45 protein-coding genes and 1 pseudogene (1 of these 46 running past the window's edge) are annotated in these 57,671 nt (G+C 71.7%); 18 read left to right on the top strand and 28 right to left on the bottom strand.

What is annotated here, in order from left to right; translation table 11 throughout:
- From IF88_RS0126240 to IF88_RS0126215, 6 genes are all read right to left on the bottom strand, one after another.
- Positions 1 to 1,155, bottom strand: partial view of a hypothetical protein gene (locus IF88_RS0126240; protein WP_030717382.1) — the 5' portion only. 456 nt of this gene lie to the left of the window's left edge; only the first 1,155 of its 1,611 coding nucleotides appear in the window; it begins with the start codon at positions 1,153 to 1,155; its stop codon lies beyond the left edge, outside the window.
- 78 nt (positions 1,156 to 1,233) lie between these two features.
- Positions 1,234 to 1,572, bottom strand: a complete 339-nt coding sequence (locus tag IF88_RS0126235; RefSeq protein ID WP_030717373.1) for an RRQRL motif-containing zinc-binding protein — start codon at positions 1,570 to 1,572, stop codon at positions 1,234 to 1,236.
- The gene (locus IF88_RS0126230; protein WP_030717370.1) at positions 1,572 to 1,796 is read right to left on the bottom strand and encodes a hypothetical protein; all 225 of its coding nucleotides are present in this window, start codon (positions 1,794 to 1,796) and stop codon (positions 1,572 to 1,574) included. Before IF88_RS0126230 ends, IF88_RS0126235 begins: the two co-directional genes overlap by 1 nt.
- Entirely contained in the window at positions 1,793 to 2,830 is a 1,038-nt protein-coding gene (locus IF88_RS0126225) for a hypothetical protein (protein ID WP_030717367.1), read from the bottom strand. Before IF88_RS0126225 ends, IF88_RS0126230 begins: the two co-directional genes overlap by 4 nt.
- Positions 2,827 to 3,153, bottom strand: coding sequence for a DUF6303 family protein (locus IF88_RS0126220; RefSeq protein ID WP_030717364.1), 327 nt, complete (start codon positions 3,151 to 3,153; stop codon positions 2,827 to 2,829). Before IF88_RS0126220 ends, IF88_RS0126225 begins: the two co-directional genes overlap by 4 nt.
- On the bottom strand, positions 3,150 to 3,419 hold the full coding sequence (locus IF88_RS0126215; protein WP_030717361.1) for a DUF6284 family protein: 270 nt from the start codon (positions 3,417 to 3,419) through the stop codon (positions 3,150 to 3,152). The genes IF88_RS0126220 and IF88_RS0126215 overlap by 4 nt, the downstream gene beginning before the upstream one ends.
- A 479-nt stretch (positions 3,420 to 3,898) precedes the next feature.
- Between IF88_RS0126215 and IF88_RS0126210 the strand changes: the two genes are divergently transcribed.
- Together IF88_RS0126210 and IF88_RS0126205 are read left to right on the top strand one after the other, a co-directional pair.
- Positions 3,899 to 4,744: a sigma factor-like helix-turn-helix DNA-binding protein gene (locus IF88_RS0126210; RefSeq protein ID WP_030717358.1), complete on the top strand. Its 846-nt coding sequence runs from the start codon at positions 3,899 to 3,901 to the stop codon at positions 4,742 to 4,744.
- Between the two features lies 1 nt (position 4,745).
- Positions 4,746 to 5,570, top strand: coding sequence for a protein phosphatase 2C domain-containing protein (locus IF88_RS0126205; RefSeq protein ID WP_030717355.1), 825 nt, complete (start codon positions 4,746 to 4,748; stop codon positions 5,568 to 5,570).
- A gap of 135 nt (positions 5,571 to 5,705) precedes the next feature.
- Here IF88_RS0126205 and IF88_RS49655 read toward each other — a convergent pair whose 3' ends face one another.
- The gene (locus IF88_RS49655; protein WP_420711005.1) at positions 5,706 to 6,140 is read right to left on the bottom strand and encodes a ComF family protein; all 435 of its coding nucleotides are present in this window, start codon (positions 6,138 to 6,140) and stop codon (positions 5,706 to 5,708) included.
- A 464-nt stretch (positions 6,141 to 6,604) separates the two neighbouring features.
- A complete protein-coding gene (locus IF88_RS0126200) occupies positions 6,605 to 7,555 on the bottom strand; it encodes a DNA-processing protein DprA (RefSeq protein WP_037807084.1) in 951 nt (316 codons plus the stop codon).
- A gap of 380 nt (positions 7,556 to 7,935) precedes the next feature.
- Here IF88_RS0126200 and IF88_RS0126195 point away from each other — a divergent pair, with 380 nt between their 5' ends.
- The 3 genes and pseudogenes from IF88_RS0126195 to IF88_RS49650 form a co-directional block, all read left to right on the top strand.
- Positions 7,936 to 9,237, top strand: a complete 1,302-nt coding sequence (locus tag IF88_RS0126195; RefSeq protein WP_234323705.1) for an EVE domain-containing protein — start codon at positions 7,936 to 7,938, stop codon at positions 9,235 to 9,237.
- Positions 9,238 to 9,456: 219 nt separating this feature from the next.
- The gene (locus IF88_RS44135; protein ID WP_078893151.1) at positions 9,457 to 10,242 is read left to right on the top strand and encodes a S1 family peptidase; all 786 of its coding nucleotides are present in this window, start codon (positions 9,457 to 9,459) and stop codon (positions 10,240 to 10,242) included.
- A gap of 179 nt (positions 10,243 to 10,421) precedes the next feature.
- Positions 10,422 to 10,508 (top strand): annotated as a pseudogene (locus IF88_RS49650) (glutamine synthetase); the annotation flags it as partial.
- 167 nt (positions 10,509 to 10,675) lie between these two features.
- Here IF88_RS49650 and IF88_RS40875 read toward each other — a convergent pair.
- Complete coding sequence (locus IF88_RS40875; protein ID WP_037807082.1) at positions 10,676 to 12,736, bottom strand: PIG-L family deacetylase; 2,061 nt, start codon at positions 12,734 to 12,736, stop codon at positions 10,676 to 10,678.
- A 328-nt stretch (positions 12,737 to 13,064) separates the two neighbouring features.
- Positions 13,065 to 16,505 (bottom strand): PIG-L family deacetylase, encoded by a 3,441-nt coding sequence (locus tag IF88_RS42335; protein WP_051837569.1) that lies wholly within the window; start codon positions 16,503 to 16,505, stop codon positions 13,065 to 13,067.
- A 169-nt stretch (positions 16,506 to 16,674) separates the two neighbouring features.
- Here IF88_RS42335 and IF88_RS0126175 point away from each other — a divergent pair, with 169 nt between their 5' ends.
- Complete coding sequence (locus IF88_RS0126175) at positions 16,675 to 19,692, top strand: bifunctional [glutamine synthetase] adenylyltransferase/[glutamine synthetase]-adenylyl-L-tyrosine phosphorylase (RefSeq protein WP_030717343.1); 3,018 nt, start codon at positions 16,675 to 16,677, stop codon at positions 19,690 to 19,692.
- 39 nt (positions 19,693 to 19,731) lie between these two features.
- On the opposite strand, the gene IF88_RS0126170 is transcribed toward IF88_RS0126175, so the two are convergent.
- On the bottom strand, positions 19,732 to 20,496 hold the full coding sequence (locus IF88_RS0126170; RefSeq protein ID WP_030717341.1) for a CAP domain-containing protein: 765 nt from the start codon (positions 20,494 to 20,496) through the stop codon (positions 19,732 to 19,734).
- Positions 20,497 to 20,907: 411 nt separating this feature from the next.
- A complete protein-coding gene (gene merB / locus IF88_RS0126165; protein WP_030717340.1) occupies positions 20,908 to 21,300 on the bottom strand; it encodes an organomercurial lyase in 393 nt (130 codons plus the stop codon).
- A gap of 296 nt (positions 21,301 to 21,596) precedes the next feature.
- Here merB and IF88_RS0126160 point away from each other — a divergent pair, with 296 nt between their 5' ends.
- A complete protein-coding gene (locus IF88_RS0126160) occupies positions 21,597 to 22,832 on the top strand; it encodes a hypothetical protein (protein ID WP_158754577.1) in 1,236 nt (411 codons plus the stop codon).
- An 18-nt stretch (positions 22,833 to 22,850) separates the two neighbouring features.
- On the opposite strand, the gene IF88_RS0126155 is transcribed toward IF88_RS0126160, so the two are convergent.
- The 3 genes from IF88_RS0126155 to IF88_RS48270 all read right to left on the bottom strand — a co-directional run bounded on the left by IF88_RS0126155 (position 22,851) and on the right by IF88_RS48270 (position 27,201).
- On the bottom strand, positions 22,851 to 23,741 hold the full coding sequence (locus tag IF88_RS0126155) for a phosphatase PAP2 family protein (RefSeq protein WP_037807079.1): 891 nt from the start codon (positions 23,739 to 23,741) through the stop codon (positions 22,851 to 22,853).
- Between the two features lie 74 nt (positions 23,742 to 23,815).
- Positions 23,816 to 24,856: a LacI family DNA-binding transcriptional regulator gene (locus IF88_RS0126150; protein WP_030717335.1), complete on the bottom strand. Its 1,041-nt coding sequence runs from the start codon at positions 24,854 to 24,856 to the stop codon at positions 23,816 to 23,818.
- 26 nt (positions 24,857 to 24,882) lie between these two features.
- A complete protein-coding gene (locus IF88_RS48270) occupies positions 24,883 to 27,201 on the bottom strand; it encodes an alpha-amylase family glycosyl hydrolase (RefSeq protein ID WP_234323704.1) in 2,319 nt (772 codons plus the stop codon).
- Between the two features lie 222 nt (positions 27,202 to 27,423).
- On the opposite strand from IF88_RS48270, the gene IF88_RS0126140 reads away from it, so the two are divergent.
- From IF88_RS0126140 to pulA, 7 genes are all read left to right on the top strand, one after another.
- Positions 27,424 to 28,695, top strand: a complete 1,272-nt coding sequence (locus IF88_RS0126140) for an extracellular solute-binding protein (RefSeq protein ID WP_030717330.1) — start codon at positions 27,424 to 27,426, stop codon at positions 28,693 to 28,695.
- Between the two features lie 7 nt (positions 28,696 to 28,702).
- Positions 28,703 to 29,743: a carbohydrate ABC transporter permease gene (locus IF88_RS0126135; protein ID WP_030717328.1), complete on the top strand. Its 1,041-nt coding sequence runs from the start codon at positions 28,703 to 28,705 to the stop codon at positions 29,741 to 29,743.
- A gap of 2 nt (positions 29,744 to 29,745) precedes the next feature.
- Complete coding sequence (locus IF88_RS0126130) at positions 29,746 to 30,588, top strand: sugar ABC transporter permease (protein WP_030717325.1); 843 nt, start codon at positions 29,746 to 29,748, stop codon at positions 30,586 to 30,588.
- Between the two features lie 47 nt (positions 30,589 to 30,635).
- A complete protein-coding gene (locus tag IF88_RS0126125; RefSeq protein WP_030717321.1) occupies positions 30,636 to 32,324 on the top strand; it encodes a glycoside hydrolase family 13 protein in 1,689 nt (562 codons plus the stop codon).
- Positions 32,321 to 33,322 carry a LacI family DNA-binding transcriptional regulator gene (locus IF88_RS0126120; protein ID WP_234323703.1) on the top strand — a complete coding sequence of 334 codons (1,002 nt, stop codon included), beginning with the start codon at positions 32,321 to 32,323 and terminating at the stop codon, positions 33,320 to 33,322. The genes IF88_RS0126125 and IF88_RS0126120 overlap by 4 nt, the downstream gene beginning before the upstream one ends.
- Before the next feature lie 276 nt (positions 33,323 to 33,598).
- Positions 33,599 to 35,317: a carbohydrate-binding module family 20 domain-containing protein gene (locus tag IF88_RS0126115; protein WP_030717317.1), complete on the top strand. Its 1,719-nt coding sequence runs from the start codon at positions 33,599 to 33,601 to the stop codon at positions 35,315 to 35,317.
- 97 nt (positions 35,318 to 35,414) lie between these two features.
- The gene (gene pulA / locus IF88_RS0126110) at positions 35,415 to 40,769 is read left to right on the top strand and encodes a pullulanase-type alpha-1,6-glucosidase (protein ID WP_030717315.1); all 5,355 of its coding nucleotides are present in this window, start codon (positions 35,415 to 35,417) and stop codon (positions 40,767 to 40,769) included.
- Here pulA and IF88_RS0126105 read toward each other — a convergent pair.
- The 8 genes from IF88_RS0126105 to IF88_RS0126070 all read right to left on the bottom strand — a co-directional run bounded on the left by IF88_RS0126105 (position 40,756) and on the right by IF88_RS0126070 (position 49,105).
- Positions 40,756 to 41,292: a GNAT family N-acetyltransferase gene (locus tag IF88_RS0126105; protein ID WP_030717312.1), complete on the bottom strand. Its 537-nt coding sequence runs from the start codon at positions 41,290 to 41,292 to the stop codon at positions 40,756 to 40,758. The genes pulA and IF88_RS0126105 overlap by 14 nt on opposite strands.
- Positions 41,293 to 41,325: 33 nt before the next feature.
- On the bottom strand, positions 41,326 to 42,027 hold the full coding sequence (locus IF88_RS0126100; protein WP_030717309.1) for a TetR/AcrR family transcriptional regulator: 702 nt from the start codon (positions 42,025 to 42,027) through the stop codon (positions 41,326 to 41,328).
- 23 nt (positions 42,028 to 42,050) lie between these two features.
- Positions 42,051 to 43,097, bottom strand: a complete 1,047-nt coding sequence (locus IF88_RS0126095; protein WP_030717307.1) for a PDR/VanB family oxidoreductase — start codon at positions 43,095 to 43,097, stop codon at positions 42,051 to 42,053.
- Positions 43,094 to 43,990 (bottom strand): metal-dependent hydrolase, encoded by an 897-nt coding sequence (locus tag IF88_RS0126090; protein WP_030717294.1) that lies wholly within the window; start codon positions 43,988 to 43,990, stop codon positions 43,094 to 43,096. The genes IF88_RS0126095 and IF88_RS0126090 overlap by 4 nt, the downstream gene beginning before the upstream one ends.
- Before the next feature lie 88 nt (positions 43,991 to 44,078).
- Positions 44,079 to 45,479 carry a hypothetical protein gene (locus IF88_RS0126085; RefSeq protein ID WP_199808136.1) on the bottom strand — a complete coding sequence of 467 codons (1,401 nt, stop codon included), beginning with the start codon at positions 45,477 to 45,479 and terminating at the stop codon, positions 44,079 to 44,081.
- A gap of 186 nt (positions 45,480 to 45,665) precedes the next feature.
- Entirely contained in the window at positions 45,666 to 47,606 is a 1,941-nt protein-coding gene (locus tag IF88_RS0126080) for a hypothetical protein (protein WP_037807077.1), read from the bottom strand.
- A 79-nt stretch (positions 47,607 to 47,685) separates the two neighbouring features.
- Positions 47,686 to 48,483 carry a tyrosine-protein phosphatase gene (locus tag IF88_RS0126075; RefSeq protein WP_030717279.1) on the bottom strand — a complete coding sequence of 266 codons (798 nt, stop codon included), beginning with the start codon at positions 48,481 to 48,483 and terminating at the stop codon, positions 47,686 to 47,688.
- A 34-nt stretch (positions 48,484 to 48,517) separates the two neighbouring features.
- Complete coding sequence (locus tag IF88_RS0126070) at positions 48,518 to 49,105, bottom strand: rhomboid-like protein (RefSeq protein ID WP_107050639.1); 588 nt, start codon at positions 49,103 to 49,105, stop codon at positions 48,518 to 48,520.
- 176 nt (positions 49,106 to 49,281) lie between these two features.
- Between IF88_RS0126070 and IF88_RS40865 the strand changes: the two genes are divergently transcribed.
- A complete protein-coding gene (locus IF88_RS40865; RefSeq protein WP_158754576.1) occupies positions 49,282 to 50,004 on the top strand; it encodes a hypothetical protein in 723 nt (240 codons plus the stop codon).
- A gap of 79 nt (positions 50,005 to 50,083) precedes the next feature.
- Positions 50,084 to 51,538, top strand: coding sequence for a PepSY-associated TM helix domain-containing protein (locus IF88_RS0126060; RefSeq protein ID WP_037807075.1), 1,455 nt, complete (start codon positions 50,084 to 50,086; stop codon positions 51,536 to 51,538).
- Positions 51,539 to 51,640: 102 nt separating this feature from the next.
- Here the strand turns inward: IF88_RS0126060 and IF88_RS0126055 are convergent, their stop codons facing one another.
- The 3 genes from IF88_RS0126055 to glnII all read right to left on the bottom strand — a co-directional run bounded on the left by IF88_RS0126055 (position 51,641) and on the right by glnII (position 54,327).
- Positions 51,641 to 52,240 carry a winged helix-turn-helix domain-containing protein gene (locus tag IF88_RS0126055; protein ID WP_030717268.1) on the bottom strand — a complete coding sequence of 200 codons (600 nt, stop codon included), beginning with the start codon at positions 52,238 to 52,240 and terminating at the stop codon, positions 51,641 to 51,643.
- Between the two features lie 341 nt (positions 52,241 to 52,581).
- Complete coding sequence (locus tag IF88_RS45725) at positions 52,582 to 53,220, bottom strand: DUF6891 domain-containing protein (protein WP_051837563.1); 639 nt, start codon at positions 53,218 to 53,220, stop codon at positions 52,582 to 52,584.
- Between the two features lie 87 nt (positions 53,221 to 53,307).
- The gene (gene glnII, locus IF88_RS0126045; RefSeq protein ID WP_030717264.1) at positions 53,308 to 54,327 is read right to left on the bottom strand and encodes a glutamine synthetase; all 1,020 of its coding nucleotides are present in this window, start codon (positions 54,325 to 54,327) and stop codon (positions 53,308 to 53,310) included.
- A gap of 212 nt (positions 54,328 to 54,539) precedes the next feature.
- Between glnII and IF88_RS0126040 the strand changes: the two genes are divergently transcribed.
- Complete coding sequence (locus IF88_RS0126040) at positions 54,540 to 55,457, top strand: Gfo/Idh/MocA family protein (RefSeq protein WP_030717263.1); 918 nt, start codon at positions 54,540 to 54,542, stop codon at positions 55,455 to 55,457.
- Positions 55,458 to 55,485: 28 nt separating this feature from the next.
- Here the strand turns inward: IF88_RS0126040 and IF88_RS0126035 are convergent, their stop codons facing one another.
- A complete protein-coding gene (locus IF88_RS0126035) occupies positions 55,486 to 56,019 on the bottom strand; it encodes a hypothetical protein (RefSeq protein WP_234323701.1) in 534 nt (177 codons plus the stop codon).
- A gap of 48 nt (positions 56,020 to 56,067) precedes the next feature.
- The gene (locus tag IF88_RS0126030; protein ID WP_078893148.1) at positions 56,068 to 56,631 is read right to left on the bottom strand and encodes a MarR family winged helix-turn-helix transcriptional regulator; all 564 of its coding nucleotides are present in this window, start codon (positions 56,629 to 56,631) and stop codon (positions 56,068 to 56,070) included.
- Between IF88_RS0126030 and IF88_RS0126025 the strand changes: the two genes are divergently transcribed.
- Positions 56,625 to 57,467: an alpha/beta fold hydrolase gene (locus tag IF88_RS0126025; RefSeq protein ID WP_030717258.1), complete on the top strand. Its 843-nt coding sequence runs from the start codon at positions 56,625 to 56,627 to the stop codon at positions 57,465 to 57,467. The genes IF88_RS0126030 and IF88_RS0126025 overlap by 7 nt on opposite strands.
- Positions 57,468 to 57,671: the final 204 nt, after the last annotated feature.

Here is a 57,671-nt window from a genome sequence, read left to right as displayed (position 1 = left end):
CGCCGCTTCCTGCTCGGCGTCCTTCTCGTCCTGGTCGAGCCGGGCGCGGATCTCCTCGTCCCGTGCTTCGCGCTCGGCTTCGGCGCGGCCGGCGAGGAGGCGGTAGAGGCGGCGGCCGGGGTGCATCAGCCACGCCCAGCCGAGCTTTCGCCCGAGCGGAGTGGTGACCAGGCCGACCACCCCGGCCAGCAGCCCGCACAGCGCGGCCAGCGCCCGCCGCCCTTGGAAGCGGGCGGCAGAGCGGAGCAGGGCTTTGCGGGCGGCCTTCTGGCCGGGGGCCTTGAGCTGGGCGACCCTCGCCCGGTGCGCCGCCGACCGAACACCCTGACGGCCGGCGGCCACGGCCCGGCCGCTACTGCGATCCCGCGCCGACCGGACGGCGCCGACGGCCTTGTCCCGAACGGAGGCGGCCTCGCCCATGCCCTTCGCCAGGGTCCGCGCCGCCACCCCCCGCGGCTTCGCGGCGGTCGAGGCCGCGCGCTCGGCGGCTTTCGTCGCCCGGCGGGCGTCGGCCACCTGGCGGCGGGCCTGCACTGTCGCCGCACGGGCAGCCGCCCGGGTCGGCGACTGCGTACGGGCCTGGGAGCGCAGTGCCTGGAGCTGCCCGGCCCGGCCGCCGGCCAGACCGGCAGCCGCACGGGCGGCCCGCTGACGGGCCGACGGCGACCCCGTCTTGCCCACGGTCGAACCGGACCGGGCACCAGCAGGGCCGCCCGCACGATGCCGGGCCTGCCCACCAGCGGCCTTGCGAGTGCCGGTGCCGCCACCGGCACGCGGTGCGGTGCGGGACTGTGCGGGGACCCGACCCAAGAGGCCACGGCCGCCGCTTCCGCCCGGGGTCCGGCCGGCGCCCTGGGACGGTTTGGCCGCAGTCTTCTTCGCGCCGGTCTTGGAGCGGCGCCGGACGGCGGCGGTTCCCAGGACTGCAGCGCCGGTCATCGCGACCGCCGCCGCGATCGGCCCACCGACCAGAGCGGAGGCGGCGAGCAGACCCGCCGTGGTGTTCGCCCCGGACAAGGAGAGCGGCACCACGGGGAAACCGCCCGGGGTGTGCTCAACGTCCTTGGCAGGCGCGGGCTTGTCGGCTTCCGGCTGGGCGGGGGTGGAGGTGGTTTCTTCGGGGGGAGCCTGCGGTTCGGTGAGGATCTCGGTCATGCTGAACGTGCTCCTTCACGGGAGAAGAGGGCCCGGCCGGTGCTGTAGGAGGCGGCTGGTCGGGCCCTGTTGAGTGGTTCAGGCGACGCGCTGTTCATCGGGGTACGCACACGGGTTGCACATGCCGAGCGAGGCCGGGATCACGTACCCGGCATCCCGGCGGCATTGAGGGCAGGTGCGGCGGGCCGCGTTCGCCTTGGCGAGGGCCGCGGCTTTCCGTGTGGTCATCGGGCGGACCGGCTTGGCCCGGTCGAGCCGGTACAGGTAGGCGACCATCGGGCCCCGACGTCGGCGGGGGCGTTCAAGCTGGGCGACGACGTCCTGTCCACCTGGCCGGAGACCTAGTGAGCGGAGCTGTCGGCGGGTGGCCAAGCCGTCCGGGGCGAGGCGCCAGGAGTAGACGGGCAGGTTCGCCATCAGTGCAGCCGGTGGTAGGCGGCCCGGCACGTCGCTGCGTGCCCGTTGGCGTCATCACGAGTGATGCTCAGGTGGTAGTCGACGTGGGTCTCGCCGCATCCGTGGCATGACCAGCGGGCCCGGTTGACGGTGCCCTTGACGTCGATGGCGGCGCCGATCTGGTTGTGCATCCGGATCAGCAGGTCGTCCGGCTCGGCCGGGGCGCTGTTCGGGGAGAGCTTCACTGGGTGGCTCCTTCCAGGGCGGGGGCGGTGTTCGCGTCGCGCAGTTCCTGGTAGCGGGTGGAGGCCCAGCCGACGGACCAGCCGGTCAGTTCCGCGGCGACCCGAACGGGGAGTCCGGCCTCGAAGGCGGCGCGGACGGTGGCGAGGGCCGGTTCCTCAAGGAGCTTCTTTTCCGGTGGTCCGGCGGCCAGCAGCGCGGCGCGTTCACGCTCGATGCGTTCCTGTTCACGGATCTGTTCACGACGTTCACGCTCGGCCTGATCGGCGCGGGCCTGACGTTCACGCTCGGCCCGCTGCTGGGCCTCCAGTTCGCGCTGCTGCGCGGCCTGGCGTTCAAGGCGTTCACGCTCGGCCTGCTGCTGTTCACGCTCGCGTTCACGGCGTTCACGGGCCTCGCGCTCCGCCCGCTCGTTTGCTTCAGCCCGCTCCTGTGCTTCGCGGCGGATACGGTCCTGTCGTTCGGCCTCCTCGCGGATGAGGCGGGCTTCGTGTTCACGCTGTTCACGGGCGATGGACGCCTCGTGCTCGCGGCGTTCACGGGCCCGCTGTTCGCGGGCGTCCTCGCGGTCCTGGACCGCCTTCGCCCGTGCTTGCTCCTTGGCGTGCTGCTCGGCTTCCAGTGCTCGCACGGCGGCGGTCAGGGCCCGCCGGTAGGCGAGACCGGCCTCCGCTGTCACGATCAGGAGGAGGGGTGCGACGGAGTGGATGGCGACGCCGACCAGGTCCCCGACCAGGGCGGACGCGCCGATGTTGAGGGCGAGGGTCATGGCGCCGGTCATCCACCGCAGGGCTACCGGCCAGGCGCCGCCGTGCCCGCCGAGTCGGGCCAGGACGGAGTCGAGGCGGACCACGATGACCACGGCCGCATCGACCACGAGCGGCAGGATCGGCGCCGTCCACACCCATGCGCCGGGGGTGTGGGCGGCCATCAGCGGGGTGACCGTGAGGACGGAGTAGAGCATCGCCCCGCCCACGATCAGCCACGTGCCCACGGCCAGCGCGCGTTCCGCTGAACGCAGGTGAACGGTGTTCATGCCGCCCCGCTTTCCAGCGGCCGGACCTTGACCGAGCCCAGGAGGAGGACCCGCGCGGGGTGGGGGTGGTAGTCGGGGCCGGTGTGCTCCGTCCACTCCCATTCGGCGTCCTCGGCGAGCGTGAACCCGAGGTACGCAAGGGCCGCCTGCCGCGCGTGAACGCTCGGGATCTCGGTGGACGTGGGCCAGGTGAAGGTGGGCCACTCGCTGACCAGACCGGTCTGGGCCACGTACAGCTGCCAGCATGGGCCGGCCGTGCGTTCCGGGGCGGTGGTGCCGCAACAGCGCAACGACAACTGCGCTCCAAAGATCTGCTTGCTCATGCCGCGTCCCCCGCCACGCTTGCGCCGGCGGTGCGGTTGGCCAGCTCCCGCCGGGCCGCCAGGACCCGGTTGCGAGCCCGCCGGATGCGGCGGGCGTCGAACTCGAACGCCGGCCGGTCCAGCAGCGCGATCAGCGCATCGAGCAATTCGACCTCGGCCAGGACCACGGGCATCTCGGTCTCGATCGCGTCCAGCTCCGCGTCCGACGGCTCCAGATCGTCGGACCACGGGGTAACAACGTCGTGAAGTGCAGCGATGGACTTCATGGGTCTTGCTCCTTCGAGAGAGGAACGGGACTCAGCAGCCCCCGGCGCGGGAACGCCGGGGGCTGCACTGCGATAGGGGTGAAGCAGGAAGAACTACTCCGGCTCCCCTCAACCCCGCCCGTACAGCGCATGGGCGCCGGACGGGCGGAGGAGGCAACCGGCCGCAGCCTGAGAGGTCTGCGGCGAGGCTGGTTACTGCAATGTCTCCTTCAGGCTTGAGGCCTGGCGAAGGCGTATGGAGACGTGACCTTTCGGTCTAAGCCCTCCGGTGAATGACAAGGCGCCGGGTCGCCTCCCCCCGTCCGTCGCGGGGCTCCTGGTCGTGCAGAAGTGCAGGTCATAGGCGTGTTAGGCCCCCACGCAACTGCTTGCCTAGGGGGCCTATGCGCCGATCTGATAGCCAAGGTAGGCAGTCGCGGCGTGGTCGTCAAGCCCCCCTCGCGGTATGATTGCAAGGCCCCCTAAGCGCGGAGGATGAGATGCACGAAGAGATGCAGCGGGTTGCGCAGGTCAAAGTGCCTGTGGAGCGCGCGAAAGCCGCGATCGACCTCTTGGCGGACTACCAGGGGCGCGTGATCGAGCTTTCGCGTATCAGGCGAGAGGCGATCGAGGAGGCAGCAGCATCGGGCATGTCGCAGTCAGAGATCGCCGCGCTCCTGGGCGTGAGTCGCGGTCGTGTCGGCCAGTTGGCCTCTCAGGGCCCCCCGCCGGAACGTGCCTTCTTCGGTACAGACCTCATGACGATCTCGCTCGGTGGCAAGTACGAAGCTGGCAAGTCACCCGAGGAGAACCCGGGCGAAGTGGTCGCGCGAGAAGACCTGGGGAATTTCGATCGACTCAGGAAGCTCCTGGCGACGCTGAAGCTGGATGCGCACTATGAGGTGATCCCGCCAAGCGGCATGGTTAACCTCAACCGGGACAACCACGTAGTGGTCTGCGGGCCGCGGCTGTCACCGATCATCGCCCAGGTGCTTGAAGGCGACGACTACCTTCGTTTCGAGAAGGACAGGGCATGGCATCTCGTAGACCTTAAGGCCGATGAGCGATTCCGGTCCCCCATGGACGAGGACGGATCGGCGGCAGACTACGGGTACCTTGCGCGTCTCCCACGGCTCGATGGTCGAGGAACATTCCTCTATGCCGCCGGTATCCACGCTATTGGGGCGAACGGCGTCGTTCACTACCTGGAGAACAACCTTCCCGAGCTGTACCGCGAGGTTCGCACGCGACGCTTCTCGACCCTGATCTCTTGCCGCTATGACCCCAAGACTCTGGAAGTCCTGGAGAGCAAGAGGGTTACGCCGCTCTACCGACACGAGGGATAACATGCAGGTCAGCGTTGCGACCCAGGCCGGCGGCTCATCGCCTAACGAGGACTGGGTGGCGGGTACCCCGACGTTCGCAGTGGTCCTTGACGGGCTCAGTACGGCAGGCTTGGACACTGGGTGTGTCCACGGCGTGCCTTGGTACGTCGCCCAACTGGGTGGCCATATCGTCGCTGCTCTTGCGGACCCTGGCGTGCCACTACCAGACGCGTTGGCGTCAGCCCTGGAACGAGTAGCGAAGCTTCACCAGACCTGCGACTTGAAGAACCCAGGCACGCCGTCGGCAACCGTGGCCATTCTCCGAGAGCGGTCGGATCGGATCGATCATCTAGTCCTGGCAGACTCGCCGATCGTGCTTCAGGGGCCAGAGGGGTTCACGACGCTGACCGATCTTCGGGTGGACGACGTTTGCCAAGACCTGAGGGCCGAAACGGAGCGCCACGCGACGGGCTCCCCGGACCACCGAGCCAGCGTGGCCAGGCTGGTGGCAGCTCAACGGCAGATTCGGAACACTCCCGAGGGCTACTGGGTGGCCGCTGCGGAGGCGGAGGCAGCGTTTCACGCACTGACGGGCACTGCGAAGCTGAGCGAGGTTCGGTCGGCCGCCGTAGTTTCGGACGGCGTCTCACGGCTCGTCACCGAGTATCAGATGGCCTCTTGGGGGGACGTGTTCGCCCAACTGCGCAGGGAGGGCCCCGCAGCGCTGATTGCCACGGTTCGTAAGGTGGAGGGGACAGACCCTCATGGGCACCGGTGGCCCCGGTACAAGGCTGGTGACGATGCTGCCGTGGCCTTCTGTCAACGTGGCACTGACGCGCGCTATTGACGCGTGGCGCACTTCCAATGCTGCAGTTCGGACAGCCGGGAGGGGAGCTGTCCGGGCTCACCGGGTTGAGCGTTGCACTTAAGGACGGATTTCAGGAAATGCGTCTCGGCTCAGCGGCTGCACGTCGGCTCCCTGTCATCGCCGGCGCCTAAATACCTCTGAAAACGGATCTGAGGAGTGGATTCCGTGAACCACGCAGCTATCTAGATCAAGCACCCTTTGTGGCAGTGTGGCAACCAAGTTCCTGGAATCGCTCCACTCCGCGGATAGCTGTCGACCGAAGGAAATCCCCACGACCGTTCGGGCGCCGCCATCTTTGAGAGCTCGTGCGGCGCTTGCCAAGGTGCCCCCGGTGGTAAACGTGTCATCGAGAACAAGTACCCGTTTTCCCGCCACTATCGAGCTCGCCGAAAAGAGATCCCCGACCGCCCGCCCTCGCCGCGTATCAGCTTTCGATGCGTCATTTTTGACGAGTGTCGAGCTATCCCAGGATTGTGAGAAGTTTCTGACGCAATTAACGACCCTGTCAAGGTGACTCACCCCGCCACGCGTAGACGAGTGGGAGGGCATGGTGATCCTCAGATCAAACGGCCCCCCATACGCTGTCTCTATGCAGCGCTCGTGGCTCTTCAGGAACGACCAAAGGAGTGCGCCCAGAGGCATGCGCAACCAGCCCGCAGATGCGTCATTCTTCGCGCGCCACAAGACACCCTCGAAGCCGCTGTGGAGGGAGTAGCAGATCGGAACGAATCCGTCTAGATGTCGAGAAATGGTGTTCGCGCAGTCGAAGCAACGCTCGTAGGGCGTCCCGAGACTGCCCACGCGGGTTGGTGTGCGGCAAGTAAGGCACGTCGCATTGGCGTCATCCGGCAGGACCGGAGGGGCCACACCTTGTTCACGCAACCACTTCACCCAGTGGCTTGTCATCCAACCCTGATGGTTGGGACGCGCGAAGACACGATAGGACAACTCCAGCCCCCCTGCTCACGACTGAACCCCAGGGAAAGCTAATCCTACGTTCCGATCTCGCGCAATCACCCAGCGTCAAACAAGAGCTGTAGCTGCGGCGGTGCTTCGTGCGAGCGGACGGGGGTGGCGAGAATTTCGAGCATTTGTTCGATCGCCCCCACGGCGGTCGCCTTGCCTGAGTCCACCATCTTGCGCGCCCATGGCTGGTTGTCGACGAGCGAGCGAAGAAGTAGGACGTGCCTCCCTTGTTCAGCTGCCACGCGTGCCTGCATCTTGGCGCCCGAGGTTCCCGACGCCTCAATGACGAGAGTTCCCAGACTGGCTGCGGAGGTGACGTGATTCCTGCGCGGGAACGTGTCGCGCCCCGGCGAGCGAGACGGCCAGAACTGCGAAAGGATTACGCCGCGCTCAGCGATCTCCTCCGCGAGGTCGTGGTTCTCCTTCGGATAGCATCGAGTAATCCCTGTACCGATTACTGCGATGGTTCGGCGACCGAAGTGCAGTGCCGTTTGATGGGCGGCCGTGTCCACCCCGCGGGCAAGACCCGAAGTGATGCAGTATCCCGCTTCACCCAGCTCCCGAGATGCGCGTTTGGCGCGGGAAAGCCCGATATCCGAAACCTGTCGTGTTCCCACAACGGCAACTGAGCGAGCATCGGCCTCGTGGTCCAATGCTCCGCGATAGAATAGAAATGGTGGCAGGTCGGCCACGTTTCGCAGGTTCTCGGGGTAGTCGGCGTCAAGCACGGTGACTAGGCCAGCCCCCACCGTAGCGGCCAGTTCCAACTCTTCCTCGACACGGCCGAAGTGCTGCGAGAGTGGGCTCTCAGCCAGGGCCTGCCGCAGGAGAGGGAGCGCCTTGCGTGCGGCGGCTGAGTCTTCCGGAATGAATCCTTCACACAGGCTGTCTAGCTGCCCATTCAGGGCGCAACGCGCGAGCAGCGACCAGTCCACGCTCTTCGCTTCGATGCGCAGGGCACAGAGCGCCAACAAGCGCATTTGAGTGTCATCGATCATCCCGGTCTCCTTCTACTCAAAGATCACTGTTCGAAGGATCGATGACTGAAAGTCTAGGGGCCTCAACTGTTGCCCGGCTACACGTACGCGCGGCCAGGAGGCGCCTGACTGGCGCCCCCCACGCCTGACGTGCGCCGTTGCAGAAACTAGATTTCCACGAGCACTCGAACGTGCGCCTCCGGTCTACTGCCCTGTGGCCTCCCCGTGGATGGGACTCACTCGGGTTGGGCTTGGGAGAGTCGCGTAGCCGGCGCAGGCTGCATCGGCCCCAGCCAGATCCTTGGTGCCTTGTCGTACCCCTGCCGTAGGCTCGTGAGGTTGATCTCCTCGACCCAACAGGGGTGGGTATGGCGACGTGGCTTCTGGCTTGCAACCAGGAGATGTTCGAGCTCGACAGGTACCGGAAGGATGGGCACGACCTCAGTTCCTGGAGCGTCGGACGGCACCTCAAGGAGTTGGCCGCCGGCGACGAGTTCGTCATGTGGGTAACGGGGCCTCGCGGCGGACTCGTCGGCAGGGGGCGAATTACTGGCGTTCCGACGCAGCAGGCAAGTGCCCCCGATGAGTACTGGCAGGAGGACCCCGGGACGCGCTGGTATGCGCCGCTGGTCATGGATGAGTGGCTCAAGCAGGCGATCCCGCGTCAGCGTTTCCAGGAGGACGCGCGCTTTCAGGAGCGGTCCCCACTGCGCTCCCTGTTCGCCACGAACCCCCACAGGGTGACGGAGGAGCAGTGGGGCGCTTTCGAGGAGGCCTTCGCAAGCAGGGAGGTCGGGGATGCCGCCCCCGTCTGGGATCTGCTCCCCGGTCAGACCATCAAGCGCAAGGAGCTGCACGACCGGTACGGCGGCAGCCGCCAAGGTGGCATCAGTAAGTGTGCCAAGTCGGACAATGTGTTGCTGTTCAGCGATCCGAAGACGGGGCACCAGCACGGCTACTTCGACAAGTGGGCTGAGGACGGCACGTTCCACTACACGGGAGACGGCCAGACCGGGCCCCAGACCTTCGACAGCTTGGGGAATGCATCCACTCGGGACCACGTGAGTCTGGGCCTCGCGTTGCGGCTCTTCGAGGGGTCGCGTGGCTTCGTTCGGTACGTCGGTGAGTTCGCCGTGGACCCGGGGCAGCCATATTCATTTGGTGAGGCGCCGGAGACGGGTGGCGGGCCGCTGCGGAAGGTCATCCGGTTCCACCTGGTGCCGGTCGGTAGTACCACCCAGCCGGCGAGTGTCCCCGTCGGTTGTGGATACCGAGTGGCGGACGAATCGGTAGAGCCCTCCCCTGCCCAGCTCAGCCCTTCTGACAGTGATCTCGTTGGGAGGAACCTCAAGGCGCACCGCAAGCTGCAGAACGACCTAGCGAAGGCGGCCGAGGCGCGAGGACTGGAGGTGTTGTCACCGGGCCTCGCGGACCCCGACTTTGACCTCGGGTGGCGTTTGACTGCCACCGAGTTGACGGTGTGCGAGGTGAAGTCGCTGACGCTGGCCAACGAGACGCGTCAGCTGCGCACGGGCATCGGGCAACTGCTCGACTACCACGACAGGCTCAAGGGCAGGGCGGACTCAGTGCGCGCTGTCCTATGGGTAGAGCGCGAGCCGTCAGAGTCGCGCTGGGTCGCCCTGTGCCAGCGCGTGGGGATCACGCTCGCTTGGCCCGGCCGTGAAGGCGACGCGTTCGCCTAAACGTGATCGCTCACATGGACGGCCGGGCGGTGCGTCTGGGCAGCTCCCTGGGGATTCCATGGCCCTGCCATGAGTGCTCCTGGTGCCCCATGTCAGTCTGCGAATCGGATGCCGATCTTCACCCACCGTGCAGGACAGTTGCATGATCTACTGCCCTAAGATCGTCTTCCGGCAACTTCAACTCGGTCTAAGGAACGCGGTCACAGAAGGAGGCCCTGCGTGGCAGACTCGACTGATTCCACGCCAATCCCGGAGTTGAGTTTCTATCAACTTCACTCGCCCTGCCTTGTGTGCGTAGAAACATCCGGAGATGATGGAGAGCTCGGTATTGGGACGGCCTTTCATATCGGTGACGGCTACCTAGTAACTGCCCGGCACGTGGTGGAAAACCGTCAGCTCCAGAACCTAATTCCGTACCGCGGCGCTAAACTTTCCCTTGATTCTGTTGAGGTCATCTATCCAGGTGATCCAACCGTTGATCTCGCACTACTGAAGACCGATTTTTCCCTTGAGTACTACATGGAGAGTGTCAGTTTCTGGGGCAATGACAAGGTCAGGAAGATCGACCACATCGAGATCGGTGGGCATCTTGACGACTGGATCGACGACGGTCTCGTGATGATGAGAGTTGTCGCGTTGGGGTATCCGCCGATCCCGACGTCGCCACGTCCAGAGCTCGTCGCAGTTCGAGGTGAGGTCATCACCATCGTTGATCCATACGTGGGATCGAAGCACCCTCTATTCGTCATCTCTCCGATGGCGCGCGGTGGCTTCAGTGGTGGCCCGGTCCTCACGGAGGACGGCTGGCTATTGGGCGTGGTTACATCGTCGCTGCTAACGAATCACGCTGCCCCTGAGCTGGGATATGGAGCAGCTTTGACTGTGGAGCCTCTCTGGAATCTCCTTGCGGAGAATGGAATATATCCCGCTTCTAATGGTGATTTCCTGCAAGAGATTTACGGGGTCCGGTCTCCCGACTCATCTGGCGAGGAAGACGGCGAATGACCTGACTCAGACTGCAGAGGTCTTCTGACTACGGCGTCGTGGCGAAGCGCCCTCCTGGGCCGTCTCTGGGCCGTCGGAGGGTGGCCGATGGTCACTGTGGATGACCAATGACAGCCTCTCAGATGCTGCTTGAGATAGGGCCCTTAGAGGGGCCGCCTCGTGGCTGAGGCAGACATGACTTCCTCCGCAACAAGAAGCAGGAGTGGGAGGAATACCGCAGCGAGGTCACGGCCTTCGAACTCCGCAAGAACCTCCCGGTCCTCTAACCTCGGCTCAAAGCCCCATCGGGGCACGTACGGCACTCCGGGCCGGTGGTCATTGACCGCCGGCCCGGAGTCGTCCCGTGGACCTGCTGATGCCTCTTCACGCATCTTGAGACGCGCCGTCGCGCACTGGTTCCACGGTTCGGGGAACGCGGCTGAATAGTCGGCGGTCAGTGGACCGCGCGGTGCCAGGTGGGGTGGGTGGGGGTGGTGGGAGTGGTGGTCGTGTGGAGTTCGGCGTCCAGGCCCAGGACCGCTGTCGTGGTGGTGCCGGTGGGTTCGAGGACGGCCGAGGGGGCGCCGGCGAAGAGCATGCGGGATTCCGTCCAGGCAGGGGGGCCGCCGAGGCCCGTCGTGCCGATGGTGCCGCTCTCCGCGCGGCCCGCCACGAGGCGGCCCGCGGCGCCGACCGCGCCGTAGCCGGCCCGGCCGCCCGCCTCCGCGACGCTGGAGACCTGGGGCCTGGCGGAGGGGCCCGCCGTGACCAGGGCGGTGCGCACGACCCCGGAGTCGGGGCGGCGGAAGTACAGGCGGACGCCCGCGCCCTCCGGGGAGGCCGAGAGGGGGACCGTCGTCGCGGGCAGGCCCGTCGGTGACGGCCCGGCCAGCGTGGCGCCCGCGGCGGACTGGGTCCAGGCCAGCACGGACTTGGTGGTGGTGGCGTACACGTGGCGCCGCCCGGCGGTGTCGACCGCCGTCACCGGGTCGCCCTGCAGGTCCTCGCCGCCGAGGCGCTGCCAGGGGGAGAAGCCGCCGTCCGGCAGCTGGGCGGTGGCGCGCAGGGTGCGGCGGGAGTCGCGCAGGTAGACCGTGAGGAGGCCCTGCCCGTCCACGGCGGCCGCCGGGGCGCTGATCGCCGAGGTGCCCTCCTCGTCGGTCCGTTCGGGCGTGCCGAGCGACTGCCACGGGCCGAACGGCCCGTCGGCCGCGGACTGGACGGCGTACACGACGTCGCGCCGGTAGTCGGCGGGCGCGGAGCCGAGAGACGTGCGGGTGGCGAGGACGGCGATGCGGCCGTCGGGGAGGCGGGCGGTGTTCGCCCCCGGGTCGATGCCCGTGCCCGGGAGGAGGACCGGGCCCGCCCAGTCGCCGCCGGGCCCTCGCGTCCAGTACGCCATCTGGCCGTCGAGTACGGCGAACGCCCAGAGCCGGCCCGGCGTTCCCTGCGTCAGCCAGGAGGTGCTGTCGGCGCGGGTGTAGCGCAGCGACTGGGCCCAGTTGCGCCCGGTCGGGTTGCCCGCGACCTTGCGGTCGCCGCACCCCGAGGGGCTGCCGCAGTGGTCCTGGTGGTCCTGCCAGGCGTAGGTCCGCAGGTAGTTGGTCTTCGCCTCGGCCGTCTGCGGGTCCAGCGAGTGGGGCAGGGTGCTGTTGTGGTAGCCGAGGTAGCTCTGGACCGAGAAGCGGGGGCGGCGCTGGACCTGGGCGGCGTAGGCGGCGGTGGCGGCCTGCACGAAGCGCGCCCCGTACATGTGGTCCTGGTGGTCGGTGTACCGGCCGCTGTCCCCGTACCGGTTCGGCGTCGGGTCCTGCATCCGTATCGTCGTCGGCCGGTACAGCTCCAGGACTCCGGCTATCGACTGGACGAGCTGGTCCTTCGTGTACGAGAACGGCTGCTTGACCGGGGTGCCGGAGGTCAGCTGCGCGTCCAGCGAGGCTATCCGGCCGTTCCACAGGCCGCGCAGGCTCTCGGGGGCGTCCCCGCCCGTGCTGCGCGCCTCGCGCAGCATCAGCCACACCAGGTTGACCTGCGGCTTCGCTATGAGGACGTCGAGCTCGGCCCGGCCGCCGCCGGCGGTGGGTATGACCGTGCGCTTCCACGCGCTGGTGCGGTCGCCGGTGGCCATCTGGGCGTACGCGGAGCGGATGCCGTTCTGCCGGGCCTCCGCGTAGTGGGTGCGGTCGGCGGGCTGCTCGGGGTCCTTGGCCGCGCCGCCGACGGCCTCGTTGCGGCCGTCGGACTCGCCGGAGGTGAGGTACGCGGTGGTGACCTGGGTGCCGGACAGCAGGGAACGGCTGAGGTCCGGGTTCATGAAGAAGAGGTCGTCGTCGGGGTGCGCGACGACCTGGACGACCGACCCGGCGGTGACGCTCGCGGGCAGGACGGCGGTCGGGCCCTTCTCCTGGGTGGCCTCGGCCGAGGTCTGCTGGCCGGTGGCCACGGAGAGCACGCCGGTGGCGCCGGCTGTCAGCACGGTGAGCAGAGCCGCGAAGCGACGACGGGTCACGGGCATCGGGTCACGCCTTGGGTCGTTCCGGGCGGAGAAACCGCTGAGCAGTCAGAGAGAGGCCAAAACGGGGAACTTGGTTCACCGATTCGGCCGATGACTGCCGCTTTCCGAAAGCGTCCAGGTGTGATTGTTCCGTGTGGGATCTTGATCCCGGTATGTGACTGAGGTGTGGCCGTGATGTGGAGGCGCTTCGTCCGCCTCTGGCCCCCTTTCTGCGGGCCGTGCCCTACGAGCCCTTGCCCTACGAGCCCTTGCCCTACGAGCCCTTGCCCTACGAGTCCTTGCCCTACGAGTCCTTGCCCTACGAGTCCTTGCCCTACGAGTCCTTGCCCTACGGCGCCGTGTTGCGCGGGCCCACCGGCTGCCACGGCGCCAGGTACGCGTCCGGCGCGTCGGCCGAAGAGGTCACGTACAGCCGCGCGTCGAGCCCCACCACCGCCAGACTGACCATGCTCTTCCCGAGCATCACGGAGGACGGCGCGCCGACGAACATCAGCGGGGACCGCTCCCACGGCCGGCCCGGACCGACCTCCGAGCCCAGCTGCCCGCCCGCCGAACGGCCCGCCAGCACGTGACCGCTCGCCGTCACCGAGCCGAAGCCCTGGAGCCCGCCGAGGTCGGTCATGTTGTTCAGCTTCAGCCCGCCGTCACCCGTCATCAGGGCCGTACGGACGTTGCCCGAACCGGGCTTGCGGAACCACAGCCGCACCCCGCCCTCCCGGCCCTCCGCGGTCAGCGGGAGCGTGGTGTCCGGCAGCCCCGTCGGCGAGACCGGGCCCAGCGGGGCGCCCGGCTTCGGCTGCACCCAGCCGACCACCGTCTTGGAGGTCGCGGAGAACACCATGCGCCGCCCGGCGCCGTCGGTCGCAGTGGCCGGGCTGCCGTGCAGATCGGCGCCGCCGTACTTCTCCCAGGGCCCCCAACTGCCGTCCTCCTGCTGCACCCTGCCGCGCAGGGTGTACGAACCGTCGCGGACGTACGCCGCCGCCTGCCCGGTGCCGTCGACCGAGACGGCCGGGGAGCTGATGTCGGAGGTCCAGTTCTCGTCCGCGACCTCGGGGGTGCCGAGCGACTGCCACTCCCCGAACCGGTCCGCCCCCGCCCGCTCCTGGACGGTGTAGACGACCTCGCGCTTGTAGTCGGTGGGCTTCGCGCCGAAGGAGGTACGGGTGCCGAAGGCGGCTATCCGGCCGTCCTTGAGGGTGACGGTGCTCACGCCCGGGTCCATGCCGGTGCCGGGCAGCAGGTCCGGCCCCTTCCAGCGGCCGACCAGACCGGGCCGGTGCCAGACGGCGACCTGGCCGTCGAGCACCTTGAAGGCCCACAGCCCGAGTTCCTTGTCGGAGGTCAGCCAGGTGGTGCTGTTGCCGCGGGCGTAGTTGATGGAGTCCGACCACCGGTTGCCGCCCGGATGGTCGGAGATCTTGAGGTCGCCGCAGCCGGCGTCGCTGCCGCAGTGGTTCTGCCGGTCGAGCCAGGCGTACGTGTCCAGGATGTCCAGCTTCTCCTTGGCCTCGTCCGGGTCCAGCGCGCTGGGGAGGGAGCCGTTGAAGTAGCCGAGGTAGTTCTGCACCGCGAAGTGCGGGCGGTCCTTGACGTCCTTCGCGTAGGCGGCGGTGGCCAGTTGCACGAAGCGGGCGCCGTAGAAGTGGTCCTGGTGGTCGGTGTACCGCTTGGTGTCGGGGAACCGGCCGGGGGTCGGGTCCTGGGAGCGGACGGCCGTCGGCTTGTACTGCTCCAGCACGCCGACGAGGGTCTGGACGACCTGGTCCTTCGAGTACGAGAACCTCTGCTTGACCGGGGAGCCGGAGGCGACCATCGAATCCAGCCGGGCGACCTTTCCGTCCCACAGGCCGTGCAGGCTCTCGGGGACGTCGGCGTAGACGTTGCCGGCCTCGCGGAGCTGTAGCCAGACCAGGTTGACCTGGGGCTTGGCGACGAGGACGTCGACCTCGGCGTGGCCGCCGCCCTTGGTCGGGACGACGCTGCGCTTCCAGGCGCTGCCGCGGTCGCCGGTGGCCATCTTGGCGTAGGCGGCGCGGATGCCGTTCTGGCGGGCCTCGGCGTACGCGGGCTTGTTGGGCGCGGTCCCGGCCTCCTTGCCGGCGACCGCGTTGATGCCGTCGGCCTCTCCGGAGGTGAGGTAGACCGAGGTCACGGGGTGGCCGGCGGATATGGAGTAACGCAGGTCCGGATTCATGAAGTACAGGTCGTCGTCGGGGTGGGCGATGATCTGGAGCACCCGGCCGGGGTCCGGAGCGTCGGCGACGGCCACGGGGGCGGTGGCCGCGCCCTCGGGGTCGGCGGGGGAGGCGAGGCCTTCGAGGGCCTCGTTGCCGCGGATCACGAGCATGCCGCAGGCGGCGGTGGCGGCGCAGAAGGCGACAGCCTTGACGAGGCGGGCCCGGCGGTGGCGGGGGTTCGGCGGCGCTTCGCGGTCGCCCGCCGCCTCGGGGCCGGCCCCGAACCCGTCGCCGGAGCCGTCCTTGCCGCCGCTGCGGCGGCGCCCGCGTGCGGTCGGCGGCGCGGCGGGGGCCTTCGCGCGGCCCCGCCGGCCGCCGCCACCGGTACCTTCGGCCTCACGGGCCAGCCGCGCGGCCTTCCGCCCCCCGGCGGCTCCGTCCGCCTCGGGTACGTCGCCCTGCGGAGCCCGCTGTTGCTGGTCGGCCGGGACGTGCTGGGTCCGGGGAGAGGGGTGGGCGTGCTGGGCCGGCTCGGCCTCGTGAGACGGGTGGGCCCGCTGGGCCCGCCCAGGCCCGTACGCCCGGGCCTCCCCGGCCTGGGAGGGCAGGTAGGCGTGCTGGACCTGTTGGGCTTCGTGGGTCGGGTGGGCCTGGACTTCCCCGATCTGGTGGGGCAGGTAGGCGTGTTGGGCCGGTTCGGCCCCGTGCGGCGCGTGGAACGGGTAGGCCCGGGTCTCCCCGGCCTGGTGGGGCAGGTGGGCGTGTTGGACCTGCGGGTCCCCGTACGACGGGTGGGTCGGCGCGGCCTCGTGGGGCCGGTGGGCCTGGGACTGCTGGACTTGGTGGGCCTGCTGGGTCTGGTGGGACGACTGCGACGGGTAAGGCGGGGCGGACCCGTGAGGCGGTGTGAACGGGTGTACCTGCTGAGCGTGTTGGGTCTGCTGAAGCCCATGGGCCCAGGCTTCCCCGCCCTGGTGGGGCGGGTACGCCTGCTGGGCCTGCTCGGGCGCGTGCGGAGGGTGGCCCTGCTCGGTCTGGCGAGGCCGGTGGCCCTGGTAGGCGTGCTGTGCCGGCTCCGCCTGGTGGGACGGGTGGGCCTGTGGCGGCTGTTGGGCCTGCTGAGGCCAGTAGGCTTCCCCCGCCTGGTGGGGCGGGTGCGCGTACCGGGCCTCCCCGGCCTGCTGCGGCGCGTAGGCCTCCCCGGCCCGGTGGGCGTGCTGGTTCGGCTGGGTCCCGTACGACGGTTGGGTCTGCTGGGACTCGTGCGGCGCGTGGGTCCACTCGGTCCACTCGGCCTGCTGGGCCTGGTGCGGCGTGTAGCCCGCCCCGGCCTGCTGGGCCTCGTACGGGGCGTAGGCCGATCCGGCCGGGTGCAGCGGGTAGGGCTGTTGGTTCTGGTGAGACTGGTGAGTCTGGTGAGTCTGGTGAGTCTGGTGAGACTGGTGAGTCGGGTGGGGCTGGAGGTGCTCGGCCTGGTAGGTCTGGTGACGGGCCGCGTCGGCCGCGGCCGCGTCGGGACCCTCGGGCGGCGGCCAGGCTGCCGGCGGGTGGACCCAGGCTCCGGTGTCGCCGGGGTGTCCGTCGGACATGGGGCTCCTCGTGGCCGGTCGGCGGGGAGCGGGCCCCATCACACCCTAAGTATTCGGATAATCCGATAATCCCCGTCATGGTACTGCCGGTGAGTCGAACGCCTGCTCCGGCTACGCTCACCCCAGGCACGCCAGGGCAGTGGCAGCGACAACCGCGGGAGGCGGCGGGATGACAGTCCCGGGACGCAGGAGCAGCACCTTCATCCGGCTGCTCCGCAGCGGTTTCACCGACCCCTCCGCCGCCGCCCGGCTGCTCGACGCCGACGCGCTGGCGGCCGTACGCGCCGATCCGGTGCTGCTCGACGCCCTCGGGGCGACCGCCGACCCCGACCTCGCCCTCCTCGGGCTCGTACGCCTCGCCGAGGCGCAGCCGCCCGACGAGCTGTCCGGGTTCCTCGACACCCTCGTCAGCGCCAAACCGCTGCGCGACCGCCTCCTCGGCGTCCTCGGCGCCTCCGAGGCCCTCGGCGACCACCTCGCCCGCCACCCCCGCGACTGGCTCACCCTCGTCACCTACGAGGCCGCCGACCTGCACCCCGGACTCCCCGAGTTCGAACGCGGCCTCGCTGACGCCCACGACCCCGTCGACCTGCGCGTCGCCTACCGCCGCTGCCTGCTCTCGATCGCCGCCCGCGACGTCTGCGGGACCATCGACGTCGCCCAGACCGCCGCCGAGCTCGCCGACCTCGCCACCGCCACCCTCCGCGCGGCCCTGCGGATCGCCTCCGCCGCCGCCCCCGAGGACGCGGCGCAGTGCCGACTCGCCGTCATCGCGATGGGCAAGTGCGGCGGCAACGAGCTCAACTACGTCTCCGACGTCGACGTGATCTTCGTCGGGGAGGCGGCAGTGGGGTCTCCCCACGGCGGAGCCGTAGGGGACGGCACGGACGAGGGCAAGGGCATCCAGGCCGCCACCCGCCTGGCCTCCCACCTCATGCGGATCTGCTCCGAGACCACCGTCGAGGGCACCATCTGGCCCGTCGACGCCAACCTCCGCCCCGAGGGCCGCAACGGCCCGCTGGTCCGCACCCTCGCCTCCCACCTCGCCTACTACCAGCGCTGGGCCAAGACCTGGGAGTTCCAGGCCCTCCTCAAGGCCCGTGCCGTGGCCGGCGACCCCGACCTCGGCCGGCAGTACATCGACGCCATAACGCCCCTGGTCTGGCAGGCCGCCGAGCGCGAGAACTTCGTACCCGACGTGCAGAAGATGCGCCGCCGCGTCGTCGACAACATCCCCGCCGCCCAGGTCGACCGCGAGCTCAAACTCGGCCCCGGCGGCCTGCGCGACGTCGAGTTCGCCGTCCAGCTGCTCCAGCTCGTGCACGGCCGCAGCGACGCCACCCTGCACTCCGGCACCACCCTCGACGCCCTCCACGCCCTCGCCGCCGGCGGCTACGTCGGCCGCGCCGACGCCGCCCAGCTGCACGACGCGTACCGCTTCCTGCGCGCCATGGAGCACCGCATCCAGCTCTACCGGCTGCGCCGCACCCACCTCGTCCCCGAGGACGAGAGCGACCTGCGGCGCCTGGGCCGCTCCATGGGCCTGCGCACCGAGCCCGTCGCCGAACTCAACAAGGCCTGGCGCCGGCACGCATCCGTCGTCCGCCGCCTGCACGAGAAGCTCTTCTACCGGCCGCTGCTCGACGCCGTCGCCCAGCTCACCCCCGGCGAGACCCGGCTCTCCCCGCGCGCCGCCGGCCAGCGCCTCGAAGCCCTCGGGTACGCCGACCCGGCCGCCGCCCTGCGCCACCTCGAAGCGCTCTCCTCCGGCGTCACCCGCAAGGCCGCCATCCAGCGCACCCTGCTGCCGGTGCTGCTCGGCTGGTTCGCCGACTCCGCCGATCCGGACGCCGGCCTGCTGGGCTTCCGCAAGGTCTCCGACGCCCTCGGCAAGACCCCCTGGTACCTGCGGCTGCTGCGCGACGAGGGCGCCGCCGCCGAGAACCTCGCCCGCGTCCTGTCCGCCGGCCGCCTCGCCCCCGACCTGCTGATGCGCGCCCCCGAGGCCGTCGCCCTGCTCGGCGACCCCGAAGGCCTGCAGCCCCGTACCCACGAGGCCCTCGAACAGGAGGTCATGGCCGCCGTCGGCCGCGCCGACACCGCCGAGGCCGCCGTCGCCGCCGCCCGCGGCGTGCGCCGCCGCGAGCTCTTCCGTACGACCGCGGCCGACATCATCGGCTCCTACGGTACGGAGGACAATCCGGCCGAGGAGGACCACGGCGCCCTCGTCGACCGGGTCGGCGGCGCCGTCTCCGACCTCACCGCCGCCACCATCGCCGGAGCCCTGCGCGCCGCCGTCCACAGCCACTACGGCGACACCCTGCCCACCCGGTTCGCGGTGATCGGCGTCGGCCGCTTCGGCGGGCACGAGCTCGGCTACGGCTCCGACGCCGACGTCCTCTTCGTCCACGAACCCCGCGAGGGGGTCGACGAACAGGAGGCCGCGAAGGCCGCCCAGACCGTGATCGCCGAGATGCGCCGGCTGCTCCAGCTGCCCACCGCCGACCCGCCGCTGCTCATCGACGCCGACCTGCGCCCCGAGGGCCGCTCCGGCCCGCTCGTGCGCACGCTCTCCTCCTACGCCGCCTACTACCGGCGCTGGTCCCTCACGTGGGAGAGCCAGGCCCTGCTGCGCGCCGAGCCCGTCGCGGGCGACGCCGACCTCGGCGGCCGCTTCATCGAGCTCATCGACCCGCTCCGCTACCCGATGGAAGGCCTCGGCGAGGACGCCGTACGCGAGATCCGCCGGCTCAAGGCCCGCATGGAGTCGGAGCGGATGCCGCGCGGCGCCGACTCCACCCTGCACACCAAACTCGGCCGCGGCGGCCTCAGCGACGTCGAGTGGACCGTCCAGCTGATCCAGATGCGGCACGCCTGGGCCGAACCGGGCCTGCGCACCACCCGTACCCGCCAGGCCCTCGCCGCCGCCCACGCGGCCGGACTGATCCCGACCGACGAGGCGCAGATCCTCGACGAGGCCTGGGTGCTGGCCACCCGGGTCCGCAACGCCGTGATGCTGGTCCGCGGCCGCGCCGGGGACACCTTTCCGTCGGAGGCCCGCGAACTCGCCGCGGTCGGCCGCTACCTCGGATACGCCGAAGGCACGGTCGGGGAGATGCTGGACGACTACCGTCGCATCACCCGCCGTGCCCGGGCGGTGGTCGAGGAACTGTTCTACGGGGGCTGAGTCTCGGGGACCGTGCCTCCCGGTTCCCCGGCGGGCGCGTCAGCGCGCGGTGCCGAAGTCCTGGGTCCAGTAGTGGTTCGGCTGAGCCAGGCCGATGCCGATCTCCTCGAAGGAGCAGTTCAGGATGTTCGCCCGGTGGCCGGGGCTGTTCATCCAGCCCTCCATGACCTTCTCGGGCGTGCTGTAGCCGTAGGCGACGTTCTCGCCGTACGAACTCCACGTGTATCCGGCGCGGGTGATACGGGCACCCGGGTCGGAGCCGTCGGAACCGGTGTGGGACATGTTGCCGTGGGCGGCCATGTCCGCGCTGTGGTCCTGCGCGGCCTTCGTGAGCTTCGCGTTGAGGGTGAGGTTCGGGCACCCGGCGGCGGCGCGCTCCTGGTTGACGAGCGCGAGGACCGCGGCGGCGGAACCGGAGGCCGGCGGGGCGGCCGGGGCCGAGGTCTTCGGGGGCTCGGGCGCCTGCGGCTTCTTGGTGGCGGCCGGCTTCGTCGACTGCGGCTGCGGCTGCTGCGCGGGCGGTGAGGTCTGTACGACCGGCTGCGCGGGCGCCGCGGGCGTGCTCGGCTCGGCCGCCGGGGGGCCGCTCGGCGCCGTCGGGACGTCCACGGGGGCCAGGGTGCTCGGGGTGGCCGACGGCGTGTAGTGCCACGGACGCTGGCCCTGGTGGCTCGCCGCGCGGGTGCGGCCGCTGTCGTCCGTGTCGAAGCAGGCCATGGCGGCGGTGGGAACACCCACGATTCCCAGGGCGCCGACGGCGATGACTATTTTCCGGTACGGCTTCTTCTTCCGATGCTTCTGCATGCGTGACCTCATTCGGTGATCGCGAAGCTTCCGGCGCCGGAACTGCGGGACGCCGGAATAGCCGCCATTCTTAGAAGGCCGCCAATGGCCTGGCAAGTTTCCGCTTCGCGTTCACGCGGGGCATTCGACACCCGGCTTGAAACGGGCCGATGATCGTGCATGGTCACGATCAGGTCACTTGTACAACCATGTGATGTGTCTTCAGGAAAGCCCGTGACCAGGGAAGTCGGCGACGAGTCCGGCGGTAGCGCGGATTCCGTTCCTGCCGGAGAGGGGAATGTCTAATCCAAAACGGACAAATATCGAAATGTCGATCGCGCGGCACGCCCAGAAAGGACTCCGGAGCCGAGGTTCGCGCCGTGACGCATATCACGCAACCACGCGCCGGATCGTGGCGTCACGGGCGCGGAGTCAGGGGCGGGGAGTCGGGGGCACGGTGAAGAGCGCACGAAGAGCGTGCCCATTTCCCGCGGCCCCATTCGGAGGAATTGCCAGCAGGTCGGAAAAGATCGGCCAGGCGCTTGCCGATGTCCCAGGCCTCGTCGACCGAGCAGCGGCCAGATCACCGTCGCGTTCCACGACCGCCTCGGCGAGGTCCGCGGTGGCATGGAAGTTCACGCGGTCGCAGAAGACTTCGCGAATACCGGCCCCGGTCGCCGGAGCGGGGGTGACCGCCGCGGTGGAAGGACTCAGGTCGTGCACTCCGCCGGGGGTGACGGTGAGCGTGATCGGCTCGCCGGTGGCGGCGCAGCGCGGCACGTCCATGGCGCACCAGCCGTGCACCTGCTGCCCCTGCAGCTGCACGGAGTGGGGACGCCGGTCGTCGAGGGAGACGCCCGCCCAGGCCGATGACGCGGCCCCGGTCGTCGGTCTTTCTGGAGGCTGAGCGGCTCGTATCTCGCCGGAGGACCGCGCGGTGACACGGCCGATGCGGCTCCCGCCTCATCCCTTCGGGCCCGGGCCGCCGACCAGGCGGTGTAGCGCCGCCCGGTAGTCTCGGCGCGACGCGGCCGGGAGAGGTGCGGCGGGTTCGACTCCGTTGCGGGCGCGGACCGTTCGCCCTCCTGCACGAGAGACGGCAAGTGGGTTCCGTGGACGACATGCACAGCGAACAGGCGCAGCGGGAAGAGCAGCTGAGCACCTGGCACCAGCGCCCGGCCACCGCTCTCGCCGCCGACGCCTCCGCCGCCGAAACCGTGTTGCGCCGGCGGCGGCCGGATCCGTCGTGCTGGGACGCCGTCGTCGACGCGGTCTGTTCCCGGAAGTCGAGCTACGACGACGACCACGCGTTGGTCCAGGCGGGCCCGGCCGTCAGCCGGCATGCCGACCGGATCGCCGCGTCCTTGCGTCAACAGCAGGGGTTCTCCGGGACCGCCGTCGGCCACCGCGTGCAGGTGCTGGCACTCGCCCTCGCCGGGACGGGCGACCTGCGGGCGTTGCCGGCCCTGCGCCGCCTCGCGGAGCACGGCGGGCTTGCGTACAGCCGCCCGGAGGCCCGCGTCATGACCGCGCTGCCCGCGGCCGAGCTGGTCGAGGTCCTGCTGGTCAAGATGCGGTGCGACGCGGACGGCTACCACGGGAACACCACCGCCCTCGACCTCCTCGCGCTCTGCGGCGCGGCCGCCGCACCCGCCGTGACCGAGGTGGCGCGGCGCCTGGACACGCCGTACGCCTACGACGCCATGCGCGTCCTCGGTGGCATCGGGCCCGCCGCGGCCGGTACCACGGACCGGCTGGCCGCGTACGCGACCGGGCGGGATCCCCGTACGAGCCGCCACCACCCTCGACGCGCCGCCTGGGCGCACTGGAAGGTCACCGGGGACCCGGCACTCGCCCTCGACGTGTGCGGTGCGGCCGTGACATCGGGGAGCGGCAGCAATGGACTGCCCTTCCTCGCCGATCTCGGCCCGCTGGCCGCCGCGCACGCGGACACGGTGTACGGCCTGATGGAGTCGCCCGGCGGGTGGACCCGGGTCGCCGCCGCGCACGCGTACTGGCGGATCACCGGCGATCCGGAGCCTGCCGTACCGGTGCTGCTGGCGGAGGTGGATCCGGACTGGACGGGCCGGCCCGCCCTGCCGGTGCAGGAGGCCGTGTGCCGTCTCGGGGAGATCGGCGCCCCGGCCGCCGCCGCAGCGCCCTCGCTGCGCCGGGTCCTGGCCTCGGAGGAACGCCTCTGCCACCCCTACGTGAGCACGCGCATCATCATCGACACGGCTTACACCCGCACCCTCACCGAGGCCTTGGAGCGGATCGCTCCGGGCGCGGCCGACCCCGGAGCGGAGATCGAGCCGGCCGGCAGGCAGGTGCGGCTGCGGGGGCTGCGCGGCTGGTGACCCGGACCGGGCCGGTCCTCAGGCGCGGGTCCGGAAGCGGTTCAGCAGTTCGGCCGCGGGGTGCGGACCCGCGTGCTGCGGGTGGCGCGGCAGGCGGTGGGGCATCGAGCCGTACCAGGACCGCGAGACGGTGTAGCCGAAGGCGAGGCAGAGCATGCCGCCCACGGCGTCGAGCCAGAAGTGGTTGGCGGTGGCCACGATGACGACGAGGGTCGCCGTCGGGTAGAGCAGGCCCAGGACGCGGGCCCAGGGCGCCGAGGCGACCGCGAAGATCGTCAGCCCGCACCAGAGCGACCACCCTATGTGCATGGACGGCATCGCAGCGTACTGGTTCGACATCTGCTTGAGGTTCCCGGAGGCCATGGAGCCCCAGGTGTGGTGGACCAGCACGGTGTCGACGAAGTTCTGTCCGTTCATCAGCCGGGGCGGCGCGAGCGGATAGAAGTAGTAGCCGACGAGGGCCACACCGGTGGTGGCGAAGAGGACCAGGCGCGTGGCGGCGTACCGCCCCGGATGGAAACGGTAGATCCACGCCAGCACACCGATGGTCACGACGAAGTGGAGCGTGGCGTAGTAATAGTTCATGCCCACGATCAGCCACGTCACGGAGTTGATCGCGTGGTTGACCGACTGCTCGACGGCGATGCCGAGGTTCCGCTCGACGCCCCAGATCCAGTCGGCGTTCGCGAGGGCGGCCGTCTTCTGTTCGGGCACCGCGTTGCGGATCAGCGAGTACGTCCAGTAGCTGACCGCGATGAGCAGGACCTCGAACCAGATCCGAGGTCGGCGGGGGGCGCGCAGCCGGGAGAACAGGGCGCGGTCGGAACCCGGGCGGGTCTCCGTCTCGACCACGGTGGGTGAGGAGACATCCGTCCGGGTTTCCAGTGTCTTCACGCTCGATTCACCCATGGGGAGAGAGTCTGCCAGATGCGTTCCCGCCTCCGATCATCCCTCGGGACGGTCTTCGGCGCAGCCGGTCCGCCTCAGGTACGAGACGCCGCGCGACGCTGCCCCGGGCCGGAGGCGGTGGAGCCGCGCACCACCAGCTCGGGCAGGAACACGAACTCGCTGTGCGGGGCCGGCGTCCCGCCGATCTCCTCCAGCAGGGTCCGTACCGCGGCCTGCCCCATCGCCTGCACGGGCTGGCGGATGGTGGTCAGCGGCGGGTCCGTGAACGCTATGAGCGGGGAGTCGTCGAAGCCGACCACCGACACGTCCTGCGGCACCCGCAGCCCCTGCTGGCGGGCGGCCCGGATCGCGCCGAGCGCCATCATGTCGCTCGCGCACACCACCGCGGTGCAGCCCCGCGAGATCAGCGCGGCCGCGGCGGCCTGGCCGCCCTCCAGGGTGTAGAGGGAGTGCTGGATCAGCTCCTCGACCTCGGCCTCGTCGAGTCCGAGCCGCTCCTTCATCCCGAGCCGGAAGCCCTCGATCTTGCGGAGGACGGGCACGAAGCGCTTCGGTCCGACCGCGAGGCCGATCCGGGTGTGGCCGAGCGCGGTGAGGTGGGTGACGGCGAGCTGCATCGCGGCCCGGTCGTCGGGGGAGACGAAGGGGGCCTGCACCTTGTCGGAGAACCCGTTGATGAGGACGTACGGGACGCCCTGCCCGCGGAGTTGGTCGTAGCGGCCCATGTCGGCGGTGGTGTCGGCGTGGAGACCGGAGACGAAGATGATCCCGGAGACCCCGCGGTCGACCAGCATCTCGGTCAGCTCGTCCTCGGTGGACCCGCCGGGCGTCTGCGTGGCCAGCACCGGCGTGTACCCCTGCCGGGTCAGGGCCTGGCCGATGACCTGGGCGAGCGCCGGGAAGATGGGGTTGTCCAGCTCGGGAGTTATCAGACCGACGAGGCCCGCGCTGCGCTGGCGCAGGCGTACGGGACGTTCGTAGCCGAGCACGTCGAGGGCGGCCAGCACGGATTCACGGGTGCCGGCGGCCACACCGGGCTTGCCGTTGAGCACGCGGCTGACTGTGGCTTCGCTGACCCCCGCCTGGGCTGCGATGTCGGCTAGCCGTGCGGTCACGGGATTGGACTGTACCGGGCGGACCCTCAAATTGCCCACCACGTGCACGAATCCGGCGGAAGGCGGACGGTGCGGCCGTCCGTCTCCACGGGAGCGCTGGAAAGTACGGGGCGTCCGGGCGCGGGAAGTTCGACCGGGTCGGGGCGGCTGTTGAGGGTGCAGGCGAAACCGGGGCGGGTGAAGAGGAGCACCCCCTCGGGCGCGGGCAGCCAGCACATCCCGGAGCGGTACGGGGCTTCGGCGGCGGCACCGGTGCCCGCCTCCGGGGCGCCGAGGCCGGGCATCGCGCGGCGCAGCTCCAGCGCGGCGCGGTAGAGCTCGAGCGTGGAGTGGGGGTCGCCGGTCTGGGCGGCGACGGTCAGCCCGCCCCAGCCGGCCGGCTGCGGGAGCCAGCTCCCGGTCGGCCCGAAGCCGTACGGCGGCTCCGCCCCGCACCACGGAATCGGCACCCGACACCCGTCACGCAACCCCTCCTGCCCTGCGGCCTCCGGCCCGGTCTGCGGATGGGCCCCTGCCCCGGAACCCGCTCCGGCCTGCGGCCCGCCGGCGGGTACGGCGTGTGCCGTCCCCGGCCCGGCCTGTCCGTCGGCCTCCGGCCAGGTTCCCCGTCGGGCCTCCGGCCCGGAACCCGCTCCGGCCTGCGGCCCGCCGGCGGGTTCGGCGTGTGCCGTCCCCGGCCCGGCCTGCCCGTCGTCCTCCGACCGGGCCTCCACTCCGGGCTGCGCCCAGGACCCCACGCCGGCCTGGGGCCTGGCATCCGCGCCGGGCTGCGGCCTTGAATCCGGCACGGCCTGGGCTCGGGCCTGCGGCCCGGCGCCTGCTCCGGCCTGGGCGCCGGGGGCGGGCTGCGGCCGCGGGACGGGGGCGGATACCGCCGCGGTCCGGCTCGTGGCCGCTTGCGCGGAAGCGGTGGGGCCCGGCCCGGCGGGAGCTGCGGAGGCCGCCCCCGGCCCCGCGCCGGCCTCGGCCTGGGAGGGGACCCCCGGCCCGGTCTGGCCGTCGGGCTCCGCCCGGGTGCCGGCGGGCGGGCCGGCGGGGGCTTCGGGAGCCGTCCGGGTGCCGGCGGGCGGGCCGGCGGGGGCTTCGGGAGCCGTCCGGGTGCCGGCGGGCGGGTCGGTGGGGGCGGTGGGGGGCCGGCGGCGGCGGCCGCGGCGGAAGGCCGGGTCGCGGCGGGATTCGTCCGGCAGGTCGAGGACCTCGGGGAGGCCCAGTTCCTCGCCCTGGTAGAGGTAGGCCGAGCCCGGGAGGGCCAGCATCAGGAGGGCGGCGGCCCGGGCGCGGGCGAGGCCGCGGGCGCCGCCCCCGTACCGGGTCACATGGCGTACGACGTCGTGGTTGGACAGCACCCACGTCGTCGGGGCGCCGACGGAGGTGGTGGCGGCCAGGGACTCGTCGATGACGGTGCGCATCGCGGCGGGGTCCCACGGACAGTTGAGGAACCGGAAGTTGAAGGCCTGGTGCAACTCGTCCGGGCGGACGTACAGCGCGAGGCGCTCGGAGGTGGGGGCCCAGGCCTCGGCGACGCCGATGCGGTCGCCCTCGTAGGAGTCCAGGAGCCGGCGCCACCCGCGGTGGATCTCGTGGACCCCGTCCTGGTCGAAGAAGGGGAGCGGCTCGGTCCCGATCAGGGTGGCCTGGGCGCCGCGGCCGATGTCCGGCAGGCCCGGGGCCTTGACCATGCCGTGGGCCACGTCGATGCGGAAGCCGTCGACGCCCACGTCGAGCCAGAACCGCAGCACGGAGGCGAATTCGGCGGCGACCTCCGGATGGTCCCAGTCCAGGTCCGGCTGCTCGGGGGCGAAGAGGTGCAGGTACCACGCGCCGTCCGCGACCCGCGTCCACGCCGGGCCGCCGAAGATCGACTCCCAGTCGTTCGGAGGCTTCGAGCCGTCGGCCCCCCGCCCCGCGCGGAAGAGGTAGCGCGCCCGGGCCTCCGTGTCCCCGGCGAGGGCGGCCCGGAACCACGGGTGCTGCGCGGAGGTGTGGTTCGGCACCACGTCCACGATGACCCGCAGCCCCAGCGCGTGCGCCGCGCGGACGAGCTCATCGGCGTCGGAGAGGTCCCCGAAGAGGGGGTCGACGGCCCGGTAGTCGGCGACGTCGTAGCCGCCGTCCGCCTGCGGGGAGACGTAGAAGGGGGTGAGCCACACGGCGTCGACCCCGAGGCGGGCGAGGTGGGGGAGGCGCGAGCGGACCCCGCGCAGGTCGCCGACCCCGTCGCCGTCGCTGTCGGCGAAGGAGCGCACGTACACCTGATAGATGACTGCATCGCGCCACCAGCCACCGCTCGCGGTCGCGTTGCTGGAAGAGCTTGCAAGCTGGACGGCCGTCGACTCGTGGGTCATATCGGGGTCAACGCGGGTACAGGCCCCCTGGTTGCGGGCCCGGGCGGTCGAAGGTGGCTCGAACTAACAGCAAGCTGCGGCAACCGTCCGGACACACGGATGTAACGATCGCCTCCGCTTGCAGAAAGTTTGCGCAAGGTCTTTCGGTCCTCTTTCAGTCTTGTTACGTTCCTGGCAACTCGGGACCGCGAGGGCGCGGCCGGGATCATCGAAGGAGTTCATATGCGGCGTGGCATAGCGGCCACCGCGCTGGTCGCGACCCTGGCGCTCGCGGCGACGGCTTGCGGCGGTGACACCAAGGACGACGGTGAGGTCAAGGCCGGCGGCGAGCTTTCCGGCACGGTCACCTGGTGGGACACCTCGAACGACGCCGAGAAGGCCAGCTTCCAGAAGATCGCCGAGGCGTTCACCGCGAAGCACCCGAAGGTGACCGTCAAGTACGTCAACGTCCCGTACGGCGACGCGCAGAACAAGGTCAAGAACGCCTTCAGCAGCGGCTCCGACGCGCCTGACGTGATCCGCGCCGACGTCGGCTGGGTCGCCGACTTCGCCTCGCTCGGCTACCTCGACGAGGTCCCGGCCGAGACGGCGAAGAAGGTCGACGCCGAGTTCCTGCCGCAGGCCGCGGCCAGCGGCAAGTTCGAGGGCAAGACCTACGCCGTGCCGCAGGTCATCGACACCCTCGGCCTCTTCTACAACAAGAAGATGCTCGCCGACGCCGGCGTCCAGCCCCCCAAGACGCTGGAGGAGCTGAAGACCACCGCCGCCGCCGTCAAGGCGAAGAGCGGCAAGGCCGGCCTCTACCTGCGCGGCGACGACTCCTACTGGTTCCTCCCGCTGATCTACGGCGAGGGCGGCGACCTCGTCGACGCGAAGAACAAGGCGGTCACCGTCGACAACGCGGCGGGCGTCAAGGCCTTCAAGACCGCTCGTGACCTGGTCACCTCCGGCGCGGCGATCACCAACGCCACGGACGGCTACACCAACATGCAGACGGCCTTCAAGTCCGGCGAGGCCGCCATGATGATCAACGGTCCGTGGGCCGTCGCCGACACCTACGCCGGTGACCAGTTCAAGGACAAGGCCAACCTCGGCGTCGCCGCCGTCCCGGCCGGCTCCGTCAAGGCCGGTGCCCCGCAGGGCGGCCACGACCTCGGCGTCTACGCCGGTTCCAAGAACCGCGCCGCCGCGCACGCCTTCGTCGAGTACATGACCTCGCAGGAGGTCCAGGTGCAGTCCGCCAAGGACCTGAGCCTGCTGCCGACCCGTACCGCCGCCTACGAGCAGCCGGACGTCAAGAGCAGCGAGATGGTCCAGTTCTTCAAGCCGGCCGTGGACAAGGCCGTCGAGCGCGCCTGGATCCCGGAGAACGGCTCCCTCTTCGAGCCGCTGAAGGTCGAGTACACCAAGGCGATCACCGGGGCGTCGAGCCCGGAGGACGCGGCCAAGTCGGCCGGCGTCGAGTTCCGCAAGATCCTCAAGGGCTGGAAGTAACGAAACCATGGCTGCTCACACCAGCCAGTCGGTGGCGAAGGCCGCGGGCGATGGAGTCGGAGACGACACCGCCGCCCGCGGCCGGAGCCGCTGGACTGACAGCAAGGCCCCCGGTGGGACCAAGGGCGGGCTGAGGCGCGCCCTCGCCACCCACTGGTACGCCTGGACGATGATCGCCCCGGTGGTGCTCGTCCTCGGCGTGATCATCGGCTGGCCGCTGGTCCGCGGCATCTACCTGTCGCTGACCGATGCCAACGAGCGCAACGTCTCGCGCACCATCGGCGCCCGCCACATCGAGGCCACGTACGAGTTCGTCGGACTCGACAACTACGTGGACGTGCTCAGCGACCCGGTGTTCCTGCAGCGGCTGGTGTGGACGGTGGTGTGGACCGTCGCGTGCGTGTCGATCACCTTCACGCTCGGCCTGGTCCTGGCCAACATGCTCAACCGGGAGTTCCGGGGCCGCGCCGCCTACCGGATGGCGCTGATCCTGCCCTGGGCCGTCCCCGGCTTCGTCTCCGTCTTCGCCTGGCGGTTCCTCTTCAACCGCGACAACGGCATCCTCAACAAGATCCTCGACGGTGGCGGCATCGCCGCGGTCCCGTGGCTCGACGACCCGACCTGGGCCAAGTTCTCGGTCGTCGCCGTCAACGTCTGGCTCGGCGTCCCCTTCATGATGGTCGCCCTGCTCGGCGGACTGCAGTCCATCCCCGGTGAGCTGTACGAGGCCGCCGAGATGGACGGCGCGAGCCCCTGGCAGCGGTTCCGGCACATCACCCTGCCCGGCCTGCGCGCGGTGAGCATGACGGTGATCCTGCTCTCCACCATCTGGACCTTCAACATGTTCCCGGTGATCTTCCTGCTCACCCGGGGCGGACCGGGCGACTCCACCGAGATCCTGGTGACCCAGGCCTTCCGCGAGGCGTTCGTGTCGAGCCCGCGCGACTTCGCCGGCTCCGCCACGTGGGGCGTACTGATCCTCGCCTTGCTCATGATCTTCGCGCTGGTCTACCGGCGCTCGCTGCGCAAGCAGGGAGAGGTGTGGTGACCATGACCAACGCTCGTACCCGGGGCAGCCGCTCCCCGCTCGCCTCCGCAGGCCTGCACCTCACCCTGCTCGGCGCGTCCGTCATCGCCGTGTTCCCGGTGCTGTGGATCCTGCTGACCTCGCTCAAGCCCGCCGAGCACGCGGTCACCACGGACTTCATCAAGGAACCGTCCTTCGGCAACTACACGTACCTGCTGGAGTCGAGCCACTTCCTCAGCTGGTTCGGGAACTCCGTCCTGGTCGCCGGCGTCACCACCGTCCTCGGTGTGTTCATCGCCGCCACCACCGGATACGCGGTCAGCCGCTTCAAGTTCCCCGGCATGAAGCCGCTCATGTGGACCCTGCTCATCACGCAGATGTTCCCCATGGCCATCCTCATCGTGCCGCTCTACAACCTGATGGGCGACCTCGGCCTGCTCAACCAGCCGATCGGTCTGATCATCACGTACCTCACCATCGCCGTGCCGTTCTGCGCCTGGATGATGAAGGGCTTCTTCGACACCATCCCGGTGGAGATCGACGAATCCGGCCGGGTCGACGGGCTCAACCCCTTCGGCACCTTCTGGCGGCTGATCCTGCCGCTGGCCAAGCCCGGTCTCGCCGTCACCGGCTTCTACGCCTTCATCACCGCCTGGGGCGAAGTCGCGTACGCCTCCGCCTTCATGGTCGGCGAGGAGAACCTCACCCTGGCCGGCGGCCTGCAGACCTTCGTCACCCAGTACACCTCCAACTGGGGTGCGATGAGCGCCGCCTCGGTCCTCATCGCCATCCCCGCGGCGATTTTCTTCGTATTCGCTCAGCGCCACCTCGTCGCCGGGATGACCGCAGGCGCCACCAAGGGCTGACCACCCGCCTGCTCCCGCATCACCGGCCCGACCTCTCCAAGGACGACATGACCCAGCACCTCGCCGACGCACGTCCCACCTCCACCGGCACCCTGCCCGGCTGGTGGAGAGACGCGGTGATCTACCAGGTCTATCCGCGCAGCTTCGCCGACTCCAACGGGGACGGCATGGGGGACCTCGAAGGCGTCCGCAGCCGCCTGCCCTACCTCAAGGAGCTGGGGGTCGACGCCGTCTGGCTCAGCCCCTTCTACGCCTCCCCGCAGGCCGACGCCGGCTACGACGTCGCCGACTACCGGGCCATCGACCCGATGTTCGGCACCCTGCACGACGCCGACGCCGTGATCCGCGAGGCCCACGAACTGGGCCTGCGCATCATCGTCGACCTCGTCCCGAACCACTGCTCCGACCAGCACGAGTGGTTCAAGCAGGCGCTGCGCGAAGGTTCCGGGTCCCGGCTGCGGGAGCGCTTCCACTTCCGTCCCGGCAAGGGCGAGAACGGCGAGCTGCCGCCCAACGACTGGGAGTCGATCTTCGGTGGCCCCGCCTGGACCCGGGTCGCGGCGCCGGCAGGCGATGGGGGCACCTCCCAGCCGGAGGCTGGGGGAGAGTGGTACCTGCACCTCTTCGCACCCGAGCAGCCCGACTTCAACTGGGAGCACCCGGCCGTCCAGGACGAGTTCCGCTCGATCCTGCGCTTCTGGCTCGACCTCGGCGCCGACGGCTTCCGCGTCGACGTGGCCCACGGCCTGGTCAAGGCGCCCGGCCTGCCCGACCTCGGTGCCAAGGACCAGCTCAAGCTGCTCGGCAACGACGTCATGCCCTTCTTCGACCAGGACGGCGTCCACGAGATATACCGCTCCTGGCGCCGGATCCTCGACGAGTACGAGGGCGACCGCGTCCTGGTCGCCGAGGCATGGACCCCGACCGTCGAGCGCACGGCCCGCTACGTCCGCCCCGACGAGATGCAGCAGGCGTTCAACTTCCAGTACCTGACCAGCGACTGGGAGGCGACGGCGCTCCGCGAGGTCATCGACGGCTCGCTGGCCGCGATGCGCCCCGTCGGCGCCCCCACCACCTGGGTGCTGTCCAACCACGACGTCACCCGGCACGCCACCCGCTTCGCCAACCCCGCCGGCCTCGGCACCCAGCTGCGCGAGCCCGGCGACCGCGAGCTCGGTCTGCGGCGGGCCCGCGCGGCGACCCTGCTGATGCTGGCGCTGCCCGGTTCGGCGTACGTCTACCAGGGCGAGGAGCTCGGCCTGCCCGACGTCACCGACCTGCCGGACGAGGTCCGCCAGGACCCGTCATTCTTCCGCGCGGCGGGGCAGGACGGCTTCCGCGACGGCTGCCGGGTCCCCATCCCGTGGTCGGGTACGCAGGCCCCGTACGGCTTCGGCACCGGCGGCAGCTGGCTCCCGCAGCCGGACTCCTGGGCGGAGCTGAGCGTGGAGGCCCAGACCGGCGACCCGTCCTCCACCCTGGAGTTGTACCGGGCCGCCCTGCGGCTGCGCCGTGAGCGCCCGGACCTGGGCGCGGGCGACTCGGTGGACTGGCAGGAGGCCCCCGCCGGCGTCCTGGTCTTCCGCCGCGGGGACTTCCTCTGCACCGCCAACACCACCGGCACGGCGGTACGGTTCCCCGTCGCCGGCGAGGCCCTGCTGTCCAGCGGCGCCACGGTCGAGGACGGCGTGCTGCCGGCCGACACCACGGTGTGGTGGCAGGTGACGTCGGGGTGACCTCCCCCCTCCGGCTGACGGACATCGCCGCGCAGGCCCAGGTCAGCGAGGCGACGGTCAGCCGCGTGCTCAACGGCAAGGCGGGCGTCGCGGCCGGCACCCGGCACAAGGTGCTGGCCGCGCTCGACCTGCTCGGCTACGAGCGGCCCGTACGGCTCAAGCGGCGCAGCAACGGCCTGGTCGGGCTGCTGATCCCGGAGCTCACCAATCCGATCTTCCCGGCCTTCGCGCAGGTCATAGAGCAGGCGCTGGCCGGGCACGGGTACACGCCGGTGCTGTGCACGCAGACGCCGGGCGGGGCCACCGAGGACGAACTGGTGGAACAGCTGGAGGCGCGCGGGGTCACGGGGATGGTCTTCCTGTCGGGCTTGCACGCGGACTCCCACGCGGACCCGTCCCGCTACCAGCGGCTCGCCGCGCGCGGGGTCCCCTTCGTGCTGATCAACGGCTTCAACGAGCAGATCAGCGCGCCCTTCGTCTCCCCCGACGACCGGGCGGCCGCCGACATCGCGGTGCGCCACCTGGAGGACCTGGGCCACCGGAGGATCGGCCTGGCGATCGGCCCGACCCGGTACGTGCCGTCGGCGCGCAAGGAGCAGGGGTTCCTCGCCGCCGTGCCGGACGCGGAGGCGAAAGGCCTGATCCAGCGCACCCTGTTCACGGTGGAGGGTGGCCACGCGGCGGGCATGGCCCTGCTGGACCGCGGCTGCACGGGCATCGTGTGCGGCAGCGACCCGATGGCGCTGGGCGTCATCCGCGCGGCGCGCGAGCGCGGGCTGCGGGTGCCGCAGGACGTGTCGGTGGTCGGCTTCGACGACTCCCCGCTGATCGCGTTCACGGACCCGCCGCTGACGACGGTCCGCCAGCCGGTGCGCGCGATGGCGACGGCCGCGGTGGGCGCCCTCCTGGAGGCGGTCTCGGGCACGCCGGTCCAGCGCACGGAGTACGTCTTCCAGCCGGAGCTGGTGGTCCGGGGCTCGACGGCCCAGGCCCCGTAGCCCTCCCGGGCGGGGCGGTGCGGGCCTGTTCCGCCCCGCCCGGGCAGGTCCTGGCGGTACCCGGGCCGATGTCCCCACCGACCGTCGCGCGCTGATCGGGTGTCACGCCCGATCAGCGCGTTCGCATGTCCGGCGCGGTCGGCGCGGTCGGCGCGGTCGGTCGGCACGGTCGGCGCGGAAACAATTCTGCAATCTCTTGCGCAAAGTCTTGCAACATTCCGGGCTGCCCCCCTACGGTCGCGTGCAATCCCCACCTCTTCCGCCAGGAGGCCCCGCATGTCTGCCAGAGCCGCCAGACCCCCACGCCCACCCGCCGTCGCCGGTGCCTTCGCCACCGCGGCCCTCCTGGCCGCCGTCACCCTCACCGCACAAGCGCCGCAGGCCGCCGCCGCGGCGCCCGGAGACAAGGACGTCACCGCCGTCCTCTTCGAGTGGAAGTTCGCCTCCGTGGCCGCCGCCTGTACCAACGCGCTCGGGCCCGCCGGGTACGGCTACGTGCAGGTCTCGCCCCCGCAGGAGCACGTCCAGGGGCCCCAGTGGTGGACCTCGTACCAGCCCGTGAGCTACAAGATCGCCGGGCGGCTCGGCGACCGCACCGCCTTCAAGGCCATGGTCGACACCTGTCACGCCGCCGGCGTGAAGGTCGTCGCCGACTCCGTCATCAACCACATGGCCGCCGGCGACGGGACCGGGACGGGCGGCAGTTCGTACACGAAGTACAACTACCCCGGTGTCTACTCCGGTTCCGACCTGGACGACTGCCGGGCCACCATCACCGACTACCAGGACCGCGCCAACGTCCAGAACTGCGAGCTCGTACAGCTCGCCGACCTGGACACCGGCGAGGACTACGTGCGGGGCCGGATCGCCGGGTACCTCAACGACCTGCTGTCGCTGGGCGTCGACGGCTTCCGGATCGACGCCGCCAAGCACATGCCCGCCGCCGACCTCGCCAATATCAAGTCCCGGCTGACGAACCCCGGGGTCTACTGGAAGCAGGAGGCGATACACGGCGCGGGCGAGGCCGTCTCGCCGAGCGAGTACCTCGGCACCGGCGACGTGCAGGAGTTCCGGTACGCCCGGGACCTCAAGCGGGTCTTCCAGAACGAGAACCTCGCCTACCTGAAGAACTTCGGCGAGGCCTGGGGACACCTGCCCAGTGGCCAGGCCGGGGTCTTCGTCGACAACCACGACACCGAGCGCGTCGGTGACACCCTCAGCTACAAGGACGGCTCCGCCTACACCCTCGCCAACGTCTTCATGCTGGCCTGGCCCTACGGGTCCCCGGACGTGCACTCCGGCTACGAGTGGACCGACAAGGACGCCGGCCCGCCGAACGGCGGCGCGGTGAACGCCTGTTACGCCGACGGCTGGAAGTGCCAGCACGCCTGGCGGGAGATCTCCTCCATGGTCGCCTTCCGCAACGCGGCCCGCGGCCAGTCGGTCACCAACTGGTGGGACAACGGCGGCGACCAGATCGCCTTCGGACGCGGCTCCAAGGCGTACGTCGCCCTCAACCACGAGGGCTCCGCCCTCACCCGCACCTTCCAGACCTCCCTGGCGGCCGGCGACTACTGCGACGTCCAGAGCGGGCGCACGGTCACCGTGGGCGCGGGCGGGCAGTTCACCGCCACCCTCGGGGCCGGTACCGCCCTCGCCCTGCACGTCAACGCCCGGACCTGCGCGGGCACTCCGGCCGGACCCGCCGGGGCCTCCTTCGCCGTCAACGCCACCACCGTCCCCGGCCAGAACGTCTACGTCGCCGGAGACCGGGCCGAGCTCGGCGCCTGGAACACCGCCGCCGCCCTCAAGCTCGACCCGGCCGCCTACCCCGTCTGGAAGCTCGACGTCACCCTTCCGGCCGGCACGTCCTTCGCGTACAAGTACGTCCGCAAGGACGCCGCCGGCAACGTCACCTGGGAGAGCGGCGCGAACCGCACCGCCACCGTCCCCGCGAGCGGCAAGGTCACGCTGACCGACACCTGGCGCACCTGAGCCGCCGCTCCACCGACCAGGGCCGCCCGGCACCCTTCTCTCCCCGCCACCGCCGGGCGGCCCTCATCCGTGCGACACGTACACAAGGAGACCCGCCTTGATACGCCCTGCCGCAGGAGTGCTCGCCGCCGCCCTGGCCGTGACGCTCCTGCCCGCCTTCCCCGCCGCGGCCGCTGCCGCCGCGAAGCCGCCCGCCCCGCCCTCGGACGCGAAGCTGGCCGCCGAGCCGGCCCGGCACGACCTGACCCGGGAGCAGTTCTACTTCGTGCTCCCGGACCGGTTCGCGAACGGCGACCCGCGCAACGACCGGGGCGGCCTGACCGGCTCCCGCCTGGAGACCGGCCTGGACCCCACCGACAAGGGCTTCTACCAGGGCGGCGACCTCAAGGGGCTCACCGACCGGCTGGACTACATCAAGGGGCTCGGCACCACCGCCATCTGGATGGCGCCGATCTTCAAGAACCAGCCGGTGCAGGGCAAGGGCGACGACGTCTCGGCCGGCTACCACGGCTACTGGATCACCGACTTCACGCAGGTCGACCCGCACTTCGGGACCAACGCCGACCTGGAGCGGCTGATCGACACGGCGCACGGGAAGGGGATGAAGGTCTTCTTCGACGTCATCACCAACCACACCGCCGATGTCGTGGACTACCGGGAGGCGTCGTACTCGTACCTGTCGAAGGGGGCGTTCCCCTATCTGACCAAGGACGGGGTGCCGTTCGAGGACAAGGACTACGCGGACGGGAAGACGAAGTTCCCGAAGGTGGACGGCACGTCCTTCCCGAGGACCCCCTTCGTGCCGGACGCGAAGAAGAACCTCAAGGTCCCGGCCTGGCTCAACGACCCGACGATGTACCACAACCGGGGCGACTCCACCTTCGCGGGCGAATCCTCCGACCAGGGCGACTTCTTCGGCCTCGACGACCTGTGGACCGAGCGGCCCGAGGTCGTCGAGGGCATGGAGAAGATCTACGAGAAGTGGGTCAAGGACTTCCGTATCGACGGCTTCCGGATCGACACCGTCAAGCACGTCAACACCGGGTTCTGGACCCAGTGGGCGACCGCCCTCGACGCGTACGCGGCCAAGCGCGGCCGTGACGACTTCTTCATGTTCGGCGAGGTCTACTCCGCCGACACCGCCGTCACCTCCCCGTACGTGACCCGCGGGCGCCTCGACGCCACCCTCGACTTCCCGCTCCAGGACGCGATCCGCGCGTACGCCTCCCAGGGAGCGGGAGCCGGCCGGCTGGCCTCCGTCCTGGCCGACGACTACCGGTACACCAGCGACAAGGCCAACGCCTACGAGCAGGTCACGTTCCTGGGCAACCACGACATGGGCCGCTTCGGCACCTTCCTGAAGCAGGACCGGCCGGGCGCGGGGGAGCAGGAGCTGCTGGGCCGCTACCGGCTGGCCAACGAGCTGATGTTCCTCTCCCGCGGCAATCCGGTGATCTACTCCGGTGACGAGCAGGGCTTCACGGGCGCGGGCGGCGACAAGGACGCCCGCCAGCCGCTCTTCGCCTCGCAGGTGGCCGACTACCTGGACGACGACCAGCTCGGAACGGCGCGCACGCACGCGAGCGATGCCTACGATCCGGAGCACCCGCTCTACCGGCAGATCAGTGCTCTCGCGAAGCTGACCAAGGCCCACCCCGGCCTGCGCGACGGCATCCAGAGCGAGCGCCTCGCCGACGGCTCCGTCTACGCCTTCGCACGCACCGACGCCCGCAGCCGCACCGAGTACCTGGTCGCCGCCAACAACGGAACCGAGTCCCGCACCGTCGAGATCGACGCCCCGGCCGGCGCCCAGTACCGCACCCTCTACGGCGGCACCGCCCTGCTCCGCGCCTCCGCGGCGGGCAAGCTCACCGTCCCCGTCCCGGCTCTCGGCTCCGTGGTCCTCCAGGCCCTCGCGCCCGCCGCCAAGCCCACCGCCAAGCCGGCCCTCACCCTCAAGGCCCCGGCGCCCGGCGCCACCGGCACCGTCGAGCTCTCCGCCGACGTCACCGGCGGCGGCCTGAACCGGGTCGTCTTCGCCGCGCAGAGCGGCAACGAGAAGTGGCAGGTGCTCGGTTCCGCCGACCACGCCCCCTACAAGGTCACCCAGCACGTCGACACCAAGACCCCGGCCGGCACCGCCCTGCGCTACAAGGCCGTCGTGGTCGACGCCGCCGGCCGCACCGCGAGCGCCCTCGCCGAATCCGTCGCCGGCCAGGCCCCGCCCACCGAAGTCCCCACCGCCACCCAGCGCGACTACGCCGTGGTCCACTACAACCGGCCCGACGGCGAGTACACGAACTGGCGGCTCTACGCCTGGGGCGACCTCGCCGAGGGCGAGGCCACTCCCTGGCCGGAGGGCCACGGCTTCACCGGCCGCGACGCCTACGGCGCCTTCGCGTACGTCAGGCTGAAGCCCGGCGCCTCCTCCGTCGGCTACCTCGTCATCGACAAGGACGGCAACAAGGACGTCGCCGCCGACCGCACCATCGACGTCACGAAGACCGGCGAGATCTGGCTGGAGCAGGGCAAGGAGCCCGCCCGCACCGACCGCCCCGCCTACCCGCCGCAGGATCAGGCCAAGGCCGTCCTGCACTACCAGCGCCCCGACGGCGCCTACGACGGCTGGGGCCTGCACGTCTGGACCGGCGCCGCGACCCCCACCGACTGGTCCAAGCCGCTCCTCCCCGTCCGCACCGACTCCTACGGCGCGGTCTACGAGGTCCCGCTCGCGGCCGGCGCCACCAGCCTCAGCTACATCCTCCACAACGGCGACGAGAAGGACCTCCCCTCCGACCAGTCCCTGGACCTCAAGGCCACCGGCCACGAGGTCTGGATGCTGGGCGGCAAGGAGAAGTACCTCCTGCCGCAGCCCGCCGGCTCCTCCGCCGCCCTGGACCTCACCAAGTCCCAGGCCGTCTGGATCGACCGCGCCACCCTCGCCTGGAACGCCCCCGCGACCGCCGCCTCCGTGCAGCTCCTCGCCTCCCGCGACGGCTCCGTCAAGGCCGAGAACGGCACCCTGACCGGCCACGCCCAGTGGCTGCGCCTGGGGGCCCGCACCGAGCTGACCGCCGCCCAGAAGCAGAAGTTCCCGCACCTGGCCGCCTACGGCGCGTACACCGTCGACCCGCGCGACCGCGACCGGGTCCGCGAGGCCCTGCGCGGCCAGCTCGTCGCGAGCGCCCGCGCCGCCAACGGGGCCGTCCTCGCCGCCACCGGCGTCCAGCTCGCCGGCGTCCTCGACGACCTGTACGCGACGACCGCGGCCCTCGGCCCGGTCTTCAAGGACGGCCGCCCCACCCTCTCCGTCTGGGCGCCGACCGCCCAGCAGGTCTCCCTCGAACTCGACGGCCGCACGCTCGCCATGCACCGCGACGACGCCACCGGCGTCTGGTCGGTGCGCGGCGAGCGCTCCTGGACCGGGAAGCCGTACCGCTACGCCGTCACCGTCTGGGCCCCGACCACCGGGCAGATCGTCCGGAACCTGGTCACCGACCCGTACTCCACCGCCCTGACCGCGGACTCCACCCACAGCCTGGCCGTGGACCTGGCCGACCCCAAGCTCGCCCCGCCCGGCTGGAAGGACCTGCGCAAGCCCGCGGCCGTCCCCTTCACCTCCGCGCAGATCCAGGAGCTCCACATCCGCGACTTCTCCGTCGCGGACCGCACCAGCACCCACCCCGGCCAGTACCTGGCCTTCACCGACACCTCCTCGGCGGGCATGCGGCACCTTCGCGACCTGGCCGCCGCCGGAACCTCGTACATCCACCTCCTCCCGGCCTTCGACATCGGCACCATCCCGGAGAAGCCCGCCGACCGCACCCAGCCCGCCTGCGACCTCACGGTGTACGCGCCGGACTCGCAGGAGCAGCAGGCGTGCGTGGCCGCCGCGGCCGCGAAGGACGCGTACAACTGGGGCTACGACCCGCTGCACTACACCGTCCCCGAGGGCAGCTACGCGAGCGACCCGAACGGCACCGCCCGTACGGTCGAGTTCCGCAGGATGGTCCAGTCCCTCAACGGGTCCGGGCTGCGCACGGTGATGGACGTGGTCTACAACCACACCGTCGCCGCGGGCCAGTCGGACAAGTCGGTCCTCGACCGCATCGTCCCCGGCTACTACCAGCGGCTGCTGGCCGACGGCTCCGTCGCCACCTCCACCTGCTGCGCGAACACCGCCCCCGAGAACGCCATGATGGGCCGGCTCGTCGTGGACTCGATCGTCACCTGGGCGAAGGAGTACAAGGTCGACGGCTTCCGCTTCGACCTGATGGGCCACCACCCGAAGGCCAACATCCTGGCCGTCCGCAAGGCCCTCGACGGCCTGACCCTCGCCAAGGACGGGGTCGACGGCAAGAAGATCGTGCTCTACGGGGAGGGCTGGAACTTCGGCGAGATCGCCGATGACGCCCGCTTCGTGCAGGCCACGCAGAAGAACATGGCCGGAACCGGCATCGCGACCTTCTCCGACCGGGCGCGCGACGCGGTCCGCGGCGGCGGCCCCTTCGACGAGGACCCGCGCGTCCAGGGCTTCGCCTCGGGCCTGTTCACCAGCCCCAACTCCTCGCCCGCCAACGGCACCCCGGCCGAGCAGAGGGCCCGCCTGCTGCACGCCCAGGACCTGATCAAGGTGGGCCTGTCGGGCAACCTCGCCTCGTACGCCTTCACCGACACCACCGGCCGCCGCACCAAGGGGTCCGAAGTGGACTACAACGGGGCCCCGGCCGGCTACGCGGCCGCCCCCGGCGACGCCCTCGCCTACGCGGACGCCCACGACAACGAGACCCTCGCCGACGCCCTGACCTACAAGCTCCCGCCGTCCACGAGCAACGCCGACAAGGGCCGCATGCAGGTCCTGGCCATGGCGACGGCCACCCTCTCGCAGGGCCCGTCCCTGTCCCAGGCGGGCACGGACCTGCTGCGCTCCAAGTCCCTGGACCGCAACTCCTACGACAGCGGCGACTGGTTCAACGCCATCCAGTGGGACTGCCGCAGCGGCAACGGCTTCGGCCGCGGCCTGCCCCCGGCCGCCGACAACGCCCCGAAGTGGCCCTTCGCGAAGCCGCTCCTGACGGGACCGGCCCCCACCTGCGCGGACATCACGGCCACCGCGGCGGCCCACCGCGACCTGCTGAAGATCCGCACCACCGCTCCGGAGTTCGCCCTGACCACGGCGGAGGCGGTCCAGTCACGGCTGTCCTTCCCCCTCTCGGGCAAGGACGAGACCCCGGGCGTGATCACGATGACCCTGGGCGACCTGGTGGTGGTCTTCAACGCCACCCCCACTGCCCAGCCCCAGCGCGTCCCCGCTCTCGCCGGCACCGCCTACCGCCTGCACCCGGTCCAGGCCGCCGGCTCCGACCCCACGGTCAAGCGGTCCGCGTACGACACCACGACAGGAGAGTTCACCGTCCCCGCCCGCACCGTCTCGGTCTTCACACGGCGCTGAGCCGGTCCAGTCGCTTCTCCAGCAGGATCACCCCGTAGGTCCTGCCGTCCTTCCCGACCTTGTTGGGGAGCTCCCCGACCACCCGGTAGCCCGCGGCCCGGTAGTACGCGAGCAGCCGGGGGTTGGTGGAGACGCAGTCCAGGCGGGCCCGCTCCCGTCCGGTCCCGGCGATCCGCCGCTCGGCATGTTCGAGCAGGCGGCGCCCGGCGCCGGCGGGGGCGGCCTCGCGTTCCACCATCAGCCGGTGGACGTAGCCGGCCACCGGGGGCTGGACGCCCCAGGCGTCCTCGTCGGACCACCACAGCTCGTACGCCCCGACCACCCGGCCGTCGCAGTCGCCGCCGAGCCACACCTCGCCGTCGTCCATCCGCGCGCGGAAGTGGGCGGCGTCCTTGTCGCCGGGCTTCCACTGGTCGATCCCGTGCTTCTGCATCCAGCGGGCGGCCTGGTCGTGCAGCCGCACCAGCGTGCCGGCGTCCTTCTCCGCGGCCTGCCGGAACAAGATCCCGTCGTCAATGATCACGCGGGCATTATCGGTGATCGGAACCGTTGGTGATCAAGAGCCCGGAACGAGGCCGCCGAGGCGCCCGACCAGTTCTCCGAACGGCCCGTCGGCCGGCTCGTCGGCCAGGATCCGTACGAGGATCCCCGCCATCTCGGCGTCGTAGGCCGCGCTCACCGCGGCGAGCGCGGCGAAGTCGTGCACCAGCTGCAGTTCCAGCTCGGCGCGCGGGATGCGGCGCCCGTCCAGCCAGATCAGCGCGGTGGACTCGGCGAGCGACACCCAGGACCGCACCACGAGTTCCAGCCGCGCCGGCGGGTCCTCCAGTCCGATGCCCAGGTGCGTGAGGATCTGCTCGTACGCCGCCTGCCGGACCTCGTCGATCATCGCGTTGGCCCGGCTGCTGCCGGCCGCCGGACCGCCCCGCATCAGGGCCGAGAAGCCCGGCCCGTGGTCGTCGACGAAGGCGAAGAACCGCCCCATCACCCGCAGCAGCCGTGCCCCGAGCGGCCCCTCCCGGGGCTCGACGAACCGCAGCGCCAGCTCGTCGGCGGCCCGGCGCAGCGCGGCCTCGTACAGGCTCAGCTTGCCGGGAAAGTAGTGGTAGACGAGCGGCCGGGATATTCCGGCCGCCGCCGCGATCTCGTCGATCGACACATCGTCGGGCGACCGGTGGCTGAACAGCTCCAGGGCCACCCCGATCAGCTGTTGCCGCCGCTCCTCGACACCCATCCTGCGTCGCACCCCGGTTGTCATGCGGACACCCTACTGGGGAGCGTTCACAGGTCCAGGACGAGGCGGTCCCCCTTCGCGCGCGAGACGCACAAAAGCATCGAGTCCGCCCGCTCCCGGTCCGTGAGGAGCTCGTCGCGGTGGTCCACCGCGCCCGCGAGCACCCGGTGTTGGCAGGTTCCGCAGAAACCCTGCTCGCAGGAGTACGGGGTGGCGGGCAGCTCCCGGCGCACCGCGGCCAGGGTTGTCTCGTCCGCGGCGACCTCGACGACCCGCCCCGAGCGGCGGAGCTCGACCGTGAAGGGGTTCGCCGGGCCGGGACCCGCCGCCGGGGCGAAGCGTTCCAGGTGGACCGCCGCCGGGTCCGGGGCCGCCGCCGTGACGGCCAGCATCAGGGGCTCGGGTCCGCAGCAGTAGACGAGCGTGCCCGGCCCCGCCGTGGCCGGCGCCGTCAGGTCGGGCCGGCCCGCCTCGTCCTGCGCGACCACCGTGACCCGGTCCCCGTAGGCGGCCAGTTCCGCCAGGAACGGCATCGAGGCGCGCGAGCGGCCCCCGTACAGGAGGGTCCAGTCGGCGCCGGCCGCCGTGGCGGCCCGGAGCATGGGCAGGATCGGGGTGATGCCGATGCCGCCCGCGACGAAGACGTACGAGGGCGCCGGGACCAGCTCGAAGCGGTTGCGCGGCGGGCGCAGTTCCAGTTCGGCGCCCTCGACCAGCTGGTCGTGCGCCTCGCGGGAGCCGCCGCGGCCGTCCTCGACCAGCCGGATCGCGATCGTGTACCGGCCGCCGTCCGCGGGGTCGCCGCACAGGGAGTACTGGCGGACCAGACCCGAGGGCAGGGTCACGTCCACGTGCGCGCCCGGGGTCCACGCCGGGAGGTCCGGTGACTCCAGGGTCAGTTGCAGCACCCCCTCGGCCGGCCGCGTACGGGAGACGATCAGGGCGCGCAGGGCACGGCGAGGGGAGTGGCCCGAGACCGGTGTCTCCAGGGCCGGCAGGGGCCAGAGCGGGGACCTGCCGATGCGGCGGTTCAGGGCGCGCCTGGTCACCCAGGCGGCGCCCGCGACCGCCGTGACCGCGAGGGCGCGCCTCATGCCCGCACCCCGCCGTTCGCGCCGGGGGAGGCGGCCAGGTAGGCCACCGCCTGGGCCGTCGAGCCCTCCTGGGAGGGGTGGTAGGTGCGGGAGAGGTACCTCGGTATGGACTTCAGCATGGCGCCGCTGGTCGGCAGGACTCCCTGCCGCCCCGCCCGGAAGAACTGTCCGAAGGAGGCCTTGGCGGCGTCCGGGTGCGGGTCGTTGTCCATGAAGAAGCGGACCCCCCGCTGCCACAGGAAGACCAGCGCCGTGAAGGCGGTGGCCCAGGTGCGGGCCCGGCGGCGGTAGTTGCCGTCCACGTGCATGAAGAGGTCGAAGGCCACCGAGCGGTGCTCGACCTCCTCGGCGCCGTGCCAGCGCAGCAGGTCCAGCATGGTGGGGTCGGCGCCCCGCCGGTCCAGGGCCTCGGCGTTCAGCACCCAGTCGCCCAGGAACGCCGTGTAGTGCTCGATCGCCGCGATCATGGCGACCCGCTCCATCAGCCACCAGTGCCGGGCCCTGCCCGGCGGGAGGGTGCGGTCGCCGAGCAGCTTCTCGAACAGCCAGTCCACCTGCGCCGTGTACGGGGTGGGGTCCAGGCCGAGCCGCTTCAGGTGGGGGAGTACGTCGTCGTGCGCGGCGGCGTGCATGGCCTCCTGGCCGATGAAGCCGACCACGTCCGCCCGCAGCCGCTCGTCCTTGATGTGCGGGAGCACCTGCTTGTAGACGTGCACGAACCAGCGCTCACCCGCGGGGAGCAGCAGGTGCAGCACGTTGATCATGTGCCCGGCGAAGGGTTCGCCGGGCAGCCAGTGGAGCGGGGTGTCCTCCCAGCCGAAGGACACGTTCCGGGGCCTCAGGTCCACGTGTTCCGACGCCACGGGGGCGGGCGCGAGCGGCGTATTAGACATGGCGTCAATGTACTGATGGGTACAGGGGGTGAGAAGCCCCCTGCGCCGACTTCTCGCCGGCCGCCCCCCGCCCGCCCCCGCCGGGCGGTTAGCGCCCGGTGCTTCCACTCACGAGCGCCCACTCGCGGTTCAGGGTGCCCAGCGGGAGCTTGCGCTCGAAGACGGGCGTGCCGAACAGGGACAGCTGGAGGTGGAGGTTGCCGCTCAGGTCGAATCCGCCGTACAGCGCCCAGGCGCCGGCGAGCGAGGTCTTGCCGTCGCTGGACGCGGTCGCCTTGACGTCGGCCTCGCCGCGCAGGTACGGCGCGAAGTCGGCGGTGACGCCGACGGCGCCGTAGAGGCCGACGGACGCCTCGGCGCCGAGCGCGCCCTTGACCCGGCCGGCGGCGGTGACGGTCGCCTGGACCGGCGTGCTCTGGACGTTGGAGGTGCTGACCGGCGTCCAGCCCTTGCCGAAGGCGTAGCTGCCGCCGACCTTGAAGTCGCCCTTGACGTCCTGCTGGACGTCGAGGGTCACGCGGCCGTCGGCCTCCACCTGGACGTAGCAGGTCAGGTCGAGGTTGACGACGACCGGAACCGGGCCGACCTGGATGACCGGGGAGCTGTGCAGCTTGGCGAACGGGATCCGCTTGGGGGCTCCGGTGCTCGCGGCGGCGCGGCCCTGGAGCTTCCACTGCGAGGACCAGTCGCCGCTCATCCCGAGGTAGGCGCCGCGCGGGCCGGCGCCGCCGCCCGGGGTGCCGTCGTACGAGAACTCGACCTGCGGGGCGAGCTGGACGAAGCCGGTCACCGAGGCGCCGGCCGAGGCGGGGGCGTCCGGGGCGGTGTCGACGGAGGCGTCGACGTCGAGCCGCAGGTTCCCGAGCGGCAGCTTCGCGCCCTGGGGGCCGAACTTCAGGCCCTGGCTCTTGGCCCAGGAGAAGGTGACGCCCTTCATCAGGGGCTCGACGGTGACCGATGCCGGGTCGACGGGGACCTTGCCGTCGGCCTTGTCGTCACCCAGGACGGAGTTCAGCGTCGTGGCGGCGGTCTTGACCTCGGTGCCGCGGTCGGTCTTGCCCACGACCTCGGTGACCTTGGCGAGCAGGCCGTTCGGGGCGCCCGGTGCCGGGGCGCTGGCGATGACGTCGCCCGCCGCGACGGGCTTGGCGGCCTCGGGGGACCTGCCCGGGGACGGGGTGCGGGTGGGCCCCTCGGGGGCCGTGGATATGACGGCCCGTCCGCTCTCCTTGTCGTAGGAGGCGACCTTCAGCGAGGACTTCTCGGTCTTGCCCTTTCCGTCGCCGCGGGACACGGCCGACGGTGTGGGCGACCCCTGTGGCGCCGCGGCCACGTCGAGCTGCTGCGACGTGCCGTCGCCCGTCGGGGCCAGGGTGGCGGGAGCGGCCGGTTCGGCGGCGCGGGTGTGGGGGGTGGAGGAACAGCCGGTGGCGGCGAGCGCGAGGGCGGTCAGGCCGGGGAGCAGGAGGCGGCGGGCGAGCATGCGCACGTGGTTGACCTTCAGGCGGGTGAGGGGGGTGGGGGATTACCGAGCGGTAACCGGAATCTGATCATGCCATGTGCACGCTACGACCGTCATGTCCAGATCCCGCCAACTCCTCGACCACGCTTGGTCGTTGAATCTTCACCCGCCTCTGCGTCCCGGCCCGGTCTGCCTCCTTGCGCGGCGTCCCCGCTATCGCAGTGTCCCCGCCTTCGTCCCGTCCGTGAGCTTGCCCGACAGGTCCACCTGCGCGCCGGCCGGTGCCTTGACCGCGAGCCGGTTGCCGTTCGCCGCCCCGCTCACCCCGCCGCCCGACACCGACAGCGAGGCGAACTGCGCACTGCCCGCCGCCAGCACGTACCACTGGCCCGCACGCGACTTCCACAGCACGCCCGCCAGCACCCGCGGCTCCCGCGGCCCGCACGCCACGGACCCCTCGGACTTGGCCGCCTGCGCCGCCGTCGCCGAGCCCGGGGCCAGGAACTGCGCCTGCACCCGATCGGCCGCGCCCTGCCAGGTCTCGGCCCGCGTGCAGAGCCACGTCGCCGTACCCTCGCCCTCCGGCAGCGGCTGCTTCGCGTACGTCCAGGCGTTGACCGTACGGACCCCGTGCGAGCGGACCGAGGGCAGCAGGCAGGCGATCTTCGACCAGTCGCCCAGTTCCGCGGCCTCCGTCACGTCGCGCTCGGCGCCGGGAGCGCCCGACGTCAGCCGGGCCGGGGTCAGTTCACCGAGGTCGGTGATGAGCCGGGTGGTGCCGTCGCCGGTCAGGGCCAGGGCGTTCCAGCTCGTACAGCTGCCCGCCGGGGCCGGGCCCGCGACCGGCGGGGTCACCCCGTCCGGGGCCGGCTTCAGCACCGCCGCCGGGGCGCCGGGCTTGAGGAGGTCCCGCAGGGAGACGCCGGTGACCCAGGGCGCGGTGAGGTAGCGGACGTTGCCGTCGACCCGGCTGAGCACCAGCGCGGTCGCCGTGTCGGCCGACGCGCCGTCGGTCCGGGCGAAGTCGAGGGCGGCGCCGGCGGTCCCGGTGCGCGGTTCGGCGTAGCGGACCACCCGCAGGCCGTCGTGGAACAGGACCACGACGGCCTGGTCGACGACGCCCGCGAACAGCAGCTGCGCCGGTCCCATCGGCGGCCCGGCGGGGGACCCCGGAGTGGCCGAGACGACCACGGAGGAGCCGGGCCGGGCCCAGACGGCCAGCGCCCGGCGCAGCAGGGCGGCGTCGTCGGCGCGGTCCCCGCGGGCGGGCCAGGTGGAGAAGTCCGTACGGGAGGACGTGTGCCAGAGCGTCGGCGCGGCCCGGACCAGCTTCCCGGGATCCAGGGCCTGCTCGGCCGCGGCGTTGCGCGAGTAGAGCGGGGCCGCGGCCCCGTCCGAGCCCCAGCCCCCGCCGGGCAGCGCGAGCAGCGCCCCGCATACGGCGAGGGCGGCCGCGGCGGCCAGCGCGGCCCGGCCGAGCCGGCGCCGCCGCAGCAGGTCGGTGGGCCGGGCCTGGAGCACGCACGGATCGAACTCGGGGGAGGTGAACAGGGCGTCGTTCGCCGGATCCCCGGACTCCGCGACGGCGGCGGCCGGATCCGGGACCCCGGCGTCGTCGAGCACCCGGAGCACCTCCGGCTCGGGCAGCCGCTCCAGGGCCCGCAGCACGCAGGCGGCCCGGCCGGGCCCGTCGAGGGTGGCCAGCCACTGGTCGAGGGCGAGCTCCTCGGCCCCGCCCGAGCGGGGGAACAGCCGCAGCCCCCACACCTGGGGGAGCAGCGGCGGGAGCTGCGCGCGCCGGGGGAGCGCCCGGAAGGTCAGCGGGATCCCGGCCTCCAGGGCGGCGCGCAGCACGCGCAGCCGGACGTAGGAGTATCCGGAGTCGTCCGTGCCGGCCCGCTGGCCCGGGACCCCTCCCTGCACGGCCGCCGCGGCCGCCGCCGCGTTCCGACGCCCGCGCGGCAGCGCCCGCTGGACCAGCGAATGGGCGGTGAGCACCCGTCGGTTGCGGCCGAGGGCGGGCGGCAGCACCAGATAGGCGAGCCGCACCAGCCGCGGGTAGTGCTCGACGATCGCGGCTTCGGCCTGCTCGACGTCCGGCGGCACGGGAGACACGGGAGGCAGGGGGCGGGTGGCGGTATCCGGCGCAGTCACGTTCAGCAGAACGAGCGAATCGTCGGATGGTCACCCGTCCGGAGGGTCCCCTTCGAGTGCAATGTCCGGCGGTGCGGGGTCAGGCCACCAGGCGGGCGCGCAGCGCGTCGACCGTCTCGTCGGGGACGCCGAGCCCCTCGCGCACGTACTTCTCCATGGAGCCGTAGCGCGTCTCCACCTCGTCCAGCGCCGCCTCCAGGTACGAGGGGAAGACGCCGATCAGCGCGAGCGCGATGTCCGGGTCCCCGCCGGCGGCGGTGAAACCCTCGATCAGCGGGGCGAAGGCCTGCTTCACCGCGGGGTTGACGGAGAGGTATTCGGCCATCAGCGTCTCGTCGTCCGCGCCGAGCAGCGCCAGGATCACCGTCGCGCCCCAGCCGGTCCGGTCCTTGCCGGCCGTGCAGTGGAAGAGCAGCGGGCCCGCCGTGGGGTCGGCGGCCTCGGTGAGCAGCATCCGGTACGCGGCCTGCGCGGAGACGGAGCTCACGAAGGACCGGTAGGTGTCGGCGAACAGCGCCTGGGCCTTGCCCCCGCCCAGGTGCTCCTCCGCCACCGCGGGGTCGGACAGCAGGTTCTTGAGCTGCGACGCGGCGGGCTTCCTGCCGGCCTCCCGCAGCTTGTCCGCGAGGACGTCGCCCACCAGCAGCCGGGCGCCGTCGGGTATCCGGTCGGGGTGGTCGGCGCGCTCGGCGCCGGTGCGGAAGTCGATGACGGTCCGCACACCCAGGGCCGCCACCACCGGATCGGCGTCGAGGTCGAGCCGGTCGAGCTGGCCGGAGCGCAGCACCAGGCCGGGGCGGACGGTCCGGCCGCCGGCGAGCGGCGTACCACCGAGGTCGCGGAGGTTGGCGACGGTGGTGGAGGGGGTGGCGGTCATCGTGGCGGCTCCAGCGGTACGGTCATGCGGCGATTCAGGCAATTTTCTGATGTTTCGCCCCGGAAAGACAATCGAGGGCCAGCGAGACCCCGATGCCGATCCCGAGCGCGGCCAGGTGGCCGGCGTCGGTGAAGGTGCGCCCGCGCTTCAGTACGGGCGCCGCGGCGAGCACGAGCAGGCCGGCCCGGGCGGCCGTACGGACCCTCCCGCGCGGCAGGGCCGAGGTCAGCGCGCCGAGCACGGCGTTGAAGCCGTAGCTCGTCCCCACGTCCAGGGAACGCCGGGTCTGCGGATCGGCCGTCCCGCGCAGGGCGCCGTACACGAGGAGGGTCGCCGTGGCGTGCCCGAACAGGAACACCGCGGCCGTCCACCAGGCGCCGTACGCGTACTCGGCGTACCCCAGGACGGCGACGAGCAGCAGGGCGTAGGGCAGGGGCATGGGCTCCTCGACGACGACGGCGCTGCTCAGCAGCGTCTCCCAGCGCCCGGCGGCGAGGTTGTCGACGTTCGTCGAGCAGGTGCGCAGCAGCCGCTCCCGCTCCGCCGGCCCCCTCCGCTCCAGGGCGTACGCCCCGAGCTGGACTGTGCCGGCGTACACCGCTCCCAGTGGAATCGCGTTCACGCACCCATGATCGGATACCGCCCTCTGGCGGACACCGGCGGGCCCCGTGCGAACATGTCCCGGCCATGTCTGAGAAATCCGCGCCCCTGCGCGCCACGCGGGCCGCGATATTCGCGGCGATGTGTGTCGCTTTGGGTGCCGCGGGGCATTCGTACATGTCCGGCACGGATGTCCCCATGGCTGGCCTTCTGGGTGCTTTCGCGGTGACCGGCGGGCTCGCCTGGCTCGCCGCCGGGCAGCGGCGCGGTCCCGTGGGGATCACCGCGGCCGTGCTCTCCGTCCAGGGGGTGCTGCACCTCCTCTTCTCGGGGAGCCAGGTCGCGGGGCACGTCGGCGCCGCACCCGCCGCGACGCCGGGACACCACCACCACGTGCCGGCCGCCGAGGCGGGCGGCACGATGGCCGCCGGCGGCCCCGGCGCGGCGCGGATGGCGAGCACGGCGGACATGGCGAGCACGGCGGACATGGCGGGGATGGCCGATGTCCCCGGGACGGCCGACATGGCGAGCATGGCCGACCTGACCGACCTGACGGACCTGACCGGGATGGCCGACCTGGCCGGGATGGCCGCCCACGGCGGCGCCGGGATGATCGCCGCACACCTGCTCGCCGGACTGCTCTGCGCCGCCTGGCTGGCGCGCGGCGAGGCCGCCGTCTTCCGGCTGGCACGGGTCCTGGGGGCCGCCGCGCTGCACGCGGCCCGGCCGCTCTCCCGCGCACTCGCCCTGGTGCGGGCGCGGGTGGCCGTCGTACCGGCCCCGCCCGTCTTCCCCGCCCCCTACGAGCGGCCGCGCGACCTGCGCGGGGCCGTGCACGCCCATGCCGTGGTGCGCCGCGGGCCGCCCGGACCCGGTCCGTTCCCCCGCTTCACGGCCCCCGGCCGTCCTGCTCGCGCCTGACCCGGCGCTCCCTCGGCGAGAGGGATGGCGAGACCTGGGGCCGATGTCCCCATGCCTTCGCCAACACCGAGGAACCACCATGTCCCTTGACGAGGTCCAGGACGTCCGCACCCCGGACGCCGCCCCATCCGACATACCCAAGAGCCGCGTCGGCGGCTGGGCCGCGCTGCGGCCGCTGCTCTTGCGCACGCACTTCTACGCGGGTCTGCTGATCGCCCCGCTGCTCTTCCTCGCCGCCGCCACCGGCCTGCTCTACGCGGCCTCCTGGCAGGCCGAGAAGATCGTCTACGCCGACGAGCTGACCGTCGCCCGCGTCGGCGAGAGCGTCCTGCCGCTCAGCGCCCAGGTCGCGGCCGCCCGGGGCGCCGCCCCCGAGGGCTCGGTCGTGTCCGTGTGGCCGGCCCCCGACGCCGAATCCACCACCCGGGTGATCATGGAGAGCGAGGGGCTCGCGGAGGGCCGCACCCTCACCGTGTTCGTCGATCCGTATACGGCCGAGGTGCGCGGGCAGCTCGAGACCGCCGGTGACGCGCTGCCCCTGCGGGCCTGGCTGAGCGAGTTCCACTCCAGCCTCCAGCTCGGGGAGTTCGGCCGGAACTACAGCGAACTCGCCGCGAGCTGGATGTGGGTGGTCGCGCTCGGCGGTCTCGCCCTGTGGATCGGCCGCCGCCGCAAGCGCAGGGCACAGCTCGTCCTCCCGGACCGCAAGGCCACCGGCCGCCGCCGCACCCTGTCCTGGCACGGAGCCGTCGGCCTGTGGGCCGTCACCGGACTCGTCGTCCTCTCCGCCACCGGCCTGACCTGGTCCAAGTACGCCGGCGAGAACATCGGGCAGCTCCAGGACAGCCTCGGCGGGGCCACTCCCGCTGTCTCCGCGAAGCTGACCGCCGGCGCGGACTCCGGCTCCGACGAGCACGCCGGGCACACCATGCCCGACGGCATGCCGATGGCCCCGCCGCCCCCGCCCACCGCCGACGTCGGCCTCGACCAGGCCGTCGCCGCCGCCCGGGAGGCCGGAGTCACCGAGTCGATCCGCGTGACCCTGCCCGCCAAGGGCAAGGGGTACGTGGTCAAGGAGCAGGACAAGCAGGTGCCGGTGCACTTCGACGCGGTCGCGGTCGACCCCGCCGACGGCCGGGTCATCGACGAACTGCGCTTCGCCGACTACCCCCTGCTCGCCAAGATGACCCGCTTCGGCATCGACCTGCACATGGGCCAGACCTTCGGCCTAGCCAACCAGATCGCGCTGGCCGCGCTCGCCGTCGCCGTGATGTTCCTCGTCTTCTGGGGCTACCGCATGTGGTGGCTGCGACGGCCGACGAAGGACCGCAAGTTGTCCGTGGGCCGTGCGCAGCCGCGCGGCGCCTGGCGGAAGCTGCCGGTGACCACGCTCCTGCCGCTGGTCGCGGTGACGGCCGTGGTCGGCTGGTTCATCCCGCTGCTCGGGATCAGCCTGGTCGCCTTCCTCGTGGTCGACGTCCTGCTGGGCTTCGTCGCGGGGCGCCGCGCCAAGGCGGCCGCCCCGGCCGCCTGAACGCGCGAGCGCGTGTCCGCGTGACCGCCTGACCGTCCGACGCACGCGGGCCCGTACTCCACCCGGGAGTACGGGCCCGCCGCGTACGGTCGCCAAGTCCGGTCAGGGCGCGTACTTGTAGCCCACCCGGCGCACCGTCTGGATCGCACTGCGGTGGGCCGCGCCCAGCTTGCGGCGCAGGCGGGCGATGTGGACGTCCACGGTCCGGCCGTCGCCCACGTGGCCGTAGCCCCAGACCGTGGTGACCAGCTGGTCCCGGCTGTGCACCCGGTGGGGGTGCCGCACCAGGTGGGCCAGCAGCTCGTACTCCAGGTAGGTCAGGTCGAGCACCCGGCCGTCGACCTCGGCGGTGCGCTGCGCCGAGTCGATGCGGACGAGGGCGTCGCCCGCCGGCGCGGCCGCGGACGCGGTCGGGGCCGGGACGGGGGCGGGCGCGGCCGGTGCGGCCACGGTGTGCGGGGTGAAGCCGACGGGCGGCTGCTGGTCGGCCGGTACGAGCACCAGGTAGCCGATCATCGGCGGCTGGCCCGGCAGCGTCGGGAGGGTGTGCTGGGGCGCGGGCAGCCAGGTGGCCCCCGGCGGGAGCAGGTCCACGACCCGGGCCACCTCGTCCCGCTCCACGGAACGCAGCCGGTGGCGCGGATGGGGCGGATAGGGCAGGGAAGCGGTCGCAGCGGAGGTGAGGGTGCGGGTGTTCGCCATGAGTGGTCAGCTCTTTCACGCGGAGTGGTCGGCAGGGAGACGTACGTACGTCATCGATGTCGCACCGCGCAGACCGAAGGCCTGAGGGAAGGTCAGAGGGGAGATCCCGGAGGCTTTAGAGGGCCGGCGCGTTCTTCGCGCGGCAACACTCCCGGTCGTAATCGTGATCCTGACGGGAGGGCCAGAACGGCTCGAGGTCGCTGCGACCTGACGAGGTGTACGGGTGGCTGGCCATGGCCCCATTCAAGCAGATGTCATGTCCCCCGGGCAGGCCACGTCTCATATCATGGATCGGAATCTCATATTCCGCCACAAACGCCCGCCAAACCAGGACAATCCCCTCAACCCCCCAGCCGCCTACGCCAGTCCAACCCCACGACCCGTATCGCATCGTGGGCACCCCCACTCCATGCCCACCCGAGCCCCTCACCCTCCAGCGCGGCGACCACCTCCCGGCCGACCGCGACCGTGAGCGCCTCGTCGGGCTCGAACCCCCCGTACATCAGGAAGAGGTCGCGGCCCGCGGCCGCCCCCTCGGTGCACTGCGAGTGGAAGAACACGAACCCGCACGCGTCCTGCGCGCCGTCCGCCCAGATCTCGGCGAGACCGCAGCTGCGGCAGCAGGTGAAGTTCTCCCGCGCGGTGATGCCCGACGCCTCCAGCGCGGCGAAGGCCCGGGTGATGCGCTCCGGGTCGGTCTCGCCCACCCAGTCGGCCTGCTCCGCCAACCGCTCCCGCCAGAGCCGGCCCACCAGCCGCGCGGCCTGGGCGGCGGAGACCGGCCGGACGTCGCCGTCGACGAGGTACTCCTCGGCGGACTCGGCCAGCGCGCCCGGCCCGTCATAGCCGCAGCGCAACCACCCGCGCACCACCTCCGCCAGCTCCTGCTCCACCGCGGGATCGAGGGGTGGCACCCCCGTGCCCGGCGCGGGACGTTCACAGGACTCGCCGTGCTCCGTGTGGATCCTGATCGCCGTCATGCGGTCACCGTGGCACGGGGGACTGACAACGCCCGCCGGGCCTGTGGGGCGCGGCGGGCGTTGTCGTGGGTTCGGGGGACCCGGGGGTCAGACCAGGCCGTCCTTCTCCAGGCCGGTGCAGCAGGTGTCCGTGATGAGGCGGGTCACCACGTACGGGTCCACGTTCGCGTTCGGGCGGCGGTCCTCGATGTAGCCCTTGCCGTCCTTCTCCACCTGCCACGGGATGCGGACCGAGGCGCCGCGGTCCGAGACGCCGTAGCTGAACTCGTTCCAGGGGGCGGTCTCGTGCAGACCGGTCAGGCGCTCGTCGATGCCCGCGCCGTAGTTCTTCACGTGGTCGAGCGGCTTGCTGCCCTCGCCCAGGGCCTCGCACGCCGAGATGATCGCGCGGTAGTCCTCGCGCATCGCCTTCGTGGAGAAGTTGGTGTGCGCGCCCGCGCCGTTCCAGTCGCCCTTGACCGGCTTCGGGTTCAGCGTCGCGGAGACGTTGAAGTCCTCGGCGGTGCGGTAGAGCAGCCAGCGCGCGATCCACAGCTGGTCGGAGACCTCCAGCGGGCCGACGGGGCCGACCTGGAACTCCCACTGGCCGGGCATGACCTCGGCGTTGATGCCGGAGATGCTCAGGCCCGCCGCGAGGCAGTGGTCCAGGTGCTTCTCGACGATCTCGCGGCCGAAGATCTCGTCCGAGCCGACGCCGCAGTAGTAGCCGCCCTGCGCCGCCGGGAAGCCGTTGACCGGGAAGCCGAGCGGGCGGGAGCCGTCGAAGAAGGTGTACTCCTGCTCGATGCCGAAGATCGGCTCCTGGGCGGCGAACTTCTCGGCGATCGGACGCAGCAGCGCGCGGGTGTTCGACTCGTGCGGGGTCATGTCGATGTTCAGGACCTCGCACAGCACGAGGACGTTGTCCCCGCCGCGGATCGGGTCCGGGCAGGAGAACACCGGGTTGAGCACGCGGTCGGAGGCGTGGCCCTCGGCCTGGTTGGTGCTCGATCCGTCGAAGCCCCAGATCGGCAGCGCGTCGCCGTCCGAGAGGATCTTCGTCTTGGAGCGAAGCTTCGCCGTCGGCTCGGTGCCGTCGATCCAGATGTACTCAGCCTTGTAGCTCACGGGCCCCATCCTCAGACTCTGCGGGTGCTGCTGGTCGCTGCTTCATCGCTGCGGTGATGACCGCAGCGTGCCCGCCCGCGATTTCCCTTCCGTTGCCCATGTGTGAACCCCGTGTTACCGAGGTTTACGCCGCAGGTCGGGTGGGCTGTGCGGGCCGCGAGCGGGTCGGGGGTGGAACGCCCGTCCGGGTGGGGCAGACTGAGCGGGTGAGCATTTCGTCTGATTTGAACCCCATCGGAGAGCCCCGACCGCGGGTCGGACTGCTCGGCACCGGCCCCTGGGCGCACCGCACCCACGCGCCCGCCCTCGCCGCGCACACCGGCTCCGACTTCGTCGGCGTGTGGGGCCGCCGGCCCGAGGCGGCGGCCGAGCTGGCGCGCGCCCACGACGTGAAGGTGTACGAAGACCCCGACCAGCTGTTCGCCGAGTGTGACGCCGTGGCCTTCGCCCTGCCGCCCGACGTCCAGGCCCCCCTCGCCGTGCGCGCGGCCGCCGCCGGCTGCCACCTGCTGCTCGACAAACCCGTCGCGACGACGGTCGAGGAGGCCAGGGCCGTCGCCGACGCGGCCGCCCGCCACGGCGTCGCCTCCGTCGTGTTCCTCACCCTGCGCTTCGCCGAGCCCACCGCCGGCTGGGTGGCGGAACAGGCCGGACGCCCCGGCTGGTTCACCGCGGCCGCGCACTGGCTTGGCGCCGTCTTCCCGCCCGACGGCACGCCCAGCGCGTACGCCGACTCGCCCTGGCGCAAGGCCAAGGGCGGGCTGTGGGACGTCGGCCCGCACGCGCTCTCCGTACTCATCCCGGTCCTCGGCGAGGTCACCGAGGTCAGCGCCACCCGGGGCCCCTCCGACGTGGTCCAGCTGGCGCTGCGGCACGCCTCCGGCGCGGCCAGCACTGCCGTCCTCAGCCTGGGCGCGCCGCGCGCGGCCGCCGGCGTGGGCCTGCAACTGCGCGGTACCGAGGGTGTGTACGAGCTGCCCGGCTGGAGCGACGTACCGGGTGCCTACGGCCGCGCCCTGGACGCGCTCCTCACCGCCGCCCGCACGGGCGTGCCGGATCCGCGCGGCGCGGAGTTCGGGGCCCGGCTGACGGAGATCCTCGCGGAGGCGGAGGCGCAGCTGCCGACTTGACGTGCGGGCCGCGTTCTGGACGGCCGTCCTACTTGATGACGGCGTTCGCCACGATGATGGCCAGGCCGATGGTGGCGTCGGCCAGGCCGATCAGCAGGGCCGAGGTCATCCGGTAGCCCACGCGGAGCGCCACGACCGAACCCCACGCGAACAGCAGCGCGGTGTTCAGGCCGAGGCCGACGGCGGTCACCCCGTACGAGTCCCAGTCGACGAGCCCCGAGAGGACCAGCAGCAGCACGGTGGGGAGGGTGGCCGCGATCATCGGCCACTCGTGCCACAGGGCGAGGACCAGCAGCCGCCACCGGTGGGAGGCGGAGTCCTGCCGGTGTGAGGCCATGTGGTGCGCGTAGCCGTGCGCGAGCGCGGCCGTGGCCGCCGTGACGAGCACCCAGCTGGCGTCGTAGAACGGGGTGAAGTCCCCGCCCTTCTGGTCCAGCGCGGCCAGCAGTCCGCTGGCCAGGACCGTCCCGTACACCCCGCCGAACATCCAGTCGGCGCCCCGCCGCGCCGGCGGCACCGGACGTGTGCCGGGGCTGGTCTGGGGCTGCTGCTGCTCGTTCACGACGGGTCCTTTGGTGTGGTTCGTCCCTCTTTGGATACGGAGGCCACCCTACGAGGTGCGAGGTGGGGGCGAGATGAAGGCCGTCGCACCCGTCCCCGCGAAGACGGCGTGGGCGGCCGTCAGGAAGCGGCGTACGGCGTCCCGTTCGGCGGGGTCGAAGCCGTCGAGCACCTGGAGCACCCCGTCGATCAGCGGGCCGAAGAACTCCCGGCCCAGTCGGATCGCCGCCGGCTCCACGCGCAGCAGGATCCGCCGCCGGTCGCGCTCGTCGCGGATCCGTGCCACGTGGCCGAGCCGCTCCAGCCGGTCGATCACGGCGGTGGTGCCGGCCGAGTTGAGGCCGAGCCGGGCGCCCAGCAGGCCGGCCGTGGCCGGCTCGTCCGCGCGGGCCGCGTCGAGCAGGCAGATCAGCGCCCGTACGTCGGTGGCGTGCATGCCGTTGCGGGCGGCGAACTCCGCCTGGCGCAGGCCGAACTCGACGGTCACCGCCCGCAGGAGGTGCACCAGCCGCAGGTTGTCGGGTTCCTGGTTGTCGTCCACATCGCCTCCGCCTAGGATCTCTCGCTGAGCGAGATTATCGCCCAGCGAGACATCGGAGCCCCGCCATGTCATCCGCCACGTTCCGGACGTCCTCCTTCCGCGCCGCCTACGACGAGGCGCTCGGCCAGTGGCCCGGGCCCGTCGAGGCCGTCGACCTGCCGACCCCGTACGGGGTCACCCGCGTCAACAGCTGCGGCCCGGCCGACGCCCCGCCGCTGGTACTGCTGCCCGGCGGCGGGGCCACCTCCACCGTGTGGGGCGCCGTCGCCGCCGCCGGGGCCGCCCGCACGCACCGGATGCACGCCCTGGACCTGGTGGGCGACCCCGGGCTCAGCGTCCCGGCGCCCGGGCGGGCGATCCGGTCCGTGGCGGACCTGGTCGGCTGGCTCGACGCGGTCCTCGACGGGCTCGGCGCGCAGGGGCCGGTGACGCTCGGCGGCCATTCGTACGGGGCCTGGATCGCCGCCCACTACGCCGCCGGGCGCGCGGCCCGGCTCGGCCGCCTCGTGCTGATCGACCCCACCCAGGTCTTCGCCGGGCTCCGCCCCGGGTACGTGCTGCGCGCACTACCCGTGCTGGTGCGGCCCACCCCGGAGCGGATCCGCTCCTTCCTCGGCTGGGAGACCCGCGGGGCCGCTCTTGACCCGGCCCGGCTGCGGCTGCAGGACGAGAGCGCCCGCTTCCCCGCCGTCCGCCCGGTCACCGGGCCGCGCCCGGACCTGGCCGCGCTCGCGGCGGCGCCGGGCATCGACGTCCTGTTCGCGGAGCGCGCCCGCTGCCACGACGCCGGCCGCGCGGCCCGGGCCGCCCGGGCGGCGCTGCCGGGCGCGCGCGTCGAGGTACTGCCGGGGGTCGCGCACCACGCGCTGCCGCTGACGGCGGCCGGGGAGATCGCCCGCCGGTTGTGACGGGGTCGGGCGTGTGTCGGGGCTCCGCCCCCGCGCCTCAAACGCCGGCGAGGCTGAATTTGTGCGGCGGGGCCGGATGGTGCGGTGGGGCCGAAGGGTGCGGCTCAAAGATCGGGGCTCCGCCCCGGACCCCGCGCCTCAAACGCCGGCGAGGCTGAATTTGTGCGGCGAGCGGGCCAGCCCGGCCGGTTGGGACGGGGGTGG

Origin of the sequence: Streptomyces sp. NRRL F-2580, from assembly GCF_000720115.1 — a bacterium.
GTDB lineage: Bacteria > Actinomycetota > Actinomycetes > Streptomycetales > Streptomycetaceae > Streptomyces.
This window is presented reverse-complemented; position numbering and strand designations above follow the sequence as displayed.

Excerpts from the sequence above, each read along its gene's own strand:
- IF88_RS0126055 (WP_030717268.1), bottom strand. The coding sequence starts at position 52,240 with ATGGCGAACACCCGCACCCTCACCTCCGCTGCGACCGCTTCCCTGCCC.
- IF88_RS0126125 (WP_030717321.1), top strand. The coding sequence starts at position 30,636 with ATGACCCAGCACCTCGCCGACGCACGTCCCACCTCCACCGGCACCCTG.
- IF88_RS0126200 (WP_037807084.1), bottom strand. The coding sequence starts at position 7,555 with ATGATCGATGACACTCAAATGCGCTTGTTGGCGCTCTGTGCCCTGCGC.
- IF88_RS0126090 (WP_030717294.1), bottom strand. The coding sequence starts at position 43,990 with ATGTCTAATACGCCGCTCGCGCCCGCCCCCGTGGCGTCGGAACACGTG.
- IF88_RS0126060 (WP_037807075.1), top strand. The coding sequence starts at position 50,084 with ATGTCCCTTGACGAGGTCCAGGACGTCCGCACCCCGGACGCCGCCCCA.
- IF88_RS0126115 (WP_030717317.1), top strand. The coding sequence starts at position 33,599 with ATGTCTGCCAGAGCCGCCAGACCCCCACGCCCACCCGCCGTCGCCGGT.
- IF88_RS40865 (WP_158754576.1), top strand. The coding sequence starts at position 49,282 with ATGGCTGGCCTTCTGGGTGCTTTCGCGGTGACCGGCGGGCTCGCCTGG.
- IF88_RS0126195 (WP_234323705.1), top strand. The coding sequence starts at position 7,936 with ATGTTCGAGCTCGACAGGTACCGGAAGGATGGGCACGACCTCAGTTCC.
- IF88_RS0126225 (WP_030717367.1), bottom strand. The coding sequence starts at position 2,830 with ATGAACACCGTTCACCTGCGTTCAGCGGAACGCGCGCTGGCCGTGGGC.
- IF88_RS0126075 (WP_030717279.1), bottom strand. The coding sequence starts at position 48,483 with ATGACCGCCACCCCCTCCACCACCGTCGCCAACCTCCGCGACCTCGGT.
- IF88_RS0126100 (WP_030717309.1), bottom strand. The coding sequence starts at position 42,027 with ATGACAACCGGGGTGCGACGCAGGATGGGTGTCGAGGAGCGGCGGCAA.
- IF88_RS0126175 (WP_030717343.1), top strand. The coding sequence starts at position 16,675 with ATGACAGTCCCGGGACGCAGGAGCAGCACCTTCATCCGGCTGCTCCGC.
- IF88_RS0126235 (WP_030717373.1), bottom strand. The coding sequence starts at position 1,572 with ATGGCGAACCTGCCCGTCTACTCCTGGCGCCTCGCCCCGGACGGCTTG.
- IF88_RS0126215 (WP_030717361.1), bottom strand. The coding sequence starts at position 3,419 with ATGAAGTCCATCGCTGCACTTCACGACGTTGTTACCCCGTGGTCCGAC.
- IF88_RS45725 (WP_051837563.1), bottom strand. The coding sequence starts at position 53,220 with ATGACGGCGATCAGGATCCACACGGAGCACGGCGAGTCCTGTGAACGT.
- IF88_RS0126160 (WP_158754577.1), top strand. The coding sequence starts at position 21,597 with ATGCACAGCGAACAGGCGCAGCGGGAAGAGCAGCTGAGCACCTGGCAC.
- IF88_RS0126140 (WP_030717330.1), top strand. The coding sequence starts at position 27,424 with ATGCGGCGTGGCATAGCGGCCACCGCGCTGGTCGCGACCCTGGCGCTC.
- IF88_RS0126130 (WP_030717325.1), top strand. The coding sequence starts at position 29,746 with ATGACCAACGCTCGTACCCGGGGCAGCCGCTCCCCGCTCGCCTCCGCA.
- IF88_RS0126210 (WP_030717358.1), top strand. The coding sequence starts at position 3,899 with ATGCACGAAGAGATGCAGCGGGTTGCGCAGGTCAAAGTGCCTGTGGAG.
- IF88_RS0126095 (WP_030717307.1), bottom strand. The coding sequence starts at position 43,097 with ATGAGGCGCGCCCTCGCGGTCACGGCGGTCGCGGGCGCCGCCTGGGTG.
- IF88_RS0126135 (WP_030717328.1), top strand. The coding sequence starts at position 28,703 with ATGGCTGCTCACACCAGCCAGTCGGTGGCGAAGGCCGCGGGCGATGGA.
- IF88_RS48270 (WP_234323704.1), bottom strand. The coding sequence starts at position 27,201 with ATGACCCACGAGTCGACGGCCGTCCAGCTTGCAAGCTCTTCCAGCAAC.
- IF88_RS0126155 (WP_037807079.1), bottom strand. The coding sequence starts at position 23,741 with ATGGGTGAATCGAGCGTGAAGACACTGGAAACCCGGACGGATGTCTCC.
- IF88_RS0126220 (WP_030717364.1), bottom strand. The coding sequence starts at position 3,153 with ATGAGCAAGCAGATCTTTGGAGCGCAGTTGTCGTTGCGCTGTTGCGGC.
- IF88_RS0126170 (WP_030717341.1), bottom strand. The coding sequence starts at position 20,496 with ATGCAGAAGCATCGGAAGAAGAAGCCGTACCGGAAAATAGTCATCGCC.
- IF88_RS0126025 (WP_030717258.1), top strand. The coding sequence starts at position 56,625 with ATGTCATCCGCCACGTTCCGGACGTCCTCCTTCCGCGCCGCCTACGAC.
- IF88_RS49655 (WP_420711005.1), bottom strand. The coding sequence starts at position 6,140 with ATGCCCTCCCACTCGTCTACGCGTGGCGGGGTGAGTCACCTTGACAGG.
- IF88_RS42335 (WP_051837569.1), bottom strand. The coding sequence starts at position 16,505 with ATGTCCGACGGACACCCCGGCGACACCGGAGCCTGGGTCCACCCGCCG.
- IF88_RS0126205 (WP_030717355.1), top strand. The coding sequence starts at position 4,746 with ATGCAGGTCAGCGTTGCGACCCAGGCCGGCGGCTCATCGCCTAACGAG.
- IF88_RS0126030 (WP_078893148.1), bottom strand. The coding sequence starts at position 56,631 with ATGACATGGCGGGGCTCCGATGTCTCGCTGGGCGATAATCTCGCTCAG.
- IF88_RS40875 (WP_037807082.1), bottom strand. The coding sequence starts at position 12,736 with ATGCCCGTGACCCGTCGTCGCTTCGCGGCTCTGCTCACCGTGCTGACA.